This window comes from Sphingobium sp. V4 (genome assembly GCF_029590555.1).
Lineage (GTDB): Bacteria > Pseudomonadota > Alphaproteobacteria > Sphingomonadales > Sphingomonadaceae > Sphingobium.
Genome location: NZ_CP081001.1, coordinates 165880 through 221132 on the forward strand (window position 1 = coordinate 165880; position 55253 = coordinate 221132).

The window sequence follows — 55253 nt, forward strand, 5'->3', positions numbered from 1 at the left end:
GCCGGAACGCGAACCGGAATTGCCGCTGGACGACGGCATCCACCTGCCTGAAGCGCGCCGCAGCGGGGCGGGGCCGGCGGCGCTGAACGCGGAAACCACGCCGGGCGAACCCATGCCCGTCGCCACCCATGACGAGGAAAAGCCCGCCAACCTCATCATGGCCGCCGCCCAGGGCGCGCAGACAGGTGTCAAGCTCGCTGTCGCGGTTGGCGCCATGGTGCTCGCCTTCGTCGCGCTGGTCGCGCTCGCCAACGGCATACTCGGCGGCATCGGCGCGCTGGCGGGCTATCCGAATCTCAGTTTCCAGCAACTGCTCGGCTATGTCTTCTCGCCGGTCATGTATCTGCTCAACATCCCCTGGGCGGAAGCGCAGGTGGCGGGCGGCCTGTTCGGCACCAAGGTCGTGCTCAACGAATTCGTCGCCTATATCAATCTGGGCCAGGTGCAGGGCGCGCTCTCGCCCACGACCATCGCCATCATCACCTTCGCGCTCTGCGGCTTCGCCAATTTCAGCTCGATCGCGATCCAGATGGCGGTGACCGGCAATCTCGCCCCGAACCAGCGGCCGATGATCGCGAAGCTGGGCCTCAAGGCGCTGGTCGCGGGCAGCCTCGCCAATCTCATGAGCGCGGCGCTCGCCGGGCTGATGCTCAGCTTGTGAGTCAATTCAGGACAGTCCCGTAACGGAACCCCCTACCGCTGCGAATGCGAATGGGTTATGGTTAACCCATGGGGGCAAAAACATTTTTCATGGTCGCGGTCGCGGCCCTGGGTTGGTCGGCTGTCGGCGCCGCGCAGACGCCTGTGCCGGGAGCGCAAAAGAACGCGCGGGCGCCTGCGCCGGGAGCGGTCAAGAATGCGCAGGCGCCCAGGCCCGGCACGTTGGAAACATACAAGGACTGGACCATCGGCTGCGACAATCGCAACCGATGCGAAGCCGTGTCGCTGCTGCCTGAAGGCGGCGAATGGCCCGACAATCCGGTGATGGTCGGTGTGGCGCGCGCCGCCGGGCCGGACGCGGCGGCCGAGGTCTGGGTCAGCCGCGATGCCAAGGGCGGGGGCGAGGTCAGCTTCCATGTCGACGGGCGCAAGGTCGCGAGCGCGCCGAGCAAGGATGGCGAGGCGATGCTGCGCGGTCCGCAGGCGGCTGCGCTCGCCATCGCCATGGCGCGCGGCGGCACGCTGGAGGTGCGCGCGGGCGAACGGCTGCTCGGCCGTCCTTCGCTGGCCGGATCGGGCGCGGCGCTGCGTTACATGGACGCGCGGCAGGGGCGGGCCGGCACCAGCACCGCGCTGGTCGCGACCGGCGCGCTCGGGCCGCTCGCCGTGCGCGCCGCGCCGCCTACGCCGGAAATCCGCCGCGTCGTCATTCCCGTCGGGGCTGCGCCCGCCGCGCTCTGGCGCGAGGAACTGACCGCGCTCGGCAAGTTCACCGGCTGCGCCGACGAAATGCGCGGCGCTCAGCCGCCCGAACTGCATCGCCTGTCGAAGACCGAGACGTTGATCCTCGTGCCCTGCGGCAGCGGCGCCTATAATTTCACGTCCGTGCCCGTCATCGCGACCGGCATCGCCGGCCGCCGCGCCTTCCGCCTCGCGACCTTCGACTACAAGCCCGGCTGGAGCGAGGAGGAAGCCAAGCCCATGCTGGTCAATGTCGGCTGGGTCGCCGACAAGTCCCTGCTCCAGAGCTTCGCCAAGGGGCGCGGCATCGGCGATTGCGGCGGCAGCGAAACCTATGTCTGGGATGGCGCCCGTTTCCGCCTGACTGAAGCGACCGCCATGGGCGAATGTCGCGGCGCCTGGCACTGGATCACCACCTGGTCAGCGCGGGTGACGGAGTAAGATCATCGTCATGCCCGCCTGCGCGGGAAGGACGGGGACGATGTGAATTATCGGCCCTCCGCCCCGCGCAACCGTCACTGTGCGCTTTGCAATGGAAAGGGCGACGATGTCCGCCCATATCCCGGCCATGGCCACCGCTCCCCGCCCATCCGCCTTGCGTCCCCGCACCACGACCCTGCCGGACCCGATCTGCGCCGTGATCTTCGACATGGACGGCACGCTGATCGATACCGAGGCGGCGCATCGCCGCGCCTTCGCCGAAACGGGGCTGGCGCTGGGCTGGCCGATGTCGGACGACCTGCTTCTGTCCATGGTCGGCATCCATCGCGACGAAAATGAACGGATGCTCGCGCGCCATATGGGACCGGACTTCCCGCTGGCGCGCTTCTATGCCGACAGCGACGCGCTGTTCGAGGCGGCGGTCGCCGCCGGCATCCCGCTGCGGCCCGGCGCTGACCTGCTGCTGGAGCATCTGGCCCAGGCAGGCATTCCCATGGCGCTGGCTACCTCCACCGCCGCGCCCTATGCGCAACAACGGCTGGAGCGAAGCGGCCTCCTCCATTATTTCGACGTGATCGTGACCCGCAGCGATGTCGATCGGCCCAAGCCGCATCCCGAGCCCTATCTGCTTTCGGCGCAGCGGCTGGGCGTCGATCCCGCCCAGATCGTCGCGGTGGAGGACAGCCATGCCGGCGTCCGATCGGCGACGGCGGCGGGCATCGCCACGGTCATGGTCCCCGACCTGCTGCCGCCGACCGAGGAACTGCTGTTGGCCTGCGCGCAGATATTGCCCAGCCTCACCGACCTGCGCGACCTGCTGCTGGCAACGGAATAGGGCGGTTAGCGGACTGGCAGCTTTCGGACGCGGATGGCATGAAAGCTGCCATTGCAACGAGGAGCGCCGGATGACCATCGACAAAATCGCGCTGTTCGAGACCACGAAGGTTCTTTGGCCAGAAGTTGTGCAGGTGTCTGACAACGCCAACGCGACATACGACATATACCGAAAAAATGAGGGCGCGTTCTCGCTGGATGACGACTGGCGGCAGTTAGCCCTTTGGGCCTTTCATCAAGCACTGGCGGATCATGAAAGGCAAGCGTTAGCCAAGGGCGTGCCACTTTATCCCCATGGGGTCACCTTCGATGAGTTTGATGCTTGGATGCGGGCGAACCTGAACGGTGACGACTGCTGGCTGGATGAACGAGCAGAATATGACCATAGCTGAACCAGCAGGCGCTCTGCCGCCTCGCTGAACAACAGTCCGCTACCGGCACACGCGATGGTGGTAGCGAACGACAACAAGTGGTCGCTCCCGGACCGACCGCTTCACCCTGCCTCCGCCAGCACCAGCGTAAACAGGCCGTCCTCGTCGGTCCACTCGCGCACCGGCTCCCATCCACCCGCGCGCAGCAGCAGCCTTTCGTCGCGCGGGCCATATTTGTGGCTGCTCTCGGTATGGATGGTCTCGCCCGGTGCCATGCGGAAACATTGGCCCGCGACATGGAAGTGGAGCGATCGCACCGCCTCCAGATGCATTTCGATCCGCGCCTTCTGGTCATTCCAGATCGCGCGATGGGCAAAGCCGTCGATCGGCAGGTCGCCTTCCAGTTCGCGGTTGATCCTTTCTATCAGGTTCAGGTTGAACGCCGCCGTCACGCCTGCCGCATCGTCATAGGCGGCGACCAGCCGGTCGCGATCCTTGATCCGGTCCATGCCGATCAGCAGCATGGCGTCATTGCCCAGCAGCCGGCGCATCGCCCGCAGCAGGTCGACCGCCGCGTCCGGCTCCATGTTGCCGATGGTGGAGCCGGGGAAGAAGCCCAGGCGCGGCAACCCCTCGATCGCCGCCGGCAGGTCCAGCGGCCGGTTGAAATCGCCCACCAGCGGCAGCACCGGCAGGTCGGGGAAAGCCTGCGCCAGCGCCGCGCTGCTCGCGTGCAGGAAGTCGCCGCTGATGTCGATCGGGACATAGGCGGCCGGAACGATCGCGCGCAGCAGATGCGGCGTCTTGCGCGCGCTGCCCGCGCCGAACTCCACCACCGCGCGCCCCTGGCCGACCGCCGCCGCGAAGTCCGGGCCATGGGCCTGGAGCAGCGCGGTCTCGGTTCGCGTCGGATAATATTCCGGCAGGTCGGTAATCGCCTCGAACAGTTCCGATCCTCGCCGATCGTAGAACCAGAGGGGCGGTGTCGCCTTGGGATTGCGCGAAAGCCCGTCCAATATGTCATGGCGAAAGGCGGGGTCGATGGCGCGCGCGCGCATCGGCGCTTCGTCTGTCAGGAACATCGGTCTAGAGATCCTTCGCCAGCCGCAGCCCGGTGAACTGCCAGCGTTGGTGGGGGTAGAAGAAATTGCGGTAGCTGGCCCGCACATGGCCGCGCGGCGTGGCGCAACTGCCGCCCTTCAGCACGAACTGGCCGGACATGAACTTGCCATTATATTCGCCGACCGCGCCGGGCGCCGCGCGGAACCGGGGATGGGGGCGGTAGGCGCTGCCGGTCCATTCCCATATGTCGCCGAACATCTGCGTCAGCGCAGCCTTGTCCTCCGCCGGGCGGGGGCGAGGGCAGGCGGCGCCGTCCAGCTGGTTACCGCTCACCGCGGGGATATTCTGCGCCGCGCTTTCCCATTCCGCCTCGGTCGGCAGCCGCGCGCCCGCCCAGCTGGCATAGGCGTCCGCCTCATACAGGCTGATATGCGTCACGGGCGCGGCGGGATTGACCGGTTGCCGTCCGTCGAGGCCGAAGCGGGTCCAGCCCTGTTCGCCCCGCTTCCAATAGAGCGGCGCCGCGATTCCTTCCGCTTGTACCCAGGCCCAGCCGTCCGACAGCCAGTGCGTCGCCGTGCGATAGCCGCCATCCTCGATGAAGGCGATCCATTCGCCATTGGTTATGGGGCGGTGCGCCAGCGCATGGGGATGGAGCAGCGCCTTGTGTCGCGGCCCTTCGCAATCGAAGGCGAAGCCGGCACGGCCGTCTTCGCCGATCTCGACGAGCCCCTGCCGACCCTCGATCCAGTGGAGCGGGCCGGGCAGATGGACGGGCGCTGCGCTTGGCGCCTCGAACAGGGCCGGCTCCAGCGGGTTGAGCGAGAAGAGATGGAGCAGGTCGGTCAGCAGCAATTCCTGATGCTGCTGCTCATGATGCAGGCCCAGCGTCACCAGCGCGCGCGCGGGCTGTGGCAGCATCCCCAGCGCGCCGATCAGCGCCGCGTCGACATGGGCGCGATAGGCGCGCACCTCCGCCAGCGACGGCCGCGTCAACATGCCCCGCAACGGCCGGGCATGGCGCGCGCCCTCCGCCTCGTAATAGCTGTTGAAGAGGAAGGCGTAGCGCGGATCGAACGGCTGGTACCCGGCGACATGGTCGCGCAGGACGAAGGTCTCGAAAAACCAGCTGACATGCGCCAGATGCCATTTGGCCGGAGACGCATCGGGCATCGACTGGACTGTCGCGTCGCCGTCAGAGAGAGGTGCAGTCAGCGCCTCGCTGAGCGCCCGCACCGCGCGGTAGCGCTCTTCCAGATCATCCTGCCGGGCGTCTGTCCAGCTTCTGGCCATGGCTGCCCTTTCCGATACGGTCGCACCGTTCTCTCACCGGAAATAAGCGCATGAACGGGCCGGGGGTTCCGGCCTGCCCCTAAGTTCACACCTCCTGCAACAGCGGGGCGGCGCGGCAGATGCGGTCACGGCCGCCCTGCTTCGCCTCGTACAGCGCCTCGTCGGCGCGGCGCAGCGCCTCCTCCAGCTCGTCGCCCTTCCATCGGCAGATGCCGGCGGAAAAGCTGATCGGCCGGCCGTTCACCAGGCCGATGGGGTCGCTGCGCATCCGGCTGGCGACCCGCGCCAGCGACCAGCTGACCTCATCCTCGATGCTGTCCTGGAAGAAGATGGCGAACTCCTCGCCGCCCCAGCGCGCGACGATGTCGATGCGGCGCAACTGGGCGGTCAGGCGCGCGGCGAAGGCGCCCAGCACCCGGTCGCCCTCGTCATGGCCCAGCTGGTCGTTGACCCGCTTGAAATAGTCGATGTCGATCAGCGCGACACAGCCCTTGCGCCGCTCGATCGGCAAACGGTCGATCTGGCTCAGGAATCCGCGCCGGTTGGCGACGCCGGTCAGCATGTCCTCATGCGCGGCATTGTGCAGGTCGTCGATCCGCGCCTGGGTGGCGCTGGCGGCGCGCTGGACCCCGGCATAGAGCGTCTGGATCACGTCGCCCACCTCGGGCAGGGCGGCGGGCGCGCGGTCGCCGCGATTCAGCGTCTCGGCCAGCGCCTGGATCGGATTGAGCATCGCGCCAATGCCCAGCAGGGCCACCGCCGTGCCCGCGACCGTCGCCAGCGTCAGCAGCACGAACTCGGCCAGCGCGATCCGGCCGGTTGAAAAGCCCCAGGCCAGATAGCCCAGCAACGGCATGTGCGTCGCCACGAAGCACAGCGCGAACAGGCGCAGGCGAAGCGAGCGCGGAAAGATGAAGGATGTGGCGAGGTAGAATTGCACGTCTTTCCCCCTTTATGGTGCGACCGCAAACCGTTTCCGGGCTCGTGCCTAAACGGGGGGTGAAGAAACAGGGTTAACGGCGGGCTTCAGGCTGGATCGTGCGGCGGGAGAGTCGAAATGCGCCGGTTCAGCGCGACGCGCCCGGCACCCATTTGACGTCGGCGGCGCCATTGTCGTTCAGCCGCCGTGCCATCACGAACAGCAGGTCGGACAGGCGGTTGAGATAGGCGATCGCCTGCGGGTTGATCGCGACCTCGTCCGCCGCGGCGGTGGCGCTGCGCTCGGCCCGTCGGGTGATCGCGCGGGCCAGATGGACGGCGGCGGCCGCCTGCGATCCGCCGGGCAGGATGAAGCTGTCGAGTGGAGCGAGGTCGGCGTTCATCCCGTCGATCTCCTCCTCCAGCCGCGTCACCTGGGTGGCGATGATGCGCAGCGCCCATGGTTCGTCGGCGCCATCGGGGATCGGTGTCGCCAGGTCTGCGCCCAGGTCGAACAGGTCGTTCTGGATGGTGGTCAGCCAGCGCGTCTCCGGCCGCGCGCCCATGGCGATGATGGCGAGGCCGATGGCGCTGTTCGCCTCGTCCACGTCACCCACCGCCTGCATCCGCGGCGCGTGCTTGGGCAGGCGCGACCCGTCGACGAGCCCGGTCGTGCCGGCATCACCCGTGCGGGTGTAGATCTTGTTCAGCTTGACCATGCTGTTACCGCCAGCCCCGTAAAAATGCCCTGCGCTCGACCGGATGGCTCTGGTCCGTTCGCCTGAACGGATTTGAGTCAGCCCCTGGAGCCGGATGCCTCAGCCATTGCCCTTGGCCATCAGCAGGATCGCGACGATGATGATCGCTGCCGCCTGGAACAGGATGCGGTTCATCATCATCTTGTTCTGCTTCAGCCGGGCGGGGCTGGGGCCGCTGCCTTCGGGCCGGTTCAGGTCTTCCTTGGTCGTCTGGAGGAAGGCGATGATGCCCCGGACCAAAGCGACCAGCGTTGCGATCATGGCCAGGATCAGGGCGATGACGAGGATTGTCTGCATGGAGCCGATGCTAGGCGCTTGCGAGCGCGATGCCAATGGGAAAGCGCCCGGCGCGCAGATCATCGGCCAGGCGCTCCGCAGCCATCCCCTGCGCGCGCAGTTCGGCCAGCCCGATCGAGCCGTCCCGCTTGGCGAGCCGCCGGCCGTCCGGCCCGACCAGCAGCGGGTGGTGGATATAGGCCGGGGAGGGGAGGTCGAGCAGCGCCTGGAGCAACCGGTGGATGTCGGTGGCCCCGCGCAGGTCATCGCCCCGCAGGACATGGGTCACGCCCATCGCGGCATCGTCCAGCGTGCAGGACAGATGATAGCTCGCCGGCGCATCCTTGCGCGCCAGCACCACATCGCCATGGGCGAGGCCGTCGACTACGATTTCCGTTCGGACTGAGCCTGTCGAAGCCCTTTGTCCTTCGGAAAAGGAGAGGGCGGCCCATTTCAGGGTCTCCACCCGCGCAGCCGCCTTGCCCATGTCGATCCGCCAGGCATGGGCTTCCCCCGCCGCGATCCGCTGCGCCCGTTCCGCCGCGCTCAGCGCCCGGCATGTCCCCGGATAGACCGGCCCCTCCGGTCCGTGGGGCGCGGTCAGGCTCGCCTGGATATCGGCGCGGGTGCAGAAACAGGGATAGAGGAGCCCTAAGCCGCGTAGCTGGTCGAGCGCGGCCGCATAGCGATCCAGCCGCTGCGACTGGAAGACGATCTCTCCGTCCCATGCCACCCCCAGCCAGCGCAGATCCTCCACGATGCCGGCCACATGCTCCGGGCGGCTGCGGGTGCCGTCGATGTCCTCGATCCGCAGCCGGAATTGCCCACCCGCCGCGCGCGCCATGTCCATGGCCAGCAGCGCGGACCAGCCATGGCCGACATGCAGTCGACCGGTGGGGCTTGGCGCGAAGCGAGTCACCATATGCTGTGGGGCGGCAGGCTCGGTCATACAGGCTCTTGACGGATGATATTCGTTAATGCTGTCATGCGGATGTCACGTTGCTGGTGGATCAGCAGCGTCGGCAAGGGGGTAGAAGGTTTTTCTATGTACCATCCCGACCTGATACGACACCCGGAAAACTGTCCGGCGCTGGTGCTGAACGCTGACTACACGCCGCTCAGCTATTATCCCTTGAGCCTCTGGCCCTGGCAAACCGCCATCAAGGCGGTTTTTTTGGATCGGGTGGACATCATCGCCAGCTACGAGCGAGAGGTTCACAGCCCCAGCCTGCAAATGAAGATCCCGTCGGTCATCGCGCTCAAACAATATGTGAAGCCCTCCGAACATCCCGCCTTCACCCGCTTCAACCTGTTCCTGCGTGACAAGTTCGCCTGCCAATATTGCGGCAAGACCAGCGACCTGACCTTCGACCATGTCGTGCCGCGCCGCGCGGGCGGACGAACGACATGGGAAAATGTCGCCACCGCCTGTTCGCCGTGCAACCTCAAGAAGGGCGGCCGCACACCCAGGGAGGCGGGGATGCAACTACATGTCCAGCCGATCCGGCCGACCAGCTGGCAATTGCTGGATCATGGCCGCGCCTTCCCGCCCGGCTATCTGCATGAAAGCTGGCATGACTGGCTCTACTGGGATGTCGAGCTGCTGGCGTGATCGCGCGGTGGGTGCTCGCGCTGCTCCTCATCCTTCCCGGCGTGGCGCAGGCGCAGGCCGATCATAGCGGTCTTACCCGCGCCAAATATGTCCGCTACTGCTTGATGTGCCACAGCCGCGCCGCGCCGGAGGGGGTGTCGCCCGCCATCCTGATGGGCCTCTATCCCGAACGCGGCCTGCAACCGGCCCTGGTCATGCCCGGCGTCACCTGCTGGCGCCGCTGCGAACGCTGCTTCGCCCCTGTCGCCCGCGAGCCGACGAAATAGGTCAAAGCCCCTCCGCCCGGCTTCAGCCGACGGGCAACCAGTCCAGATCCATGTCCTTGTGCCGGTTGGTATAATGGCCGATATCCTCCAGCCGCTCCAGGTCGAGCAGGGTGATGCGGCCGTTCGACCGGCTGATCAACCCCTCCTGCTCCATCTGCCGGATCATCCGGTTCACATGGACGGATGTCAGGCCGATCGAATCGCCGATTTCCTCCTGGGTCAGCTTCAGGTCGAAACTGTCGGTGATGCGGTCGTCGGTTACGCGCAGCCGGTCGAACATGTCGAGCAGGAAGGCGGCGACCCGCGCCTTGGCCGATGTCCGCCCCAGCGAGGCGAGCCGGTCGGTCATCGCCACCCGCTCGGCGTTGGACAGCAGGAACAGCAGCGCGGCGACGCGCGGATATTCTTCCAGCAGCCGCCGCAGAGCATGTTTGTCGAACGGACAGATGACCGCATCGGACAGCGCGACCAGGGATTCGGGCGCGCGACTGTAGATCGTGCTCGCCGATCCTATGAAATCGCCGGGGAAGTAGACCCGCAATATCTGCCGGCTGCCGTCAGGCAGGATGACGAAGCTCATCACCCGGCCTTCGCGCAGCACGAACAACTCCGTCACGGTGTCGTTGACGCGCTGAATCATCGCGCCGCGCTTCACCTTGCGGGGATTTTCCTCCAACTTCGCCAATGCCGTCTTTTCCGCGTCGGACAACGGCACATGGCGTGTCAGTCTTTCCGCGAAACAACTTGTTGCCACCAATACACCTTCTTCTCAAAGTTTCTCGTTACGATGGCAAAACGCCCCAGGCGCCTTTTGGCTGCATTTTCAGCTTCTGCACTAAACTCGATCAATCTCGGGCGAAGCATGGCAATATTGTTTCATCGGTTCGGCGGGCGGGCGGGACATGGCCGCTCAGCCGCCTTGCGCGCCGCGCGTTTGCCGCTATTAACCCTGTCCGATGGACCGCATTGATATTCGCGGCGGCAAAGCATTGAGCGGCCGCCTTCCCATTTCCGGCGCCAAGAACGCGGCTCTGACGCTGCTGCCCTGCGCCTTGCTGACCGACGAGCCGGTGACGCTGCGCAACCTGCCGCGCCTCGCCGACGTTGACAGTTTCGGCCATCTTCTGAACCAGTTGGGCGTGTCGACCATGATCGAAGGCGCCCGGCCGGAGGATTTCGGCCGCGTCATGACGATGCGCGCGGGGCGCGTCACCTCGACCGAGGCGCCCTATGACATCGTGCGCAAGATGCGCGCCTCAATCCTGGTGCTCGGCCCGCTGCTCGCCCGCGCGGGCGAGGCGCGGGTGTCGCTGCCGGGGGGCTGCGCCATCGGCAACCGTCCGATCGACCTGCACCTGAAGGCGCTCGAAGCCTTCGGCGCGAAGATCGAGCTCACCGCCGGCTATGTCCGCGCCAGCGCGCCGGACGGCGGCCTGCCGGGCGGCATCTACACTTTCCCGGTGGTGTCGGTGGGCGCCACGGAAAATGCGCTGATGGCCGCCGTTCTGGCGAAGGGCACATGCACCCTCGAAAATGCCGCCCGCGAACCGGAAATCGTCGACCTGTGCAAATTACTGGTCGCGATGGGCGCGGATATCGAGGGGATCGGCAGCGACAAGCTGATCGTCCATGGCCGCGACCGGCTGCATGGCGCGACGTACAGCGTGATGCCGGACCGGATCGAGGCGGGCAGCTATGCCTGCGCCGCTGCGATTACCGGCGGCTCGCTCGATCTGATAGGCGCCAATGCCGACGACATGCACGCGATCCTTGCCGCCCTGCGCGATGCAGGTGTCCAGGTCGATGTCCATCGCGACGGCATCCGCGTTTCCTCCGACGGCAGGCTCAAGCCCCTGACGCTGTCGACCGCGCCTTTCCCGGCCTTCCCGACCGACATGCAGGCGCAGTTCATGGCGATGCTGACGCTGGCCGACGGCGCGTCGGTGCTGACCGAGACGATCTTCGAAAATCGCTACATGCACGTTCCCGAACTGGCGCGCATGGGCGCGGATATTGCCGTCAACGGCCGCACGGCGGTGGTTCGCGGCGTATCGAAGCTGGTCGGCGCGCCGGTGATGGCGACCGACCTGCGCGCCTCGATGAGCCTCATCCTCGCCGGCCTGGCGGCAGAGGGCGAGACGCAGGTCAATCGCGTCTATCATCTCGATCGCGGCTATGAACGGCTGGAAGAAAAGCTGTCGGCCGTCGGCGCCGACATCGAACGGGTCGGTGATGGCTGAGGGGCGCGGGCTGGCGACGGATCGCGGGGCGCTGCTGGCGCTCTATGATCTCGACACCGGCGGCTTTCGCACCCTGGACGACATCACCGCCTTCGCGGCGCAGCTGTGCGATGCGCCGATCGCGCTCGTCAGCATCGTGGAGGATGTGCGCCAGCGTTTCCTGGCCCGGACTGGCCTCGATGCCGAGGAAACTCCCCGCGATGTGTCCTTCTGTGCGCTCGCCATGCTGGGGGACGATATCTTCGTCGTGCCCGATGCGAGCGCAGATCCGCGCTTCGCCGAAAATGCGCTCGTCACCGGCTCCCCCCATATCCGCTTCTATGCCGGCGCCCCGCTGGTGGACGACGATGGCGAACCGCTCGGCGCGCTCTGCGTGATCGACACTGATCCGCGTCCCGACCTCACCCCGCTTCAGAGGCAGGGGCTGGCCCTGCTGGCCCGCCAGGTGATGGTGGAGCTGGAAGGGCGCCGCCGGGATCGCGACATCATCCGGCAGCAGCGGCAGGATGCGGTGGCCGTCGCCGATAGCGACCGCATGTTCCGCACCCTGGCCGACACCATGCCGCAGATGGTCTGGTCGACGCTGCCCGACGGCTATCATGATTATTACAACGCGCGCTGGTATGAATATACCGGTGTGCCCGTGGGGTCGACCGATGGCGAGGCCTGGAACGGCATGTTCCATCCCGACGACCAGCCGATCGCGTGGGAAAGATGGCGCCACAGCCTTGCCACCGGCGAACCTTATGAGATCGAATATCGCCTGCGTCATCGCGGCGGGGATTATCGCTGGACGCTGGGACGGGCTCTGCCGATTCGGGATGCGAACGGTGCGATCACGCGCTGGATCGGCACCTGCACCGAAATTCACGAACAGAAGCTGATGATGGAAGAGCGCGAGATGATCGCGCATGAACTCTCGCACCGGATCAAGAATATCTTTTCGGTGATCGCAGGCCTCATCGGCCTGTCCGCGCGCCAGCATCCCGAAATTGCGGACGTGGCGCAGGATCTGCGCGACCGCATCCTGGCGCTGGGTCGCGCCCATGATTTCGTCCGTCCCCACAGCGCCGAATCCGCACCGCAACTGGGCGCGGGCGAGGGGCATTTATGGGGCATTCTCGATCAGATTTTCGCGCCCTATCGCAGTGCCGATGGCGCGCGCATCCAGTTGTCGGGCGAAGACCCGCGCATTGACGATCGTTCCGCGACGCCGCTTGCTCTGCTGTTCCACGAACTGGCGACCAATGCCGCTAAATATGGCGCCCTGTCGGTCGCGGACGGCCGCATCCATCTCCACGTCGCGATGGAAGGCGATGACGTCCGCATCGACTGGCGGGAAGAAGGCGGGCCGGTCGTCTCCCCGACGGGGGGCGAGGGGTTCGGCAGCCGGTTGATGACGCTCAGCGTCGAGCGGCAGCTGGGCGGTCGCATGACCCGTGACTGGCAGCCCGACGGCCTGCGAATCAGCCTCTGGATTCCATCCCGTTCCATGAGCCGGGCGGCGGGAAGGGCGTAAAGCCGGCAATGTCGGCGTCGTGCAGCGCCGGCTCGTCGGCCGCCGCCAGCTTCAGCGCCGCGGAAATGCTGTGCGGGCGGAAAGGCTTGGTGATGACGCCCAGAGCCGCCACCGACGCCTCTCCGATCTGAGAGGGATTGGCCGTCACATAGATTACGCGGATGCCGTGACGGCTGGCCAGTTCCATCCCGATCTGCGGGCCGGTCGGCCCGTCGCGCAGATTGAGGTCGACCAGCGCAATGTCGCACGAAGCGGCCGATTCCAGCGCTGCCGCGCGATCGGCCGCGATCGCCCCGACATCGAAACCGGCGTCCTCGACGATCTGCTCGATTTCCAGCGCGACGAAAATCTCGTCTTCTACGATCAGAACCTTCTTGCTCATGCCTTTAAGCCCGTGAAACCTGGAGGCGATAAAAGCCGCAGCCGCCATTCGGTTCCCGCACTGCACAAAAATAGGGGATAACCTGCCCCAAAGAACAGGTCATTCGGCGACGCTGGTCCACATCGTCTCGAATACGGTCCCCTGCATCAGCAGCACGGAGGCGGGATAGCCCGCCTCGGCCGCCTTCTTCGCCGTGCCGGTTGCGCTGTCGACCGCTTCCGCCTGGGTCGGGAAGGGGCCGTAATATTTATTGTCCAGGTTGATCTTCCACGCGCCCTCATGGGCGACGACGATGTAACGGGCATGGGGCAGGGGCATGATTACAGAACCTCGGTATTATAATGGTGCCAGGCCATGATCGCGGCGGCGCCGCGATGCGGGCGCCAGGCTTCGGCGACCTGGCGAGTCAGTTTTTCGCTCGGCCGTTCGGGCAGGCCCAATATGCGCCCCACCTCGATCTGCACTGCCAGGTCGCCCGCCGGCCATATGTCGGGCCGTCCTTCGGCGAACAGCAGGTAGATTTCCGCCGACCAGCGCCCGATCCCCTTGATCCGCACCAACTGCGCGATCGCCTCCTCGTCATCCTGCGGCAGCGCGTGCAGGTCGAGCGCGCCCGACAGCACCAGTTCGGCGAGGCTCCGGGCATAGCCCTGCTTCTGCCGTGACAGGCCACACGCCCGCAGCGCATCGAAATCGCGCGCCAGCAGCTCTTGCGGGGCGCAGCCATCGCCCAGTTCCGCCTCCAGCTTGCGCCACACCGCCGCCGCCGCCGCCACGCTGACCTGCTGGCCGACGATGGTACGCAGCAGCGTTTCATAACCTGGCTGGCGGACGCGCGGCTGGGGGTAGCCCACCCGCGCGATCGCGGCGACGAATCCCGGCTCCAGCGCGGCGATCGCGTCCAGGCTGGTGCGGAGCTGATCTGCGGTCATGACCATGGTGTTTCCGTCCAGCCCTTGATTTCCCCGCGTCTCTCCGTCAGAGCGGCGGAGAAAATTCGAGGGGACTGGATAGATGCCGAAACTGATCGTGGTCAACCGTGCGGGTGAGGAACAGGCTGTCGATGGCGACAATGGCCTGTCGGTGATGGAAGTCATCCGCGACAACGGCTTTGACGAACTGCTGGCCCTGTGCGGCGGCTGCTGCTCCTGCGCGACCTGCCACATCTATGTCGACCCCGCCTTCGCCGACGCGCTGCCCGCGATGACGGAGGACGAGAACGACCTGCTCGACAGCTCAGACCATCGCAACGACAGCAGCCGCCTGTCCTGCCAGCTGGTGCTGAGCGACGCGCTGGACGGTCTGCGCGTCACCATCGCGCCGGAAGACTGAGTCCTTTTTCAAGATAGCCGCACCGGTCCGTGCGCCCGTCCGGGGCCAGGCCGGTGCGTCGTCCGGCGTCGCCCGTCACATCAGGGCCGCACTCGCAGCGTGGCTGCGGGCGCTTCGCCGGTCAGCGGCGTGATGGTCCAGACGATCCGCTTGCCCTGGGGTGTCGACTGGGCCCCTTCCTCCTGATTCTGGCTGACGATCTCGGCGTCGGTGGTGAGCGTGAAGCGGCCGTCGAGCGCCTTGGCCGCTTCGTCGCCCGCGCCGCCCATGCCGCCCGGTCCCTGGCTTTTGTCGAAGCCGTTGGCGAATCCCGGCGCCTTCACCCGCACCCGGTCCTCGCCCCGCATCTCCACCGCGACGAAGGGCAGTACGATCTGCGCGTCGATGTTGAAGGGGAAGAGGAAAGCGTGGGTCAGCCTGCCAGTGATCGCATAATCGATCTCGAACTTGTGATTCCCGACATAGCGGGCGGAACGGAAGCCCTTTTCCCTGGACAGCGCGGCGGCCACCGCCTGCATCTGCGCCTCGTCGCCCTTGGCGCCATTCCCCGTCTTGTCGCTGAAATCCTCATCCTGCGCCGCGATCGGCAACAGGGTCGGGGCATTTTCGACCTCGCCCTCGGGCGCGTCCTCGTCCGAGGATGTCGAACCGCCCGTCAGCGCCTCCTTGCCCATGTCCGACGCCAGTATCTCGCCCTTGTAGGCGAAGGTGAAGCTGCGGTCGGCGCGGATGTCCAGGCTCGATTCGAACTTGCCCGGCGTCACGAGGCAGGCCGACAGGGCGAGCAGGCCGCACAGCGCCCCGGCAATGCGATACAGGCGATTCATTGGCGAAGCTCCCCCCTTGGCCCGCTCAGGCCGTTACCGGTTGGTCGCGGCGTAGAGGGCGATGGCCGCGGCGTTCGAGACGTTCAGGCTCTCCATGCGCGGGCTGATCGGCAGCTTAGCGATAATGTCGCAATGCGCCATGCTGTTGTGGCGCAGCCCTTCGCCCTCGGCTCCCAGCACCAGCGCCACGCGCGATTCACCGATCGCTTCGCTCAGATGCGTGTCCGAATCGCCATCCAGCCCGATTCGCCAGTAACCCGCTTCGGCGATCTCATCGAGCGCGCGAGCGAGGTTCACGACGCGGACCCAGGGCACGATTTCCAGCGCGCCGGACGCCGCGCGCGCCAGGACGCCCGATTCGGGCGGCGCGTGCCGGTCCTGAGTCACGATGCAGAGCGCGTCGAACGCGGCGGCGGAGCGCAGGATCGCGCCGACATTATGCGGGTCCGTCACCTGGTCCAGCACCAGGATCGGTCGCTTGTCATCCTGTCCTTCTTCCAGGATTTCGCCCAGCCAGACATCGTCCAGCGGCTCGACTTCGGCGACGATACCCTGATGCGGCGCGTCGGACGGCACCATCCGCCCCATGTCGGCGACGTCGGAATAGACGATCGGCAGCACCGGCGGCAGATCGAGCTGGTTCAGCGCCTCGCGCGTCCCCCAGATCTTGCGCACGGTGCGGTTCGGGTTGGCGAGCGCCGCGATGACGGCGTGGCGTCCATAGAAGCGCGGGAAGGCGCCCTTGGGCTTGGCGGAGCGATGACCTTTTTTCATGTTCGCGCTCTTTTCACATCACCCCATTGACAGGCAAGCCTCCTTTCGCCATTGAGCCGCCTCCAGCGCGGCGGGGAACGCAAATTCTTCACTGCGCAGGGCACTGGACAGGTGGCCGAGTGGTTAAAGGCAGCAGACTGTAAATCTGCCCGGGTTTCCCGTACGCTGGTTCGAATCCAGCCCTGTCCACCACTGCATCGGGCCCGATGCAGCCGGCCCCTTACGGGACTGGAAACAGGCCAGTGTGGACGCATAGCTCAGTTGGTAGAGCAGCTGACTCTTAATCAGCGGGTCCTAGGTTCGAGCCCTAGTGCGTCCACCACCACCTTCCTTGGGATGATGATAGCTTCGCCCGCATGTCGCGGACGAGGGGCGGCGCGCCGCACGCGCCTTGCCGCATGGAAACGAAATCGCCATCGGGACGTTCGCCGGACAATCTCCGTTCATCCTATCCTGGTTATCCCGTCCCCTGCATGACCCTTGACCGTCGCGACCTTCTGATCCGCACGCTCGGCGGCGCCTTCGCGCTTGGCCTGCCGCGCCGCGCGCTGGCGCAGACCGATGTCGAGCGGGTCGACGCCCTCATCTCCAAGATGACGATCGAGGAGAAGGCCGGGCAGATGACCTGCCTTGCCGACTCGTTCCGCCCCTTCAACCCGCCCAACCCCCAGGCCGGCATCCAGGACGAAAAACGGCTGGCCGAGGAAATCCGCAAGGGCCGGGTCGGGTGCCTGTTCAACGGCATCGGCGTCGCCGGCGCGCGACGGGCGCAGGACATCGCGGTCAGGGACAGCCGCCTCGGCATCCCCCTGCTGTTCGCCGGGGACGTAATCCATGGCCTCAAGACCATCTTTCCCGTGCCGCTCGCCGAAGCCTCCAGCTTCGATCCCGACCTGTGCCAACGCACCGCGCGCGCCATGGCCGTGGAAGCCACTGCCGCCGGCCTTCATCTCACCTTCGCGCCGATGGTGGATGTCGCCCGCGACCAGCGCTGGGGCCGCGTGGTCGAAGGGGCGGGCGAGGATGTGACCCTCACTGGCCTGCTCTCGGCCGCCCGCATCCGCGGCTTCCAGGGCCGCGACTTGCGCCGCGATGATTCGCTGCTCGCCTGCCCCAAGCATTTTGCCGCCTATGGCGCGGTCGCCGCCGGGCTCGAATATGGCAATGTCGACATCAGCGAGGAGACGCTGCGCGAAACCCATCTGCCCCCCTTCGGACAGGCTTTCGCCGCCGGCGCGCTGACCACCATGGCCGCCTTCAACGAGATCAACGGCGTGCCCGCCACCGCCGACGGCGAACTGCTCACCGACATATTGCGCGGCGAGATGCAGTTTCGCGGCTTCGTCTTTTCCGACTACACCGCCGACGAGGAACTGGTCGCCCACGGCTTTGCGGAGGATGCGCGCGATGCCGCCCGCCTCGCCGTCCTCGCCGGGGTCGATATGTCGATGCAGAGCGGCCTCTTCATCCGCTACCTCCCCGAACTGGTGAAGAGCGGCGCGGTGCCGATGGGCACGGTCGACGTCGCCGTACGCCGCATTCTCTATGTAAAGGCCGCGATCGGGCTGTTCGACAATCCCTATCGCTCGCTCAACGCGGAAGCGGAACAGACGCGCATCTACACAGCGGCCCACCGCGGCCTGGCGCGCGAGGCGGCCGCGCGCTCGGTCGTGCTGCTCAAGAATGCGGGCGTCCTGCCGATCGACCCGGCCAAGGGGCAGAGCATCGCCCTGATCGGGCCGTTCGCGGAGGACACGGCCAATCTCTACGGCCCCTGGGCCTTTTACGGCGATCCGGGCAAGGGCGTCGACATCGCCACCGGCCTGCGCGCGGCGCTGCCGGATGCCGCGAAACTCAGCGTCACGCGCGGCAGCGACATCAGCGGCGCGATCGACGGCGGCATCGCGCAGGCGGTGACGGCGGCGAAGGCGGCAGACATCGTCCTGCTCGCCATCGGTGAATCGCAAGCCATGTCGGGCGAGGCCCAGTCGCGCACCGTCATCGACATTCCCGCCGCACAGCAGGCCCTGGCGGACGCGGTGGTCGCCACCGGCAAGCCCGTCGTCATCCTCCTGCGCCATGGCCGCGCCCTGGCCCTGCATGGCGGCGTCGCCGACGCGCAGGCGATCCTCGCTACCTGGTTCCTGGGGAGCGAGGCCGGCCACGCCATCGCCGACATCCTGCTCGGCAGGGTCGATCCGTCGGGCAAGCTGCCCGTCAGCTTCCCTTGGGAAAGCGGGCAGGAGCCATTCTTCTACGATCGCAAGTCCACCGGCCGTCCGGTGGTGGACGATCGCACCGAATATAAGGCGCGCTACACCACCACCGACAACAGCGCCCGCTTCCCCTTCGGCCACGGCCTCAGCTACACCGATTTCGCGCTCGACCGGCTGAAGCTGTCGGACAGCGCGCTGCGCTGGGATTCTGCGATCGAGATTACCGTGCGCGTCACCAATGCGGGCGGGCGCAAGGGCAGCGAAGTCGTCCAGCTCTATATTCGCGACCGCGTCGCCAGCCGCACGCGTCCGATTCGCGAACTCAAGCGCATGGCGCGCGTCACCCTGGCACCGGGCGACAGCCGGATCGTCCGCTTCTCCCTGTCGCGCACCGATCTCGAATTTGTCGGCGCCCGCAACCGCCGGATCGCGGAGCCGGGCCTGTTCGACCTGTGGGTGGGATCATCGTCGGTCGGCGGCCTGCACGCGCAGTTCACCCTTTATGCCGACATGCCCGCGCCGTCACCCGCAGGCGGCTGACGGCTCCTGTGGCTCAGCCCTTGCCGAGCTTGTCCGCATAGAGCATCCGCCCCGGACCCAGCAGCCCCAGCACCTGCGGCACGATATGCGGGGCGACCGCGAAACAGCCTTCGGACCGGCCGCACTTGCCCCAGGCGGCGACATGGTCCTCGCTCACATAATCGGCGCCATGGACGACGATGGCGCGTGCCTCGGCATTGCTGTTCTGCGGGTCGAGGCCCAGCAGGCGCATCGACCGGCCATGCTGGCCGACATACATCTCGCCCGTCCGGAAAGCGCCGGAACTGCTGGCGAGCGAATCGAACTCGTTGGAAAAGCTGTGCAGCCATCCCGAATGGCCGGGGTCGGACCCGCGGCCATGGGACACCAGATAGCTGTTGGCCTGGCCGCTGATAAGGTCGACGATATGCATCCGCATGTCCTTCGACGGCGCGTCGAAGTCGACGATCGCCACCCGGTCGCGCAGCGCGAAATGATGGGCATGACGGTCCAGCGCCGCCCTGGCCCGTTCCAGCAGCGCCGCATAGGGTTTTTGCGGCGCCGGGCGCGGCGTAGCGGGAACCGGCGCGGGGCTTACGGGTTCGGGAGCGATGGGCAGCGCGGCGCGGCCCATGCTGTCGGGCAGAAACGAAAAGGCGAGTCCGCTCAAAGCGAACTTCGTGAAATTACGGCGATCCATTGGAGCAATATAGCAAAGCTGGCGCCCCGGTTGAAGACCGGGGCGAACAGACTCATTCGCCCGTGCCGCTCGCTTCGCCCACCGGCTGGCTCTGCTCGCCGTCCTGGGGCAGGCGCGACGTCATGCCGGTCGCTTCGGCATCGTCCAGTATCTGCTGTTCCTCCGATACGGTCGGCGGTGGCGCGGCCGGAGTCGCGACCGCGTTGTTCTGCGGTTCGGGCAACGGCGCCTCGGGTTCCTCAATGATTACATTCTCGACCGGCGGCTCGACCAGATTGTTGGTCGCCGGAGCCTCCTCTTCTTGTCTGCCGCAGGCGGCCAGGGTCAGCGCGCCGGCAAGGGCGATCAGGGCATATTTGCGCATGGGGGCGTCAGTCCTTCGATGCGATGGTGGTGGGGGATGGGGCGGCGGTTGGGTCGGCGCGACGGCTCGACGCCTCGATCTTCTGCGCGAGCAGCCTGTCCCAGCCATAGGGATCGGCGCGGAAGCTGACCGTGCCGTTGGGGCTGGCGAAGGCGGTCCAGTAGAGCAGGTAGACCGCCACCTCCTGCGGTAGCGACACGCGCTGGGTCTTGCCCTCGTCGATCAGCGCCTGGATCTGGCCGTTGAGGTTGGGGTCGGCCGCGACCATCTGCTCGGCGAGCGCGACCGGCTTTTCCAGCCGGATGCAGCCATGGCTGGCGAGCCGGTCATAGCTGGAGAATTTCCCGCGCGACGGGGTGTCGTGCAGATAGACGGCAAAGCTGTTGTTGAAGTCGAACTTCAGCCGCCCCAGCGCGCTGTTCGGCCCGGCGGGCTGGACGATGCGCTCGCCGCCCTCGGGCGTCTTGACGATCTTGTAGCCCTGGCGGATCAGCGTCGCGCGGCCCTTGGGGAACAGTTCCCGCTTGGCGATCGACATCGGGACGTTCCAGGGCGGGTTGACCACGATGGAATGGATGCTGGAAGACAGCATCGGCGTCGCATTGTCGGGGCTGCCGGTCACGGCGCGCATCGAACTGACCGGCTGGTCGCCCTCGAACACGGTCAGCACGGCGGCGGCGATGTTCACCTGCACCCGGTTGACCGGCAGGCTGCGCGGCATCCAGCGCCACCGCTCCATGTTCGCCATGATCGCGGCGATGCGCTCGTCCACGCCGACATTGAGCGCGGCCAGCGTGCGCGCGCCCAGCTGGCCCGTCGGTTCCAGACCGTAGCGGCGCTGGGCGCGCTGGATCACGTCGACCAGCGGCTCGTCGCGCGTGACGGCGGGGTCTTCCAGCGCGATCCGCGCCCGCACCACATCGGGGGCGGATGTGGCGGTCAGCGTCGGCCAGCCGCCCTTGTCGCGGATCGCCTCATATCGGGTCAGGCCCTTGCGCAGCGTTTCATAGCCGGCCCAGGGCGGGGTCAGGCCTGCGGCCCATTGTTGCAGCCGATCTTCCGCCACCGCCTTGGCCAGCGCAGGGCGCGGGTCGAAGGCGGCCGGGCGCAGCGCCCAGATATTCAGGAAATCGGCGGTATCGACCCGGCCGGTCGACAGCGCCTTGGCCCGGTCGAGCAGCGCGCCGACCAGCGCATCGCCCTTCAATGGCCCGCTCGCCTTCTGCCGCGCCATCAGACCCTGCGCCGCGCCATTCTTCAGCCAGTCGTTCGCCCAGACCTCCTGCGCCGGGGAGAGCGCCGGGATCGGCACCGGCGGCGGCGGGGCGGGCAGCGGCTGGACGGTGGCAGGAGGCAATGTGGGCGCGACCGCCGGGGGTGGCGTCTGTGCGAAGGCGGCGACATGGCTCAGCCCGGCAAGGGCCAGCAGCGGGAAACGGATCATCTTGGGACGGTTCATGCTGGACCAGATAGCGCAAAGCCGCCATCGTTCAAATCGCGATAGCGGGAAAAGATCATGCTGCACGTTGTTCACCATCCCGCCTATGTCTCGCCTGCAACACCCGGCAGCCGCTTTCGTTTCGACAAATATGGGCTGGTGATGGAAGCGCTGCGGGAAAGCGGCGCCTCCTGCCATGTCCATGAACCGCAACCGATGCCGCGCGACTGGATCGAAGCGGTGCATGATCCGGCCTATGTCAATGAAGTGCTGACCCTGTCGGTCCCGCCGGAAAAAACGCGGCGGATCGGCTTTCCGGTGACGGAGCGGGTGATGCGCCGGTCGATCCTGTCGCCGGGCGGCACCTGGGCGGCGGCCAAGCTGGCGATCCGCCATGGCTATGCCGCCAATGCGGCGGGCGGCAGCCATCATGCGCTGGCCGATACCGGCGCGGGCTATTGCGTGTTCAACGATCTCGCTATCGCCGCCAACCGGCTGGTGGCGGAAGGGGATGCCGCCCGCATCCTCATCCTCGACCTCGACGTGCATCAGGGCGACGGCACGGCGTCGCTGCTGGCGGGACGCAGCGACATCTTCACCCTGTCGGTCCACGCCGAAAAGAATTTCCCGGTGCGAAAGGCCCGTTCGACGCTCGACATCGGGCTGGAGGACGGGACCGGGGATTCCGCCTATCTGGCGCTGCTCGCCGACATCGTGCCGCGCGTGCTGGATGATTTCGCGCCGGACCTCATCCTCTACCAGGCGGGGGTCGACCCGCATGAGGAGGATCGGCTGGGCCGGCTGGCGCTGACCGATGCCGGGCTGGACGCCCGCGACCGCTATGTGGTGCGGCAGGCGCGGGAACGGGACGTGCCGCTCGCCAGCACGCTGGGCGGCGGCTATGGCGAGGACCGGATGCGGGTCGCCCGCCGCCATGCCGACAGCATGATCCGAATGGCCGAGGAAGCGGTCAGCGCGGCGTATCGCCAGGCCTGACCACAATCTTCGTCTCCATCAGCTTCGCGGCGATCAGCCCGGCCGCCGCCAGGGCCACGAAATCGCTGAAGGCGAGGTAGAGGATATAGCCCCAGGGCGCATGGTTGAACACTGCCTGCCCGATATGGAGCCACAGCACCGCCGCCAGCGCGAACAGGATCGTCACCCGCGCGCGGCTGGCGAAGTCCGCGAGGGCGAAGCGCAGCGCCAGCGCGATCACTACGCCCACCGCCAGCGCCAGCACCAGCCCGCCGATCAGCGCGCCGCCGTCCATGACGGGAAAGCCGCTGCTATTGTAGAAGATCTGCGCCACCGGGCCACGGCCGTAGAGGATCGTGCCCTGCGCCGTCGAAGGATCGGGTATGACGTATACGCCGGTGCCCGTGGCGTTCAGCGCCTGCGCCATTGCCGCCTGGAGGTTGGCGCTCGCCTGGTCCCCGACCCGGCTCAGCGCCAGCGCGGACAGCGGCGTGCCCCAGAAGAGAAATCCTGTAACGAAGATGGCCAGCCCGCCCAGCAGGCCGCCGATCACTGTCCGAACCATATTCCCTCCCCATGTGGACGCGAAGCTGACGCCTCAACGCGGGAAGGGCGGTTTCTTTCCGGTCAGTCCGTCGGGCGCGCCGCCTTTTCGGCGATGCCCGACACGCCTTCGCGCCGGTCCAGTTCGTCCAGCACCGCGTCGAACGGCACGTCGAGGTCGGCCAGCAGCAGCATCAGGTGAAAGATCAGGTCGGCGCTTTCGCCGATCGCGCCCTCCCGGTCGTCGGCCATGGCGGCGATCACCGTCTCGACCGCTTCCTCGCCGACCTTCTGCGCGATCTTGGCGCGGCCCCGGGCGGTCAGCTTGGCGACATAGGAGGCCGACGGGTCTGCGCTCCGCCGCTGGCGGATGGTCTGCTCCAGATTGTGCAGCGTGTCGCGCATCGTCATTCTCCCGTCACCGGCACGCGCACCGGCACGCCCGCCGCCGCCAGCGCCCGATGCGCCTCCGCGATCGTGTGCTGGCCGAAATGGAAGATGGAGGCGGCCAGCACGGCGCTGGCATGGCCCTCGACCACGCCCTCGACGAGATGGTCCAGCGTGCCGACGCCGCCGCTGGCGATCACCGGGATCGCCACCGCATCGGCGATCGCGCGGGTCAGCGCCAGGTCATAGCCCTGCTTCGTGCCGTCCCCGTCCATGGACGTGACCAGCAATTCCCCCGCGCCCAGCTCGGCCAGGCGCAGCGCATGGTCCAGCGCGTCGATGCCGGTCGGCTTCCGCCCGCCATGGGTGAAGATTTCCCAGCGCGGCGTGCCGTCGGCATTTGATCCGGCGCGCCGGGCGTCGACCGATCCGACGATGCACTGGCTGCCGAATCGGTCGGCAATGTCGGCGACCAGTTCGGGCCGGGCGACCGCCGCGCTGTTGACGGCGACCTTGTCCGCTCCGGCAAGCAGCAGCGCGCGCGCATCGTCCGCGCTGCGCACGCCGCCGCCCACGGTGACGGGCATGAAGCAGACCTCGGCGGTGCGGCGCACCACGTCCAGGATGGTGCCGCGCGCCTCATGGGTCGCGGTGATGTCGAGGAAGCACAGCTCGTCCGCCCCGGCCGCGTCATAGAGTTTCGCCTGCTCGACCGGATCGCCGGCATCCTTCAGGTCGACGAAATTGACACCCTTCACCACGCGTCCATTGGCGACGTCGAGGCAGGGAATGACACGGGTGCGGACGGTCATGGGGCTGGTTTCCAGGTGTCCGTTCGAAACGAACGGCGGTTGTACGATATGGTTTATGCCGCCGCCTGCGCTACCGCCAGAGCGGTCTTGAGATCGAGGCGGCCATCATAGAGCGCGCGGCCGGTGATGACGCCCTCTATCCCGTCATCGGCATGGAGGCTGAGGATGCGGATGTCCGCGATCCCCGCCACGCCGCCGCTGGCGATCACCGGAATGTCGGTGGCGCGGGCGAGATCCACGGTCGCGTCGACATTGCAGCCCTTGAGCATCCCGTCGCGGCCGACATCGGTGAACAGCAGGCTGGCCACGCCCGCATCCTCGAACCGGCGGGCGAGGTCGATGACGGCCATGTCGCTCTTTTCCGCCCAGCCGTCGGTCGCGACGAAGCCGTCGCGCGCATCGACCGCGACGACGATGCCACCGGGAAAGTCGCGCGCCGCCGCCTTGACGAAGGCGGGGTCTTTCAGCGCCGCCGTGCCGATCACGATGCGCGATACGCCCAGGTCGAACCAGCGCTCGACCGATTCCCGGTTGCGGATGCCGCCGCCCAGCTGGACATGGCCGGGAAAGGCTTCCACGATCTTCTCGACGGCTTCGGCATTGACCGCGTGGCCGGCAAAGCTGCCGTCGAGATCGACTACGTGGAGATGCTGGGCGCCCGCTTCAGCGAAGAGCAGGGCCTGCGCGGCTGGATTGTCGCCATAGACGGTGGCGCGGTCCATGTCGCCCTCGGCGAGGCGGACGACCTGCCCCCCTTTGAGGTCGATGGCGGGAAAGACGATCAGCGACATTATCCGATTTCCAAAATGCCGTTCGAACCGAACGGACGTTGCATTATCTCACGGCCGCCAGTTCAGGAAGCGCGCGAGGAACGACAGCCCGTAGCGCTGGCTCTTTTCCGGGTGGAACTGGCAACCGATGATGGTGTCGCGCGCGACCGCGGCGACCAGCGGCCCGCCATGGTCGGTCGTCGCTGCGACATGGGCGGGGTCGGCCGCCTCGAAATGATAGCTGTGCAGGAAATAGGCCTCGCCCGCCTCCAGCAGGGTCGAAATCCCCTGGTCCGCTCTATTCAGGACCACATCGTTCCAGCCCATGTGCGGCACCTTGATCGCGGCGTCGCCCGGTTCGATCCGCCGCACCGTGCCGGGAATCCAGCCCAGCCCCTCATGCCGGCCGAACTCCTCGCCCGCGTCGGCGAGCAGCTGCATCCCAACGCACACGCCCAGAAAGGGCGTGCCGCGCTGGCCCACCGCCTCGCCCATCGCCTCGACCATGCCGGGGATCGCCACCAGAGCGTCGCGGCACGCGCGGAAGGCGCCCACGCCCGGCAGGACGATCCGGTCGGCCCGGCGCACCAGATCGGCGTCGGCGGTGATGACGACATCGTCCGCCCCGGCCTTGCGCAGGGCATTATGGACCGAATGGAGATTGCCCGCGCCATAGTCGATCAGGGCGATCATGGCAGCAATGTCTCCAGATTGACGCTGGCGGCCCGTGCCGGATGGAACTCGATGAGCTCGAAGGATGCAGCGCCATTGGCGACGAAAGGATCGGTCGCCGCCTTGGCCGCGATCTCCGCCCGCTCGCCCCGCGCCATCAATATACCCCCGGTGCGCGGCTCGCGCCGTCCGGCCAGCAGCAGCCAGCCATCGGCGATCCCCTGGTCCAGCCAGGCGCGATGATCCGCCAGATGGCCGTCCAGCACATCGATCGGCGCCGTATAGGTCAGCGAAATGATGAACATGGAAACGGCCCTTCTATGCGTGTCTGCTTACAAAATGCCCTTGGTCGAGGGTATCGCATCCGCCTTGCGCGGGTCGATCTCCACCGCTTGCCGCAGCGCGCGGGCCAGCCCCTTGAACGCGCTTTCGACGATATGGTGGTTGTTGCTGCCATAGAGAAATTCGATGTGCAGCGTGATGCCGGCGGCCTGGGCGAAGCTGTGGAAGAAATGTTCCACCATCTCGGTGTCCCACTCGCCGATCTTCTGCACGGTGAAGGGCAGCTTGCACACCAGCCAGGGACGCCCCGAAATGTCGAGCGACACGCGGGTCAGCGTCTCGTCCATCGGCGAATAGACATTGCCGTACCGGCTGATGCCGCGCTTGTCGCCCAGCGCCTTCGCCACCGCCTCGCCGATCGCGATCGCCGTGTCCTCGGTGGTGTGATGCTGGTCGACATGCAGGTCGCCGACAGTCTTCACATCCATGTCGATCAGCGAATGGCGCGACAGTTGCTCGATCATATGATCGAAAAAGCCGATGCCCGTCGACACCGTATAAAGGCCCGTCCCGTCGAGGTTGACGGTGACGTCGATCTGGGTTTCCGCCGTGTTGCGGTGAATCTCGGCCTTGCGCATGGCCGCCCTATAGCGCGTGCCGCCAGTCTTGCAATCTGCTCGTGCAGGGGTTGACCGCCTGTTTCGTGCCGCTAGGACATTGGGCCATGAGCGACGACCTGCCCGATAGCCTGATTCCCTATGACGAAATCGTGCAGGAGGCCCTGCGCGCGGTCGTCGGGCGGGTGCTGGGCGAAGTGCAGCAGACCGGCGGCCTGCCGGGCGCGCATCATTTCTACATCACCTTCAAGACGCAGGCGCCGGGCGTCGAGATTCCGAAGCAGCTGGTGGAACGCTTCCCGGACGAAATGACCATCGTCCTCCAGAACAAGTTCTGGGATCTCAAGGTCAGCGGCACCCATTTCGAGGTCAGCCTGACCTTCAACCAGGTCGCGGCCCATCTCTTCATTCCCTTCAGCGCGATCACCGCCTTCGTCGATCCGGCCGTCAATTTCGCGCTCCAGTTCCAGGTGGCGGCCGACGAGGAGCCGGAACCCCATGACGCCGCCGAAAATGACGGCCCGCAGGTGACGAGCGAGGACGGCTCCAACGTCGTCACCGTGGATTTCGGCAAGAAGAAATAAGCCGCCGGCGCGCCAGCCGTCCCTGCGCGCGTAGCATCCTTTTCGCTTGGGCACGATTTTCTCTCATGGGGAATGTCGATCACTCTGACCCAATCGATTCGTTTCAGCAATGAAGCGCCCCCCTCTATCGCTTCCCCGGCTCCCAGGAGCAGGATCGCAACGGATACAGGGGAAAAACCATGTCCAAATCGCATATTTCGCTCATCGCGCTGATGGCCGCGGCGATGGCGCCCGCGCTGGCGGCAACGCCCGCCCGCGCCGCCGAACCGGCCATGACCACCAAGGACTGGTGGCCGCAGACGCTCGACCTTTCCGCCCTGCGCCAGCATGAGGCGACCCGCGCCAATCCCTATGGCGCCGACTTCGACTATGCCGCCGAATTCGCCACGCTCGATCTCGACGCGGTGAAGGCGGATCTGCGCAAGGTGCTGACCACCTCGCAGCCCTGGTGGCCGGCCGATTATGGCCATTACGGCCCCTTCTTCATCCGCATGGCCTGGCACAGCGCGGGCACCTACCGCACCGGCGACGGGCGCGGCGGGTCCGACGGCGGCGAGCAGCGGTTCGAGCCGCTCAACAGCTGGCCCGACAATGTCAGCCTGGACAAGGCCCGCCGCCTGGTCTGGCCGATCAAGCAGAAATATGGCCGCAAGATCAGCTGGGGCGACCTCATGGTCCTGGCCGGCAATGTCGCGCTGGAGGATATGGGCTTCAAGACCATCGGCTTCGCCGGCGGCCGCGTCGACGCCTGGCAGCCCGACCTGGTCTTCTGGGGGCCGGAAAAGAAATTCATGGCCGATCAGCGCCGCGACGCGAAGGGCAATCTGAAGGGACCGCTCGCCGCGACCCAGATGGGTCTCATCTACGTCAATCCCGAAGGCCCGAACGGCAATCACGATCCGCTGGCCGCCGCCGCCGACATCCGCCGCGCCTTCGGCAACATGGCGATGAATGACGAGGAAACCCTCGCTCTGATCGCGGGCGGCCACACCTTCGGCAAGGCGCATGGCGCGCACAAGCCCGAAGAGTGCATGGGCGCCGACCCGTCGGCCGCCGGCATCGAGGGCCAGGGGCTGGGCTGGAAGAACAAGTGCGGCAAGGGCAATGCCGAAGATACGATCACCAGCGGCCTCGAAGGCGCCTGGTCGGCCAATCCGATCGCCTTCACCACGCAATATCTCGACAATCTGTTCGGCTTCGACTGGGTGAAGACGAAAAGCCCGGCCGGCGCCACCCAGTGGATTCCCACCGATCCTGCCGCGGCCCAGCTCGTCCCCGACGCGCATGTGAAGGACAAGCGCCACGCGCCGATCATGTTCACCACCGACATCGCGATCAAGGAAGACCCCGGCTTCCGCAAGATCGCCGAGCGCTTCCACAAGGATCCGGAGGAATTTTCGGCCGCCTTCGCCCGCGCCTGGTTCAAGCTGACCCATCGCGACCTCGGCCCCAGCGCCCGCTATCTGGGCAAGGACGCGCCGGCGCAGAGCTTCTCCTGGCAGGATCCGCTGCCCAAGGCGACCTATGCCGCGATCACCGATGCCGACGTGGCCCAGCTCAAGTCACGCATCCTCGCGTCGGGCCTGACCGGGCCGGAACTGGTGCGTACCGCCTGGGCCTCGGCTTCCACCTTCCGCTCGACCGACATGCGCGGCGGGGCGAATGGCGCGCGCGTGCGGCTTGATCCGCAGATCAACTGGGCGGTCAACGACAAGGCCGAACTGACCAGGGTCGTGGGCAAGCTTGACGCCATCCGCACCGCCTTCAACAAGGCGGCGGCCGGCCGGCAGGTCAGCCTTGCCGACCTGATCGTGCTGGGCGGCAACGCCGCGGTGGAGCAGGCCGCGTCGAAGGCCGGCTACAGCGTCACCGTGCCGTTCAAGCCGGGCCGTGTCGACGCGACCCAGGCCGACACCGACGTCCAGTCCTTTGCCTTCCTCGAGCCGAAGGCCGACGGCTTCCGCAACTATTACGCCGCCAATTCCGATCTCGCTCCGGCCGAAGCGCTGGTGGACAAGGCCGACATGCTCGACCTGACCGTGCCGGAAATGACCGTGCTGCTGGGCGGCCTGCGCGCGCTCGACGCCAATAGCGGCAAGTCGCGGAACGGGGTGTTCACCACCCGTCCGGGCCAGCTCAGCAACGACTATTTCGTGAACCTGCTGGACATGGGCACGGTCTGGTCGAAGTCGACGACGGACGCGACCCTCTATGAAGGGCGCGACCGCAAGAGCGGCGCGCTGCGCTGGATGGCGACCCCGGTCGATCTCATCTTCGGGTCGAACTCCGAACTGCGCGCCGTGTCGGAAGTCTATGCTTCCGACGACGCGAAGCAGAAGTTCGTCACCGACTTCGTGGCCGCCTGGGCCAAGGTGATGGATGCCGACCGCTTCTGACCATCAGGCATGACGACAGGGCCGGCGGCGATTCGTTCGCCTCCGGCCCATTTTTTCGGGAAAGCCGCCCATGAAGACCATTCCTTTCCCCACGTTCCGCGCCGCCGCTTTGCTGCTGCCCGCGGCCGCGGGAACGGCCGCCCACGCCCAGGCGCCTACGCCTGGCTTCACGCCCTGCGCCGCCTGCCATGCGACTGCGCCGGGCAAGACCAGCTTTGGCCCCAATCTGCGCGGCGTCGCCGGCCGCAAGGCGGCCAGCCTGCCCGGCTACAGCTACAGCCCGGCGCTCAAGGCATCAGGCCTCACCTGGGACGCCGCCACTCTCGACCGCTGGCTCACCGCCCCGCAAAAGCTGGTGCCCGGCACGAAAATGCCTTTCCCTGGCATCCCGGACGCCACGCGACGGCGGCAGGTGGTGGACTATCTGCTGAGCCTGCGGTGAGGGGCTGAGCGACATGGTCGGCCATGTCGCGCGCGCCCGTCATCGGACGGATGCGGCCTTGACCGGGCGCTGTGCCCCGACGTCAGAAGCGGCGATGATCTTTCCCGTCGATCAGGTCGCAACTGCCCCGGAACCCATAGGAATCAAGGCCGCGGATGCTGATCTGGCCGCTCCGCCGGTTGATCGTGATTGCCGGCTTGTTGAGGCCGTTGAGGCGATATTTGGCATGGATGACGTCAGGCCCGCTCTCGACATCGTAGAGATCCCACCAGCCATCATGGCCACGCGAGTTGATCGGCGGAACCAGCTTCTTGGGCAGGCTGATCCGTCCGCCATTGTCCCATAGCTGGATCATGACGGATGCATCGAATTGCTGCGGCGCCAACTCCGTGCGGTTGCCATAGTCGTAGCGATTGCGCCGACTGTTCCACGACCACCCATAGCTGGTCGCCAGGCCGGGCCTTTCGCCATCGCCGAAGCAGACCAGGCCCAGGTCGACGTCATAGTCGCCCACCCGCAACGGGCCTTGGTCGCCGGCATAGCTCGGCGATTCACGCCGGGGGTTCGGTCGCGCATAGCCGATGTCGGGACGGTCGGTCGCATCGCGGTCCATCGTCCGCCGCGCATCATGCCCGGCCCGCCCGCCCGCGCTCTGGTTGCAATCGGGGGCAGGGGTCGATGTGATGGAGGCATAGCGACCGTCCATCGTCGCCACGGTGACGCATTGGCGTGTCTCGCGATTCCACCAATAGCTATATTTGCGATCGTCGCCCGTCTCGGTCTTCACGAACATATAGCCGCGCGACTGGATCGCCGTTTCCGCTCCCGCCGCGCGTGCGCCCACCAGATCGCGGACATCATCGGGCGTCTGCGCCTGGACAGCGCTCGAACCGGCTGCCGCAGCAGCCAAAGCCATGGCCCACATCTTCATGATCTGCCTCCATTATTTTCCGCTATGGTGATCGGAACGCGTTAGCTTGTCGAAACGGAGTTGCGGAATGGTGAAGGGTGCACGTGCACCTCTTGATCCAATGTCGCACATCGTGCGGCTCACATCATCCTGTCACATGGGGCAGATCGCCTTGCCCGTGCGACCCGATCGCAGGCTCTTGACCCATGTCAGCGGATCATGAGGGACAGGGCGAGGAACATCACGAGGGCGAAGGAAGAAGCGGTCAATGCCTGGCCAAAGCCGCGCAGCAGGGAGATGTCCAGCTTCCGCGAAAACCATAATGACTGGACGCTGAGATACCATCCGAACGCGGCAAGCACCAGCGCCAGGCCGCCGCTTCGCCCCATCGGGACCTGCGATTCGGCGAGCAGCGCGCCCAATCCCACGAACAACGCCAATGGCGCGGCGGTGAAGCACTGGCCGTAGAAAGGGCGCCGCAAATTCTCCTGCGTCAGCCGGACGCCCTGCCGGCGAAGCAGGCGCACCGCCATCATCAACGTGAACAGGCTGAACAGGATCAGGCGGAGAGTCAGCAGCGCCAGATCGGAATCCACCATGGCGGCCAGGCCGTGGCGGTCGGCCAGCAGGGGGTTCTGGCCCGCCACGACCGTTTCGATGCCGTGCGAAATGAGCAAGGTCAGGAACAGGAAAAGCGGTGGCCGGATCGCGTCGTCATACTGGTTTTCCGGACGATCCGAAACCTCCCGATCGGCATAGGCCATCATGTGCAACGGCCGGACCAGGATGCGCCAGAAGGTGATGGGATAGAAGACGAGCCACCCCATTACCGTGTAGAGCGCTTCGTCCAGGGACTCGATGATCTTCATGAAATCCATGGACGAAATGTCTCCCTGTTTTTTGGAATGTCGAACAGGCAGCGCGCTTTGTCGATAGATTATCCGCTCTTGCCGCCGCGCGCGGCGGGCGCGGCTCAGGTCGCTGTCCTACAGCCCCCGGCCCGTGCCATAACCATCCCCGCTCTTTCGCACTGTCCGCTCCTCGCCGTCCCGCGCCGCGCTTCGCTCCGGCGCGCGGCATTTTGCAGAAATTCTCCTATTGCGAAATCGACGCCACCCGTCCGGACCGACGCTTTTGCGTCGGCCACGACACTGTATATTTCGCAAGGCCGCGCCGACTTGCCAAATACCACTGCGGCGCGCGCCGCTCCGCCCGCTGCCGCGCCGGAATGGCCTCCCGATCCGGCCCCTGATTCGAAAAATGCGGCATCGCGGCAATGGGGCATTTCCGCGGCGCGGGAAAATGCCTAAAGCCCGCCTCCATGCTGAACCTCAATGCCATCACCGTGCGCCTGGGCGGCCGCACCATTCTCGACCGCGCCAGCGCCGCGCTGCCGCCGCGCAGCCGCGTGGGCCTCATCGGCCGCAACGGCGCGGGCAAGTCCACGCTGATGAAGGTGATGATCGGCCAGCTCGACCCGGACGAGGGGTCGTGCGACATGCCCCGCGACACGCGCCTCGGCTATATCGCGCAGGAAGCGCCGTCGGGCACGTCGACCCCCTTCGATACCGTGCTTGCCGCCGACAAGGAACGCGCGGCGCTCATGGCCGAGGCCGAACATACCGAAGACCCCGACCGCCTCGGCCATATCTATGAGCGGCTGACGACGATCGACGCCTATACCGCCCCGGCTCGCGCCGCCCGCATCCTGGTCGGCCTCGGTTTCGACGAGGAAATGCAGGGTCGTCCGCTCGACAGCTATTCGGGCGGCTGGAAGATGCGCGTGGCGCTCGCCGCGCTTCTCTTCTCCAACCCCGACCTGCTGCTGCTCGACGAACCGTCGAACCACCTCGACCTCGAAGCCACGCTCTGGCTGGAAAATTTCCTCAAGGCCTATCGCGGCACCGTGGTCGTCATCAGCCACGAACGCGACCTGCTCAACAATGTGGTCGACTATATCCTTCATCTGGAGGGCGGGAAGGTCACGCTCTATCCCGGCGGCTATGACGCGTTCGAGCGGCAGCGCGCCGAAAGGCTCGCCCAGCTCGAATCCGCCCGTGCCAAGCAGCAGGCGGAGCGGGAGAAGTTGCAGGACTATGTCGCCCGCAATTCGGCCCGCGCCTCGACCGCGAAACAGGCCCAGTCCAGAGCCAAGGCGCTGGCCCGGATGCAGCCCATCGCCGCCGCTATCGAGGATCCGACGCTGCATTTCGGCTTCCCCAGTCCCGCCGAACTGCGCCCGCCACTCATCACCATGGATATGGCGGCGGTCGGCTATACCGACACGCCGATTCTGCGCCGGGTGAACCTGCGCATCGATCCCGACGACCGGCTGGCGCTGCTCGGCCGCAACGGCAACGGCAAGACGACGCTGGCCCGCCTCATCGCCGCGCAGCTGGCACCGATGGAAGGGACGGTGCAGGCCACGTCGAAGATGAATGTCGGCTACTTCACCCAATATCAGGTGGAGGAACTCGACATCACCGACACGCCGCTGGAGCATATGACCCGCGTCATGAAGGGCGCGACCCCCGGCGCGGTCCGTGCCCAGCTCGGCCGCTTCGGCTTTTCCGGCGAGCGCGCGACGCAGAAGGTCGGCTCCATGTCGGGCGGCGAGCGTGCCCGCCTGGCGCTCGCGCTCATAACCCGCGACGCGCCGCACCTGCTGATCCTCGACGAACCGACAAACCACCTCGACGTCGACAGCCGCGAAGCGCTGGTGCAGGCCTTGAACGACTATAGCGGCGCAGTGGTGATCGTCTCCCACGACCGCCACATGATCGAACTGGTGGCCGACCGCCTCGTCCTGGTCGACAATGGTACCGCCCAGCCATTCGACGGGTCGCTGGATGATTATACCGACATCATCCTGCGCAAGGCGGATGGCAATGGAAGCAGCGGGGGCGACGCGCCGAAGGTCGACCGCAAGGCCGACAAGCGCGCGGCAGCCGAATGGCGCGAAAAGCAGAAGACGCTCAAGAACGCGCTCAACAAGGCGGAGCGGGAAATGGCGGCCCTGTCCGCCGAGCGCAGCCGCATCGACCAGGCGCTGTTCGACCCCAAGGCCGCGACCGGCGCGGAGGCGAAGATGACCACCAGCGAACTGATGGTGAAGCGCGCCGCCGTCGAAAAGAAGCTGGAAGCGGCCGAGGAAGTCTGGATGGAAGCGAGCGCGGCGCTGGAGGCGGGCTGATCCTTCTCCGTTCGTTTCGAGCCTGGTCGGGGAACGGCGGCGCCCCGCTGCCCGCGTCTCGGCCGGCCCGAAGCGACCGGCCTGTGGTCAGAAGGCCCGCTCCAGCAGCACCAGCCCCGGATCGCCCTCGACGGCCCTGGCGGAAAAGCCCATTTCCCGCTCAAGGCTGATGGCGGCGCGGTTCTCCCGGCTCTCGATCGACTGGAGCCGTGTCACGCCCCAGCTGCGTGCCTCCTGCGCGACATAATCCAGCAGCGTCCAGCCTATCCCCTTGCCCTTGAAGTCAGGCAGTATGGAGATGGCGACCTCGCCGGTTCGGCCGTCCGGGTCCGCCGCCAGCGTCGCCGCCGCGATGATCTCGTCGTTCCCCGGTACGAAGGCCAGGAACGTCTCATGCCGGTGATAGGCGAAGTCGGCCAGCTCGTGCAGTTGCCCCGGACTGACCTGCGCCGCCGCCGACAGGAACCGGAAGCGCCGGTCATCGTCGGTGACCTCCGCGAAGAAGGCGGCGAGCCCCGGTTCGTCGGCATGGGTGGCGAGGCGAATGTCGAAGCGGAATCCATATCGGGTTTCGAGCGCGATCATCGGAAATCTCCAGTCGGAAGACGGCAGGCGCCGGCTCCGTCCGGCCCGCCTCATGCGGCTTTTGATCGGATCTGGGCGCTGCACATGCTATAAGGACTATCCCTGATGGCGAGCCGGTGGGGGTAAGGCCTAGCTTGCAGGCAGCGATACTCTTGCTGGGAGCCCTGCGATGAAAACGGTCCTGCTGCATATCCATGACGATCGAGGTGCCGACAGCCGTATGCAGGCGGCCTGCGACATCGCCCGTGCCTGCAATGCCCATGTCCAGTGCGTCCAGGTAACGCCCATGCCCGACCTGATCGCCGCCGACGTCTATGGCGGCGCCGGCTATGCGCCCACGATCGCGGCCGAACTGCACGCCATCGACGAAAGTTACCGCGCCAAGGTGGAAGCGCATCTCGACCGCGAGGACATCGCCTGGGACTGGCGGCAGATTGATGGCGACAGCATCGCGAGCCTGCTCGCCGCCGCGCGCCTCTCCGACCTGATCGTCGCCACCTTGCCCGAAGGGCGGCGGAGCGACGCCATGGACCCCTTGCCGATCGTCGCGGACCTGGCGCTCGGTGGCCGCACGCCGGTTCTCGCCGTGCCGCAGAGCGCGCGCTCGGTCACGATCACGGGACGGGCGCTGGTTGCCTGGGATGGCTCCTCCGAGTCCTGCGCCGCGCTGCGTGCCGCGGTGCCGTTGCTGCGGCTGGCGCAGAGCGTCGACATCGTCACCGTCGAGGAGTCCGACAAGGCCGAATTTCCCGCGACCGGCGCGTCCGAATATCTCGCCCGGCACGGCATCAAGTCGCAACTGCAGAGCTGGTCGCGCAAGGACCGCCCGATCGAAATCGCGCTGCGCGAGGCGATCGACACGCTCGGCGCCGACTGGGTGGTGATGGGTGCCTTCGGCCATAGCCGCTGGCGGGAGCTGATGTTCGGCGGCGTCACCCGCGCGATGCTCCGCACGGCGCGGGTTCCGCTGCTGCTGGCGCACTGACGCGGGTCAGCGCCCCATCAGGATGAAGGGCGCCCAGATATAGGGCTGGGCCGCGTCGGGGCGCTCCGACTCGATGAATTTGAGCATCGCCCGTTGCAGCGCGACTGCGCGCGGCAGGCCGCGGCCGGCGCTTTTCACCGTTTCTAGCGTCACAAAGGCGCTGGCATCGTCGCGCACGGGCCAGTGGGACACCAGCAGCGATCCCGCGCCGGCATAGCGGAACGCCTGCGCCAGCCCGGAATAGGCCGCGCCCTTCGCCGATCCGTCACCGGCGGCCGTGTTGCAGGCGGACAGGATCACCCAGTCCGCGCCGATTCGCATGGTGGCGACTTCGGACGCGGTCAGCAGGCCGTCCTCGCCGGTCGCACCGGCGGCAGGCGGGGACAGCACCAGCGCCGGCTCGGCCACCCCCTCCATCTCCCCGCTCACCAGCCCATGGGTCGCGAACAGGATCACGCCATAGGGTGACAGGTCGCGGTCGCGTAGCGCCGCCTCGCTGGCGTGCGCGCCCACGAGCAGGGTGGCGCGCTTCGCTCCGAATCGCGCCGCCACTGCTTGCAGTTCGGCGAGCGATCCGGGCAGCGGAGGCAGTTCCGCCAGGGCGCGGCTATCGGCCCCTCCGTTGCGGAAATAACGTTGGGCCGCCATCGGCGCGCCGCTGCTTTCCGACTGGATGCCGGCCTGCGCGCCAAAGGCCTGCGGCGCGCCGATCCCTAGGAAACGCTGATCCCGCGCCGCCATCTGCCGCCGGCTGGTCGCGCCGATCGCGAAGCCGGGCTGCACTTCGATGGCAAAGCGGCGGATAAGCCAGGGGGTCTTGCGCTCGACGGCGGCCACGGGCGATTGCGGCAGCATCGCGAAGGGCAGCGAGGCGAAGGCGCCGGTTGGCACGATCCGCAACGTCCGGGCCTTGCCCAATGTCGCCATGATGTCGGGCGTGAAGATTTGCCGATACAGGTCATGCGCGGCCGTCCGGTCGAACCCCTTGGGCGTCAGGGAGGCGCGAAGCCGATCGACTAGCGCGACCATCGCGGCCCGATCCATGCGCGCGCGCGCGATCCGCGTGCCGCCCGGGCCGACCGCCAGCATGTAGACGCCATCGAACGCGGGCATGACCGCCAGCAACGCCTCTTCGCTGCCCAGCTTTGCCCGCAACGCGTCCATGTCGGGCCGCTCGCCGCCCTGCGCCTCGATCCAGCGTGGGTAGTCGCGCGCGATCGCCGCGCGCTCGGCCTCGACCGCGGCCGCCACGACGCCACGATCGGCCCGCGCCTCGGCGACGCCCCTGTCGGTCGCGAGTGCCTTCAGCAGCTTGCTGTCCGCCGCCTCCAGCGTCCTTACCCGGTCCTGCAAGGCGCGCACCCGCGCCGCCAGCGCCTGATCCTCGGTCAGCCGCTGTGCGACGAGCCGGTTGGCCTGCGCGATGCGCGATCCGGCCAGCACGGCCATCGCCTCCAGCGCCAGCGCGGCGTCCTGCGTCTGCGCCGCCACCGCCAGCACCATGTCGAGCGCTGCGCGCTGTTCTTCGGTCAGCTCGCCATTGTCGGTCATGCCCGCACTGTCGCGGAGCACCCCGGCCAGCCGCCCGGCACTTTCCCTCAGCGACCCGACCTGCTGCGCGGTCCAGTCCGACAGCATCGCCGCCTGCGCCAGCGGAAATGCCGGCGCATTGTCGAGTTGCCGCGTCTCGGTGGCGAACGCGCTCGCCGCCGTCCGCGCTTCGTCCATGCGTCCGGTCCCGATCAGCGCCGGGATCAGATAGGGATAGACGCGCTGGCCGATGTCGCGGTCCTTGTCCGACCCGGCCCGCACCCGCGCCAAAGCCATGGTCAGTCGTTCGACCGCTTCGTCGCGCCGGCCCTCCGCCAGGCTGGCCGACCCCGCAAAAGCGAGGGCGCGGGCCGATTGCGGGCTATGTTCGCCCTCGATCTTCCGGAATCCGCGCTCGGCCTCCATGAAAAGCGGACCGGCGTCGGCATAACGTTCCAAGGGCAGCAGTACGGTGCCCAGATTTTGCAGTCCGAACTGGAAATAGAGGCTGTCGGTGCCCACCGTCTCGCGCTTGATGGCGATGGCGCGCTGAAGATAGTCCAGGCTCTCCACCCGCCGCCCGGTGCGCGACAGCAGCAGGCCCAGCGCTTCGAGCGCGCGGGCATAGCTGGGATGCTTGCGATCGACATGGTCGGTGGCAACGTCGACCGCCAGCCGCGCATATTTTTCCGCCTCGGCGTCCCGCTCGGCGCGGGACAGCAGCTGCGCATAGGTGTAATAGGAACCGATCGCGTCCGCACTGTTCGGCCCGACGGCGGCGATCCGCGCCTCCATGCTGGCCCGTTGCGCGTCCACAGCTTCTGCGTTGCGGCCAAGGCGGGTGAGCGCCTGCGCATGGCTGAAGGCGATGTTGGAACGCAGCATATGAGCGTCCTTGTCCAGCCTGTCCGCAGGCGTGCGGGCGATGTAGCCGTCCATGTAGCGACTGGCATCGCGCAGTGTCGCCGCGCCTTCCGCCACCTTGCCGAGCGCGACCTGGACATAGCCCTTGATCGACAGTCCCTGCATCCACTGGATGGGATAGGCGTCCGCGAAGGGCGACAGCAGCGCCAGACCCTCGCTCGACCGCGCCAGGGCATCGGGATTTTTGCCGTCGATCTGGTCCATGGAGGACAGGTTGACCAAGGCGACGCCCGCCAGCGGATGAGGCTTCCCCGAAACCTTCACCTTCATCGCTACATCGTGCAGGCGGCTCCAGGCATCGCGCGTCCGTTGCGACATCGACAGGGCATAATCCGCGCTGTCGAACAGGTCGGACGCCTGACGCTCCAGTTGGCGAAGCCGGGCGTGGCGAGGATCGCTGGAAGAAAAAGGCGCGCTCGCCGCCGCTGCGGAGGATAGCAGAGCCAGCGCCAGCAGGACGACCGAACAACGCGTGGAAAGCAGCATATCACCCCCCGCTTGCGAGTCGACCCGCCTGTCTATTCGGTCGCGCGGCGTCGCCCGTCAAGAGCGGTGCGGGGGCGTAACGATCCTCAGGCGATCGTCAGTCGCCAGTCCCAGCGTAGCGGATCGCCGTCCATCACCTCGATCCCCCGGCTGCTCAGTCTATCGCGTATCTCGTCCGACAAGGCGAAGTCCTTGTCGGAGCGCGCGGTGGCGCGGCGTTCCAGTTCGGCTTCCACCTCTTCCGGGCTGATCTGCGCATCCTTTGGCTGAATGCGCAGATCGGCGCGGGTCAGCGTCAGGAGATTGAGGCCGAGCGCCTGGTCGAAAGCCGCGATCAGGCAGAGCTTCTCGTCCACGGGTACCTTCTTCATGCCGATGGCCTCTTCCAGCAGCGGCAGGGCACGTGGGGTCATCAGATCGTCGGCGATCGCGGCGTCGAACTGTTCCAGCAGCGGTGCCAGCTTCGGGTGCAGATTGGCGCGCAGATAGTCGAGGCGCGGGGATTGCCAGGTTACGCCCTCGGCGCGCGCCTTCAGCCCCTCGACCCCCATGACCAGCCGCTTGAGCCGCGTCAGCGCCGCCGCCAGATTGTCCGCGCTGAACTCCAGTTCGCTGCGATAATGCGCGCCAAGGCAGAGCATGCGATAGGCGATCGGATGCACGCCAGCGTCGATCAGCGAGAAGAGCGTAGTAAAGCCGCCCTTCGATTTCGACATCTTGCCCTGCCGGTCCACCAGGAAATTATTGTGCATCCACCAGCGCGCGCCGGTGAAGCCCGCCGCCGCCGCACCGGGGCCGCCGCAGCAGGCGTGGAAAGCCTGGTTCTGGGCGATCTCGTTGGGATGGTGGATTTCGCGATGGTCGATGCCGCCGGTATGGATGTCGAACGGCTGGCCCAGCCGCGCCTGGCTCATCACCGAGCATTCCAGATGCCATCCCGGCGCGCCCTTGCCCCAGGGGCTGTCCCATTCCATCTGGCGCTGCTCGCCGGGCGGCGACTTGCGCCAGATGGCGAAGTCGGACGGGTTGCGCTTGCCCGCGACCGGGTCGATCCGGGCATGAGCGGCATCGTCCCGTCCGCCGGCCAGGGCGCCATAATCGGGTACGGTCGTGCTGTCGAAATAGAGGCCACTCTCGAGTTCATAGCAATGATCCGGGGCGATCTTCTCGGCAAATTCGATCATCTGCGGCACATAGTCGGTCGCGACCGTCCATTCGCTGGGCGGCAGGATGTTGAGGTCGGCGATGTTGGACTTGAACGCCTGCGTATAATGGGCCGCAATGTCCCAGATGCTTTTGGCGCTCGCCCGCGCGGCCGCCTCCATCTTGTCGTCCCCCGCATCGGCGTCGCTGGTCAGATGACCGACATCGGTGATGTTGATGATGTGGGTGACGCTCAGCCCCTTCCACAACAGGGTCCGCCGCAGCGTATCGGTGAACACATAGGCGCGCAGGTTGCCGATATGGGCATAGTTGTAGACGGTCGGGCCGCAGCTGTAGACGCGGGCATGATTCGGTTCGATCGGCGCGAACGGCGCGATGGATCGAGTCAGGCTGTTGAACAGGCGCAGTGGCGCGGGGATATGCTGGTCGTCGGACATGGCCGCAAGCCATGTCGCGAAGCGGGGCGGGGGTCAATCCTTCCCGGTGCGGGCGCGCGATTGTAATAAAATGTTGCAGTCGGGCCAATCCCTTGCGCGTAGGCGTTCCCCACCCGATATATCCTCTGCGGGCCGGGCCCCTCTGGCGACATGGATTTCCCCCTTGATCCAGTCGCGATGTCGGACCGCATCGGGTGTGCCCGGTGCAGGTTTTGCGGCGATTTGCCCCCTCTCGTTGCCGCAGGAGACCGCGCCGGGCCACTCGAACCACATTTGGATGGAGTGAGTGAAGCCGTGAATAATCCCGTTCGTATGCCGGGCTATGGCGCCAGCCGGTCGGTCGATACCGATGCCGGGCTGCGCGCGCACATGCTGGGCGTTTTCCGCAACATGGGCCTGGGCCTTGTCATCACCGGCCTCGTCGCCTTCGCGATCGCCAATACGCCGCCTCTGGCTGCGGCCATCTTCGGTACGCCGCTCAAATGGGTGGCGATCTTCGCGCCGCTGGCGTTCGTCTTCTTTTTCACCTTCCGCATCGAGAAGATGAGCACGGCCGGCGCGCGCATGGCCTTCTGGGCCTTTTCCGCCGTGATGGGCGTGTCGATGGCCAGCATCTTCCTGGTCTTCACCGGCGGCAGCATCGCGCAGGCCTTCTTCTCGGCGGCGGTCATGTTCCTCGCCATGGCGCTGTGGGGCTATACCACGCAGCGCGACCTGACGAAGATGGGCAGCTTCCTGATCATGGGCCTGATCGGCATCATCGTCGCCAGCCTCATCAACCTGTTCATCGGTTCGTCGGCGATGGCGATGGTCGTATCGATCCTGGCGGTGGTGATCTTCACTGGCCTGACCGCCTGGGACGTGCAGCGCATCAAGTCCGAATATTTCTACTATGCCGGCCATGAGGTGGCGCAGAAGATGCAGGTGATGGGCGCGCTGTCGCTCTACCTCAACTTCATCAACCTCTTCCAGGCGCTGCTCAGCCTGACGGGTGAGCGCGAATAATGCGCGATCCCGCTCAGGTATCGGCGATGCTCTGTCCGGTCTGTCATATCGGCCTCGCCATGACGGACCGGCAGGGGGTGGAGATCGACTATTGCCCGCAATGCCGGGGCGTCTGGCTGGACCGGGGCGAACTGGACAAGATCATCGAGCGATCGGCGCAGGCGAGCGTGCCGACGCCGCAGCCTGCGCCCTTCGCCCAGCCAAGCTATCGGCCGGACCGGGATGACGGGCGCTATTATCAGAAAAAGCGCAAGAAGAGTTTTCTGGAAGAACTGTTCGATTGAGGAAAGGCCGGTCCCGATGGGGCCGGCCTTTTTCGTTAGTGCGCCGCGCCCCAGCTCGGTCCGGTGCCGATCTCCACGCCCAGCGGCACGCTCAGTTTCACAATGGGTTCGGCGGCTGTCTCCATGACCTGACGGATGACTGCGCTGGCCGCTGCCACATCGCCTTCGGGCAGCTCGAACACCAGTTCGTCGTGGACCTGGAGCAGCATCTTCACGCTACCCAGACCCGCCGCCTCCAGCGCCGGTCCCATGCGCGCCATCGCGCGCTTGATGATGTCCGCGCTGGTGCCCTGGATCGGGGCATTGATCGCAGCGCGTTCGGCGCCCTGCCGTTCATGCTGGACCGCCGCCTTGATGCGCGGGAACCAGGTCTTTCGCCCGAACAGCGTCTCGGTATAGCCGGTTGTCCGGGCCTTCTCGATCGTCTCGCTGATATAGATGCTGATGCCGGGAAAGCGCTCATAATAGCGGCTGATCATGTCCTGCGCCTCGTCCGCGCTGATCTCCAGCCGCCCGGCCAGGCCCCAGCGCGAGATGCCGTAGAGAATGGCGAAGTTGATCGTCTTCGCCCGGCCGCGCGTGTCGCGATTGACCTCTCCGAACAGTTCCTGCGCGGTACGGTTGTGAATATCCTCGCCCGCCTCGAAGGCGTCCTTGAGCGCCGGCACATCGGCCATGTGCGCCGCCAGCCGCAGTTCGATCTGGCTATAGTCCGCGGCCAGGATGACATTGCCCGGTTCGGCCACGAACGCATGGCGGATCTGGCGGCCGACCTCGGTGCGGATGGGGATATTCTGGAGGTTCGGGTCGGTCGAGGACAGCCGCCCGGTCTGCGCCCCGGTCAGCGAATAGCTGGTATGGACGCGCCCCGTATCCCTGTTGATCTGCGCCTGGAGCGCATCGGTATAGGTCGACTTCAATTTCGATAATTGGCGCCATTCCAGCACCTTGCTGGCAATCGGCGCGCCCTGCGCCGCCAGTTGCTCCAAGATGGTGACGTCGGTGGAATAAGCGCCCGACTTGCCCTTCTTGCCACCCTTGTAGCCCAGCTTGTCGAACAGGATCGCGCCAAGCTGCTGGGTCGATCCGATGGCGAAGGGCTGGCCGGCAATCTCGTGTATGTCCGTCTCCAGCGCGGCGATGCCGGCGGTGAATTCGGCCGACAGGCGCGACAGATGCTCGCGATCGACCTTGATCCCCTGATGCTCCATCTTGGCGATCACCCCGACCAGCGGCCGGTCGACCAGTTCATAGACGCGGTTCGCGCCTTCATTGGCGATGCGCGTCTTGAACCGCCTCCACAGGCGCAGCGTCACGTCGGCATCCTCGGCCGCATATTCGGTCGCGCGGGGTAGCGGCACTTCGGCAAAGCTGATCTGGCTCTTGCCGGTGCCGACCACCTCCTTGAAGCTGATGCATGTGTGATTGAGGTGGACCCGCGCTGCTTCGTCCATGCCATGCCCTGCCAGCGACTGTCCGGCGTCGAGGTCGAAGCTCATGACGATCGTGTCGTCATAGGGCGCGATCTCGATCCCGTGGCGGCGTAGCACGGTCAGGTCATATTTCAGATTCTGGCCGATCTTGAGGACGGAGTCGTCTTCCAGCAGCGGTCTCAGCTTCGCGAGGACCAGCGCCTTGTCGAGCTGTTGCGGCCGCTCGGCGAACATGTCGGTCCCGCCATGGCCGACCGGGATATAGCAGGCCTTGTTCGGGCCGGTGGCAAGGCTGATGCCGACCAGCGCGCAGGACACGCAATCGAGCATGTCCGTCTCGGTGTCCACCGCCACCAGACCTTCGGCACGGGCAGCCGCGATCCAGCGGTCGAGCCCCTCTTCCGTCACGACCGTCTCGTAGAGGCTGCGGTCGATCGCCGGTTCGTCCGCCGGAGCGGGAGGAGCGGGTGGCGCCGTGTCGGTCGCAACGGCGGCGGTCGCTGCCACCGCGACGGCAGCGGCGGGCGCGCCAAGGCGGTTGAGCAGCGTCTTGAAGCCGTGATGCGACAGGAAGGCCTGCAACGGTTCGGGCGGAATGCCCTTCAAGGTCAGCTCGTCCAGCGGTTCGGGCAGGTCCATCGCGTCATGCAGCGCCACCAGCCGCCGCGACAGCCGTGCCATATCGGCATGGGCGATCAGATTTTCCTGCATCTTCGATTTCTTCATCGACGGCGCGGCTTCGAGCGCGGCCTCCAGCGAGCCATATTCGGTGATCAGCTTCGCCGCCGTCTTCGGGCCGATGCCCGGCACGCCGGGGACGTTATCGACGCTGTCGCCCATCAGCGCCAGCACGTCGCCCAGCTGTTCGGGCTGAACGCCGAACTTGCCCATGACATAGTCGGCGCCGCGCCGCTCATTCTTCATCGTGTCGTACATGTCGACGCCGGGCTGGATCAGCTGCATCAGATCCTTGTCGCTGCTGACGATCGTCACATGCCAGCCCGCGGCGACCGCCGCCTTCGTATAGCTGGCGATGATGTCGTCCGCCTCGAATCCGGCTTCCTCGATGCAGGGGAGCGAGAAGGCGCGGGTCGCGTCGCGGATCATGGGGAATTGCGGGACCAGATCCTCGGGCGCGGGCGGGCGGTTCGCCTTATACTGGTCGTACATGTCGTTGCGGAAAGTGTGCGACCCCTTGTCCAGCACGACGGCGAGGTGCGTCGGCCCCTCCGCCTTGCCCAGCTCCTCGGCCAGCTTCCACAGCATCGTCGTATAGCCATAGACCGCGCCCACGGGCTGGCCATGCTGGTTGGTGAGCGGGGGAAGCTGGTGATAGGCACGGAAAATATAGCCGCTGCCATCGACGAGATAGAGATGATTCTGGGTCATGGGGGAGGGGGATAGCGACTTTCGCCGCTCCCCTCCACCATGCTCAGCGCTTCTCGTGGTTCGCCGCGACCGCCCTCGACACCGCCTGCATCAGCGCCCAGCGTTCCGGGATCGACACGGTGGTGGAACCGATCATCACCGCCACCGCATAGCTGGTGCCGTCCGGAGCGGTCATGATGCCGATGTCGTTGAATCCGGTCGAGCGCGGCGGCAGGTCCTGCCCGGTCCCGGTCTTGTGCAGATAGGACCAGCCGGGCGGCACTCCGCCCTTGATCCGTTGCGGTCCGGTCTTGGCTTCCGACATGATCGTCATCAGCAGCCGGGACGACGCGGAAGAGAGCATGTCGCCCTCCTTCAGCTTCGCCAGCGCCTGGACGATCGAGGCCGGTGCTGCGCCGTCCGGCGGGTTGGCCAGATAATTGTCGAGCGCCTTCACCCGAACCGACATGGGCAGGCGCGAGCGGGCGGCGTAGAAATTGCGGCCCACCGAATAATCCTGCCGCCAGTCGAGGCCCGCCGTGGTCGATTGCAACAGCCGCTCACCGGGGCCGAAGCGGATATCCTTGATCATCCGCCGCGCCAGGAAGCCGCGCACCGCTTCCGGTCCGCCCGCCGCGCGCAGCAGCGCGTCGTTGGCGGTATTGTCGCTCTGCGTCATCGCGCGGCGCATCAGGTCGGAATAGCTGGTGGTCCAGCTGCCATTTTTGAGCATCGCGGCCGAGGGCTGATGGAACAGGGTCAGGTCGTTGCGGGTGATGGTGGTCGTGTCCGTCAGGCGCAGCTTGCCCCGGTCGACCGCGTCGAGGAAGGTCATCGACACCCAGAGCTTCGACACGCTCTGCTGCGGAAAAAGGGCGTTGCCATTCCAGGCCACGGTCCAGTCGGCGCCGATGCGACGCACGGCGATGCCCACCTTGCCGTTGAAGCTCTGACCCAGATTGCGCACGACATTGACCAGCGCGGGTGGCGGCGTTTCGCGCTGGTCGACGTCGCGATAGGGCTGGGGCGGATTGGCAACCGGGCGGATCGGCCAGCTGTTGGTGGTGGGTTGCGGGCGCGCGGGCAGCGGCTTTTGCGGGGCAGGGGCTGCGGCCTGCGCCCGGCGCGGGTCGGGTGCGCTCACGCAGGCGGACAGCGCCGCGATCAACAGGACCAGGCGCGCGGACCCGCCCCGGTTCGTCTTCGATGTCATCGTCTTCCCCGCACTCTCTTGCGGCCTCAAGGGATGGCTTGCCGGACGTTCCGGCAAGACCCATGCGACGAATGATTCCACAAATGCGATGTAAGGAGGATGAATGAGGAACGCTCTTGATCGAGGGCAAGGATCGCTCAGTTGCGGTTCAGCGGGGGACCGGCAATAGCGTCGGCATGGCGATGGTGATGGACAGGCGGGCGCTGCTGCTCGGCGGACTGGCGGCAGGCATGGTGGCGAGCGGAGGCACGGCATGGGCCGTGCCCTTCGCCTCGCGCCGCATCGCCATGACGGTGCGCGGGACGGGACGGGACGTGCTGTTGATCCCCGGCCTCGCCAGTGGTCCGGGCATCTGGAACGGGGTGCTGGGCGCGCTGCCGGGTTATCGCTTCCATCTGGTCCATGTGCGCGGCTTTGCCGGGCTGGCGGCGGATGCCAATGCCAGCGGGCCGCTGCTCCAGCCGGTCGCCGACGAGATCGCCCGCTATGTCGCCGCGGCCGGGCTGAAGCGCCCCGCCATCGTCGGCCACTCCATGGGCGGAACGCTGGCGATGCTGCTGGGGCTGAAGGGCATTGCTGGGCGCGTCATGGTGGTCGACATGCTGCCCGCCGGTGCGGCGATGGTCGGCGGCACGGCGGGCGGGCTGGGCTTCCTCGCCGACCAGATCGGCGGCTATCTGACCGGCACGGCGGCGGGACGACGCTATCTGGCGCAGATGGTCGCACAGGCGCCGGGCGCCAGCGGCAGCGATCCGGACGTCATCGCCAATGCGCTGCGCGACCTTGCCAATGTCGATCTCGAACCCCAATTGCCGCGGCTCGCCGCCGCGTTGGAGGTCGTCTATGCGGTGGGCGCCGACGCCGAACAGACCGCCGCCATCACCAGCCGGTTTCGCGCCGCCTATGCCGGGAAAAAAGGCGTGCTGCTGAAAGCCATCGGTCCCAGCGGCCATATGGTGATGGCCGACCAGCCCGCCCGTTTCCACGCATCGCTCAGGGAATTTCTGGCCGTTTGACCTCCATCAAACCCATGGGTGGGGAGGGGCGATAGCAGGGGGTTCCCGGATGCGCTTGCAGCGTGTCCCTCCTCCACCTGAAGGCGCGGCGTCCCCCCGGATACCGCGCCACTTTTTCGTCAGGGCGCCAGCACCGTGTCCACCGCCTCCGGCAGCGTCTCGGGATAGTCGAGCGTATAGTGCAGCCCCCGGCTTTCCTTGCGATGGAGGGCGGAGCGCACCACCAGCCGAGCAACCTCCAGCAGGTTGCGCAGTTCGATCAGGTCGGGCGTGACGCGGAAATTGCCGTAATAATCATCCACTTCCCTGGCTAGCAGGTCGATGCGGTGCTGGGCGCGCTCCAGCCGCTTGGTGGTGCGGACGATGCCGACATAGTCCCACATGAAGCGGCGGATTTCCTTCCAGTTATGCTGGACGATCACTTCCTCGTCGCTGTTGGTGACGCGGCTTTCGTCCCAGGGCCGGATCGGCGGGGGGCTGGGCAGTTCGTCCCAAGAGCTGCGAATATGCTTGGCCGCCGCTTCGCCGAAGACGAAACATTCCAGCAGCGAGTTGGAGGCGAGGCGGTTCGCGCCGTGCAGCCCGCTCTCGCTCACTTCGCCCGCGGCATAGAGGCCGGGCAGGTCGGTCCGCCCGTCCAGGTCGATCACCACCCCGCCGCAGGTATAATGCTGCGCCGGGACGACCGGGATCGGCTCCTTCGTGATGTCGATGTCGAGGTCGAGCAGCCGGGCGTAGATGGTCGGGAAATGGTGCTTCACAAATTCCGGCGGCTTGTGGCTGATGTCGAGATGGACATAGTCGAGGCCGAGGCGCTTGATCTCATGGTCGATGGCGCGCGCCACCACGTCGCGCGGGGCCAGTTCCTCACGCGGGTCGAAGCGGGGCATGAAGCGCTCGCCGCCGCCCGGCACGCCGGGCGGGAGCTTCAGATGCCCACCCTCGCCGCGCACGGCCTCTGTAATGAGGAAATTCTTGACCTCCAGATTATAGAGGCAGGTCGGGTGAAACTGGTTCATCTCCATGTTCGACACGCGACAGCCCGCGCGCCAGGCCATGGCGATGCCGTCGCCGGTCGCGCCGCGCGGGGCCGTCGAGAAGAGATAGGTGCGGCCCGCGCCGCCGGTGCACAGGATCGTCGCCCGGCCGAGCAGCGCGTCGATGCGGCCGGTCTGCCGGTTGAAGGCATAGACGCCCCAGACATGGCCATCGCCCGAATAGCGTTCCCCATGACGGGAGGTGATCAGGTCGATCGCGACCATATCCTCCATCAGCGTGATGTTGGGATTGGCCCGCGCGGCCTTGAGCAGTGCGACCTGCACGGCATGGCCGGTGGCGTCGTCGACATGGACGATGCGACGGTGGCTGTGGCCGCCCTCGCGGGTCAGGTGCCAGCGTTCGCCGAATTCCTCGCCGCCGTTGAAGGGCACGCCGAGATCGGCCAGCCGCTCGATCGCGGCGGGGGCTTCGGAGACGACGAATTCCACGGTCGCCCGATTGTTGAGGCCGGCGCCCGCGATCATCGTGTCATGGACATGCGCCTCGAAACTGTCACCTGCGTCGAGTACGGCGGCAATGCCGCCCTGCGCCCAGTTGGTGGAGCCACCGTCGAGCGCACCCTTGGCCAGCACCAGCACCTTGCGGTCCTGCGCGAGGTTGATGGCGGCCGTCAGCCCCGCCGCGCCGGAGCCGATGATGACGACGTCATGGGTGGTGGTGGTCATTATTGGTCTTGCTGCTTCTTGGCTACTCCCCTCCCGCAGGCGAGAGGGGTTTGGGGTGGGCCTGCGCAAGGGTCGCCTGGATGTGCGACACCACGCCTTCGAGATTTGTCATCACATCGTCATTGGCAATACGCAAGATTTGGAAGCCGATCGAACGGCAGTAAATGTCGCGCTGAATGTCATGGCTGACGATTTGATCATGGCTCGCGCCGTCGAGTTCGATGATGAATTTCAGTTTGCGACAACGCAAATCAGCGAAATTGGGGCCGGCAGGCATCTGGCGGCTGAATTTCGGCCCTAGTTTCCGACCTTTCAAGCACTGCCACAGCAATTGTTCTGGCGTGGTGGTGCTATGGCGTAATGCTTTGGCTCGGGAGGTGGCGCGAGGTTTGAAAGGTCGCGCTGGCCCCCTCCCACTTGCGGGAGGGGGAACTGGCGGCGCCTCGTTCGTCACGCCGCCGCCGTCAGGTTCAGGAACACATCCTCCAGGTCCGGGTCGCGAGTCACCACGTCGACGATGGCGAGGCCGCTCGCCTGCACCGCGCTCAGCACCTGCCCTGCATTGGCGCGGTCCTTCATATAGGTGATGGTCAGGGTGCGTTCGCCCGACAGTTCGACCTTTTCGAAACAGGGCGCGTCAGGCGCGACGGTCACGTCGCGGTCGACCGTGACCTGCACTACCTTTTCCTGCGCCATGGCCAACAATTCGCGGGTCGGCTTGTCGGTGATGACCTTGCCATGGTTGATGATGCCGATGCGGTCGCACAATTGCTCGGCCTCTTCCAGATAGTGGGTGGTCAGCACGATCGTCACGCCCATGGCGTTGAGTTCGCGGACATATTCCCACAGTTGTTGGCGCAACTGCACGTCGACGCCGGCGGTCGGCTCGTCCAGCACCAGGATCGGCGGCGAATGGACCATCGCCTTGGCCACGAGCAGGCGGCGCTTCATGCCGCCCGACAGCGTGCGGGCATAGGCGTTCGCCTTGTCCTCCAGATGCACCGCGCGCAGCAACTCCATCGACCGGCGCTTGCCCTTGGGCACGCCATAGAAACCGGCCTGGTTCTCCAGCGTCTCATAGGGCGTGAAGAAGGGATCGAAGACGATTTCCTGCGGCACGATGCCGATGCTGTTCTTGGCGTTGCGCGGATGCGCGTCGATGTCGAAGCCCCAGATGCTGACATCGCCCGCCGTCTTGTTCACCATGCCGGCCAGGATGTTGATCGTGGTCGATTTGCCCGCGCCATTGGGGCCAAGCAGACCATAGATCTGACCGCGCGGGATCGACAGGTTGATGCCGTCGAGCGCGCGCTTTCCGCCCTTGTAGACCTTGGTCAGGTTACGGATCTCGATCGCTGCTTCTTGCGCGGGCTGGCGGGCGGGGCTGTCGGTCATGGCTCAACTCTATGGGGATCGAGGGCGGCGAAGGAAAGGGGTCAGAACTCCTCCGCAATATCCATCAGGCCCAGCAGCTTGTTCGGCGCGACCTGGCGCCAGCTGGACCGCAGCCGTTGCGCGATATGATCCCAGTCGGTGTCGCCCAGGTCCAGGCGGATGCCGACCCAGTCGGTGCCGAAATAGGCGGGGCGGTAATAGCGGTCGGGGTCGGCTTCAATCAGGGTCGCCTGTTCCTCCGGCGCGGTGGTTTTGACGAGGACCGCGATGATGCCGTCGCCATGATGGTCGCGGGTGAAATAGCCGAATTTCCTGCCCTTCACGATGCCGAAGCAAGGCATCCCGTGGGAGACGATCTCATCGGCCTGCGGCAGGGCGAGCGCGATTTCGCGTACCTTGTTTAGCAGCCAGTCGGGCTGGCGTTCGCGGGTGACGAAATCGGCGAGGGTGCGGGAATAAAGCTGATGCTCGGCGATCAGGATGCGCGCGGCGAGGCTGTCCGCCGTGTCGCCGGGCAGGATCGCCACCGGCGTCTGGCCCAGCACCGGGCCGTCGTCCAGTTCGGCGGTGACGATATGGACCGAGCAGCCGGCTTGGGCGTCGCCCGCGTCGATCGCGCGCTGGTGGGTGTCCAGCCCCTTATATTTGGGGAGCAGGCTGGGGTGGATGTTGAGCATCCGGCTTTCCCAGCCCGAGACGAATTCCGGCGAGAGCAGGCGCATATAACCGGCCAGCGCCACATATTGGACGCCCGCCGCGCGAAGCTGCGCGTCGATGATCCGGTCAAAGTCGGCGCGTTTCAGACCCTTGTGGCTCTGGCCGAAGGTCGCGATGCCCTCTGCGGCGGCGAGGGCCAGGCCCGGCGCGTCGGGATCGTTGGCCGCGACCAGCACGATCTCAAAGGGGCAGCTTTCCGCCTTGGCGGCGTAGAGCAAAGCCGCCATGTTCGACCCGCGGCCGGAAATCAGGACGCCGACTTTAGCCTTGTGCATAACAACATCCGTTCGGTTCGAGCGAAGTCGGGAACCCTCGCGCGACCGTTTCTCGACTTCGCTGGAAACGAACGGAGGGAAGCGAAGTTAGCCCAGATGCGTGGCCGACCAGTCGGCCTTCGCGCTCCAGCTTTCGGCGCTGCCCCGGACGGTGCAGCCCTTTTCACCCGCGACGACGGTGCCGATGCGATGCACCGTCTCGCCCGCCGTCTCCAGCGCGGAGGTAACGCCCGCGACATGGCTCTCGTCCACCGCCAGCACCATGCCGACGCCGCAATTGAACGTGCGCGCCATTTCCTCCGGCTCGATATTCCCCTGCGCCTGGAGGAAGGCCATCAGCCGCGGCTGTTCCCAGGCGTCGGCATCGACGATGGCGTGGCAGCCGTCGGGCAGGACGCGGGGGATGTTTTCCAGCAGGCCGCCGCCGGTAATGTGGGCGAGCGCATTGACCATGCCCGCGCGCACCAGCGGCAGCAGCGACTTCACATAGATGCGGGTCGGCGCCATCAGCGCGTCGATCAGCAGCACGTCCTGATCGAAGATCGCCGGACGGTCGAGCTTCCAGCCCTTGTCGGCGGCGAGTCGACGCACCAGCGAGAAGCCGTTGCTGTGAACGCCCGAGGAGGCGAGGCCGATCAGCACGTCGCCCGACTTCACCTTGTTGCCGGTCAGCGCCTTGTGCCGTTCCACCGCGCCGACGCAGAAGCCGGCGAGGTCGTAGTCGCCGTCGGCATACATGCCGGGCATTTCGGCCGTCTCGCCGCCGATCAGCGCGCAACCGGCGATCCGGCAGCCTTCGGCGATACCGGCGATGACCCGTTCGGCGACGCCGCTCTCCAGCTTGCCGGTCGCATAATAATCGAGGAAGAAGAGCGGCTCGGCGCCCTGCACGATCAGGTCGTTGGCGCACATGGCGACCAGGTCGATGCCCACGCCGTCATGACGGTTGTGGTCGATCGCGAGCTTCAGCTTGGTGCCCACGCCGTCATTGGCCGCGACCAGCAGCGGATCGTCATAGCCGGCGGCCTTGAGATCGAAAAAGCCGCCAAAACCGCCCAGCTCGGCATCGGCGCCGGGGCGGCGGGTGGCCTTGGCCAGCGGGGCGATGGCGCGGACAAGGGCGTTGCCCGCGGCGATGTCGACGCCAGCCTTGGCGTAGCTGTAGGATTCGTTGTCGCTCATGAGGCGGTCCCCTAGAGCAAAGGCGCGGAAAACGGAAGGTCGCATGGTTCACGCTTGGCATGTCTGGCAAATCCCGCCAAAAGGGCGCGCGTGAGCCTGAGCCAGACCTTTTTCCGCCTGCCGTTCCAGCCAGCCGCCCTTTCGCGCCTGTTTGTCCGGCCCGTCCAGATCATGATTGCCATCGGCATCGGCCTGGCGGCGGCGGCCCTTTTCGCGCAGATGGAGGGGGAGCGCGGCGTGCCGCCGATCGCCAGCGGCGGCGATTTCGAGGTGCGCGGGGTGAAGGTCGACGTTCAGGCCAAGGACGCCGACAGCGCCCGCTATGCCGGCTGGCGCATGGCGCAGCGGCAGGCATGGCGGATGCTGTGGAGCCGCACGCACGGTTCCGGAGCATCGGGCGGCGGCGCGCCGGCCCTTTCCGATTCGCAGCTGGAGGCGATGATCTCCGGCATCGAGATCGAATATGAACAGGCCGGCCCCAACCGCTATGTCGCGACCCTGGGCATCCTGTTCGACCGCGCGCGCACCGGCCAGTTGCTGGGCGTGTCGGGCAACGTCATGCGGTCGCCGCCGCTGCTGGTGATCCCGGTCCTGTGGGACGGCGGATCGGCCGTCTCCTATGAGCGGACCAATGAATGGCAGAAGGCCTGGGCGCGATACCGCACCGGGGACAGCGCGATAGACTATGTCCGCGTGGCGGGGTCGATCGCCGACCCGATCCTGTTGAACGCCGGTCAGACCGGGCGACGCGGACGCCTCTGGTGGCGTGTGCTGCTCGACCAATATGGCGCGGCCGACGTGGTGATCCCGATCGCGCGGCTCGACCGCGCCTATCCGGGCGGTCCCGTCACCGGCACCTTCACCGCGCGCTACGGCCCCGACAACAGCCTGATCGGCAGCTTTTCGCTGCGCGCCTCCAATGACAGCGGTATCGCCCAGATGCTGGACGAGGGCGCGCGCAGGATCGACGCGCTATATATCCGCGCGCTCAACGACGGCCGCCTGCGCCCCGACCCCTCGCTCATCATCGAGGAGCCGGTCGACCCAGACGCGCTGGCGATCGAGAATGCGGCCGAGGCGCCGATCGAGGCGATCGACCTGCCCATCCAGGCGAGCAGCACGACCAGTGTCGCGATCCAGTTCGACACGCCCGACGTCAGTTCGGTGGGGGCGGGCGAATCGACGGTGCGCGGCATACCCGGCGTCCGGTCGGCCGCGACCAGCAGCCTGGCGCTGGGCGGGACATCGGTGATGCAGGTCAGTTTCGAGGGGACGGTCGAGATGCTGCGCAATGCGTTGCAGGCGCGCGGCTACAGCGTCGCCATGTCCGGCAATACGCTGCGGATCACGCGGCGGCAGGCGCCCCCGCCATCGCAATGAGCCAGATCAGCCTGCCCCTGGAATGGCATGGCGGCGCGGGCGCGGGCGATTTCCTGGTCAGCGACGCCAATCGCCTGGCCGTCGCCCATCTGGAGCGCTGGCGGGAATGGCCGCTGTCGGTGAGTGTGCTGACCGGCCCGCCGCTGTCTGGCCGATCGACGCTGTCGGGCCATTTTGCGCGGATGAGCGGGGGCGAGATCATCGACGACGCGCAGGGGCGGGACGAGCATTATCTGTTCCACGCCTGGAACGAGGCGCAGACCCGGCGCCGCCCCCTGCTGATGGTGGGCGATGCGCCGCCGGCCAGCTGGACCGTGGCGCTGCCGGACCTGCGATCCCGCCTCGCCGCGGCACCGCATGTCGCGATCGAGGAGCCGGACGAAGGGCTGGCCCGCGCGCTGATCTGCCGCGCCTTTGACCTTGCGGGGGCGAGCTATGCTCCCGATCTGCCCGACTGGCTGTTGCGTCGGGTCGAGCATCGCTATGGCGCGATCGCGGAGGTCACGCGGCTGCTCGACCGGGCGGCACTGTCATCCGGCCGTAAGATTTCGGTCGCAATGGCGAAAGAGACCCTGCAATCGGCAGGATTTCTGCCTATAGTCCTGCCTGATCCCTCCACCGACCAGCGCGAGTAATCCGTGGCCGAAGCCGATCCCATCGCCAGCCTGGCCACTGCCAGCGACCGCTATTTCAACCGTGAGCTGTCGTGGCTGGCGTTCAACCAGCGCGTGCTGGAGGAGGCGATGAACCGCGCCCATCCTTTGCTGGAGCGGCTGCGCTTCCTGTCGATCTCCGGCGCGAACCTGGACGAATTCTTTTCCGTCCGGGTCGCCGGGCTCAAAGGCCAGCAATTGCAGGATGTCGACATGTGGTCGGCCGATGGGCTGACCCCGGCGCAGCAGCTGGCGGCCATCACCGACGCCACCGCGACGCTGATGCGCGCCCAGCAGAAGGTGTGGGGCGCGCTCCATGGCGAACTGGCGCAGGTGGGGGTCGAGGTGATCGGCCCGTCCGCAGAGATGGATACGGCCTGCGGCGAATGGCTGCGGGAGCATTTCCTGACGCAGATATTCCCGATCCTGACGCCCCAGGCGCTGGACCCCGCGCACCCCTTTCCCTTCATTCCCAACCAGGGTCTGTCGATCGTCTTCGACCTGCAACGCCTGTCGGACAAGCAGCCGATCCGCGAACTGGTGATGATCCCGTCGTCGCTCGCCCGGTTCGTGCGTATCCCCGGCGAACCGGCGCGCTATATGTCGCTGGAGGCAGTGATCCGCCGCTTCTCCGCCGATCTCTTCCCCGGCTATCGCGTCCGCAACAGCGGCGTGTTCCGCATCATCCGCGACAGCGACATCGAGATCGAGGAAGAGGCGGAGGATCTGGTCCGTTATTTCCGCAGCGCCATCAAGCGCCGGCGTCGTGGCCGGGTGATCCGCATGGAAATCGAGGAGCGGATTCCCGAGCCGGTCGAGGAGATGTTGCAGGACATGCTCCAGGGCCATGAAGCCAGCGTCGTCGAGGTCGAGGGCTTCATCGGAATCGGTGACCTGTCCGGCATCGTCGACGTGGACCGTCCCGACCTCAAGTTCGAACCCTATGCCCCGCGCTTTCCCGAGCGCATCCGCGAATATGGCGGCGACTGTTTTGCCGCGATCCGGGCCAAGGATATCGTCGTCCATCACCCCTATGAGGCGTTCGACGTCGTCATCTCCTTCCTGAAGCAGGCGGCGACCGACCCCGATGTGGTTGCGATCAAGCAGACGCTCTATCGCGCGGGCAAGCAGTCGGCGATCATCCGCGCGCTGATCGACGCGGCGGAGGCGGGCAAGTCGGTGACGGCGGTGGTCGAGCTGAAGGCCCGGTTCGACGAGGAACAGAATCTGATGTGGGCCGACGCGCTGGAACGCGCGGGCGTGCAGGTGGTCTATGGCTTCATCGACTGGAAGACCCATGCCAAGGTGTCGATGGTGGTCCGCCGCGAAGGGGAGCAGTTCCGCACCTACTGCCATTTCGGCACCGGCAAT

The 55253-nt window shown here is 66.6% G+C and carries 56 protein-coding genes and 2 tRNA genes (2 of these 58 only partly in view); 24 read left to right on the plus strand and 34 right to left on the minus strand.

Annotation, left to right across the window (positions count from 1 at the left end):
- The 4 genes from K3M67_RS00855 to K3M67_RS00870 form a co-directional block, all read left to right on the plus strand.
- Window positions 1-661, plus strand: partial view of a NupC/NupG family nucleoside CNT transporter gene (locus K3M67_RS00855; protein ID WP_066864081.1) — the 3' portion only. It extends 653 nt beyond the left edge of the window; 661 of the gene's 1314 nt are visible here — the last part of the coding sequence; its start codon lies off the left edge, out of view; its stop codon occupies window positions 659-661.
- A gap of 68 nt (window positions 662-729) precedes the next feature.
- The gene (locus K3M67_RS00860) at window positions 730-1842 is read left to right on the plus strand and encodes a DUF1176 domain-containing protein (protein WP_502958888.1); all 1113 of its coding nucleotides are present in this window, start codon (window positions 730-732) and stop codon (window positions 1840-1842) included.
- Window positions 1843-1948: 106 nt separating this feature from the next.
- Window positions 1949-2677, plus strand: a complete 729-nt coding sequence (locus K3M67_RS00865; RefSeq protein ID WP_285832021.1) for an HAD family hydrolase — start codon at window positions 1949-1951, stop codon at window positions 2675-2677.
- 70 nt (window positions 2678-2747) lie between these two features.
- Entirely contained in the window at window positions 2748-3068 is a 321-nt protein-coding gene (locus K3M67_RS00870) for a hypothetical protein (RefSeq protein ID WP_285832022.1), read from the plus strand.
- 101 nt (window positions 3069-3169) lie between these two features.
- On the opposite strand, the gene egtD is transcribed toward K3M67_RS00870, so the two are convergent.
- The 6 genes from egtD to gluQRS form a co-directional block, all read right to left on the minus strand.
- Window positions 3170-4129, minus strand: a complete 960-nt coding sequence (egtD, locus tag K3M67_RS00875; RefSeq protein ID WP_285832023.1) for an L-histidine N(alpha)-methyltransferase — start codon at window positions 4127-4129, stop codon at window positions 3170-3172.
- Window positions 4130-4133: 4 nt separating this feature from the next.
- Window positions 4134-5402, minus strand: a complete 1269-nt coding sequence (gene egtB / locus K3M67_RS00880; RefSeq protein ID WP_285832024.1) for an ergothioneine biosynthesis protein EgtB — start codon at window positions 5400-5402, stop codon at window positions 4134-4136.
- Between the two features lie 85 nt (window positions 5403-5487).
- On the minus strand, window positions 5488-6342 hold the full coding sequence (locus K3M67_RS00885) for a GGDEF domain-containing protein (RefSeq protein ID WP_285832025.1): 855 nt from the start codon (window positions 6340-6342) through the stop codon (window positions 5488-5490).
- Between the two features lie 127 nt (window positions 6343-6469).
- Window positions 6470-7039: a cob(I)yrinic acid a,c-diamide adenosyltransferase gene (locus K3M67_RS00890; protein WP_285832026.1), complete on the minus strand. Its 570-nt coding sequence runs from the start codon at window positions 7037-7039 to the stop codon at window positions 6470-6472.
- Window positions 7040-7138: 99 nt separating this feature from the next.
- On the minus strand, window positions 7139-7375 hold the full coding sequence (locus K3M67_RS00895) for a twin transmembrane helix small protein (protein WP_066864066.1): 237 nt from the start codon (window positions 7373-7375) through the stop codon (window positions 7139-7141).
- Window positions 7376-7385: 10 nt separating this feature from the next.
- Window positions 7386-8303: a tRNA glutamyl-Q(34) synthetase GluQRS gene (gluQRS, locus tag K3M67_RS00900; protein WP_285832027.1), complete on the minus strand. Its 918-nt coding sequence runs from the start codon at window positions 8301-8303 to the stop codon at window positions 7386-7388.
- Between the two features lie 96 nt (window positions 8304-8399).
- On the opposite strand from gluQRS, the gene K3M67_RS00905 reads away from it, so the two are divergent.
- Together K3M67_RS00905 and K3M67_RS00910 are read left to right on the plus strand one after the other, a co-directional pair.
- Window positions 8400-8966, plus strand: coding sequence for an HNH endonuclease (locus tag K3M67_RS00905; RefSeq protein ID WP_285832963.1), 567 nt, complete (start codon window positions 8400-8402; stop codon window positions 8964-8966).
- Window positions 8963-9232 (plus strand): hypothetical protein, encoded by a 270-nt coding sequence (locus tag K3M67_RS00910; RefSeq protein WP_285832028.1) that lies wholly within the window; start codon window positions 8963-8965, stop codon window positions 9230-9232. The genes K3M67_RS00905 and K3M67_RS00910 overlap by 4 nt, the downstream gene beginning before the upstream one ends.
- Before the next feature lie 22 nt (window positions 9233-9254).
- Here the strand turns inward: K3M67_RS00910 and K3M67_RS00915 are convergent, their stop codons facing one another.
- Window positions 9255-9989: a Crp/Fnr family transcriptional regulator gene (locus K3M67_RS00915; protein ID WP_066864062.1), complete on the minus strand. Its 735-nt coding sequence runs from the start codon at window positions 9987-9989 to the stop codon at window positions 9255-9257.
- A gap of 199 nt (window positions 9990-10188) precedes the next feature.
- On the opposite strand from K3M67_RS00915, the gene murA reads away from it, so the two are divergent.
- Together murA and K3M67_RS00925 are read left to right on the plus strand one after the other, a co-directional pair.
- Entirely contained in the window at window positions 10189-11472 is a 1284-nt protein-coding gene (gene murA, locus K3M67_RS00920) for a UDP-N-acetylglucosamine 1-carboxyvinyltransferase (protein WP_066864059.1), read from the plus strand.
- Entirely contained in the window at window positions 11465-12991 is a 1527-nt protein-coding gene (locus K3M67_RS00925; RefSeq protein ID WP_285832029.1) for a sensor histidine kinase, read from the plus strand. Before murA ends, K3M67_RS00925 begins: the two co-directional genes overlap by 8 nt.
- Here the strand turns inward: K3M67_RS00925 and K3M67_RS00930 are convergent.
- From K3M67_RS00930 to K3M67_RS00940, 3 genes are read right to left on the minus strand one after another with little or no spacing between them, the layout of a single operon-like run.
- Window positions 12939-13421, minus strand: coding sequence for a response regulator (locus tag K3M67_RS00930; protein ID WP_084439256.1), 483 nt, complete (start codon window positions 13419-13421; stop codon window positions 12939-12941). The two genes, K3M67_RS00925 and K3M67_RS00930, sit on opposite strands and share 53 nt — an antisense overlap.
- Before the next feature lie 51 nt (window positions 13422-13472).
- The gene (locus tag K3M67_RS00935; RefSeq protein WP_066864053.1) at window positions 13473-13691 is read right to left on the minus strand and encodes a DUF2188 domain-containing protein; all 219 of its coding nucleotides are present in this window, start codon (window positions 13689-13691) and stop codon (window positions 13473-13475) included.
- Window positions 13692-13693: 2 nt separating this feature from the next.
- Entirely contained in the window at window positions 13694-14311 is a 618-nt protein-coding gene (locus tag K3M67_RS00940) for a DNA-3-methyladenine glycosylase family protein (RefSeq protein WP_066864050.1), read from the minus strand.
- 76 nt (window positions 14312-14387) lie between these two features.
- On the opposite strand from K3M67_RS00940, the gene K3M67_RS00945 reads away from it, so the two are divergent.
- Window positions 14388-14705, plus strand: coding sequence for a 2Fe-2S iron-sulfur cluster-binding family protein (locus K3M67_RS00945; RefSeq protein WP_066864047.1), 318 nt, complete (start codon window positions 14388-14390; stop codon window positions 14703-14705).
- 80 nt (window positions 14706-14785) lie between these two features.
- Here the strand turns inward: K3M67_RS00945 and K3M67_RS00950 are convergent, their stop codons facing one another.
- Complete coding sequence (locus tag K3M67_RS00950) at window positions 14786-15532, minus strand: hypothetical protein (protein ID WP_285832030.1); 747 nt, start codon at window positions 15530-15532, stop codon at window positions 14786-14788.
- Window positions 15533-15565: 33 nt separating this feature from the next.
- Complete coding sequence (gene rlmB / locus K3M67_RS00955; RefSeq protein WP_066864040.1) at window positions 15566-16306, minus strand: 23S rRNA (guanosine(2251)-2'-O)-methyltransferase RlmB; 741 nt, start codon at window positions 16304-16306, stop codon at window positions 15566-15568.
- Between the two features lie 105 nt (window positions 16307-16411).
- Here rlmB and K3M67_RS00960 point away from each other — a divergent pair.
- From K3M67_RS00960 to K3M67_RS00970, 3 genes are all read left to right on the plus strand, one after another.
- Window positions 16412-16498 (plus strand) — tRNA-Tyr (locus K3M67_RS00960).
- Between the two features lie 54 nt (window positions 16499-16552).
- A tRNA-Lys gene (locus K3M67_RS00965) sits at window positions 16553-16628 on the plus strand.
- Window positions 16629-16779: 151 nt separating this feature from the next.
- Entirely contained in the window at window positions 16780-19062 is a 2283-nt protein-coding gene (locus tag K3M67_RS00970) for a glycoside hydrolase family 3 N-terminal domain-containing protein (RefSeq protein ID WP_066865211.1), read from the plus strand.
- Window positions 19063-19075: 13 nt separating this feature from the next.
- On the opposite strand, the gene K3M67_RS00975 is transcribed toward K3M67_RS00970, so the two are convergent.
- The 3 genes from K3M67_RS00975 to K3M67_RS00985 are packed head-to-tail and all read right to left on the minus strand — an operon-like array spanning window position 19076 to window position 21564.
- Window positions 19076-19741, minus strand: a complete 666-nt coding sequence (locus tag K3M67_RS00975) for a murein L,D-transpeptidase catalytic domain family protein (RefSeq protein ID WP_066864037.1) — start codon at window positions 19739-19741, stop codon at window positions 19076-19078.
- A gap of 52 nt (window positions 19742-19793) precedes the next feature.
- Window positions 19794-20105: a hypothetical protein gene (locus K3M67_RS00980; RefSeq protein ID WP_285832031.1), complete on the minus strand. Its 312-nt coding sequence runs from the start codon at window positions 20103-20105 to the stop codon at window positions 19794-19796.
- Window positions 20106-20112: 7 nt separating this feature from the next.
- On the minus strand, window positions 20113-21564 hold the full coding sequence (locus tag K3M67_RS00985; RefSeq protein WP_285832032.1) for a L,D-transpeptidase family protein: 1452 nt from the start codon (window positions 21562-21564) through the stop codon (window positions 20113-20115).
- 57 nt (window positions 21565-21621) lie between these two features.
- On the opposite strand from K3M67_RS00985, the gene K3M67_RS00990 reads away from it, so the two are divergent.
- Window positions 21622-22539, plus strand: a complete 918-nt coding sequence (locus tag K3M67_RS00990; RefSeq protein WP_285832033.1) for a histone deacetylase family protein — start codon at window positions 21622-21624, stop codon at window positions 22537-22539.
- On the opposite strand, the gene K3M67_RS00995 is transcribed toward K3M67_RS00990, so the two are convergent.
- The 7 genes from K3M67_RS00995 to hisB form a co-directional block, all read right to left on the minus strand.
- Window positions 22514-23083, minus strand: coding sequence for a hypothetical protein (locus tag K3M67_RS00995; protein ID WP_066864027.1), 570 nt, complete (start codon window positions 23081-23083; stop codon window positions 22514-22516). The two genes, K3M67_RS00990 and K3M67_RS00995, sit on opposite strands and share 26 nt — an antisense overlap.
- A 62-nt stretch (window positions 23084-23145) precedes the next feature.
- On the minus strand, window positions 23146-23466 hold the full coding sequence (locus tag K3M67_RS01000; RefSeq protein WP_285832034.1) for a phosphoribosyl-ATP diphosphatase: 321 nt from the start codon (window positions 23464-23466) through the stop codon (window positions 23146-23148).
- Window positions 23467-23468: 2 nt separating this feature from the next.
- Window positions 23469-24260 carry an imidazole glycerol phosphate synthase subunit HisF gene (gene hisF / locus K3M67_RS01005; RefSeq protein WP_066864021.1) on the minus strand — a complete coding sequence of 264 codons (792 nt, stop codon included), beginning with the start codon at window positions 24258-24260 and terminating at the stop codon, window positions 23469-23471.
- Between the two features lie 53 nt (window positions 24261-24313).
- Complete coding sequence (hisA, locus tag K3M67_RS01010) at window positions 24314-25051, minus strand: 1-(5-phosphoribosyl)-5-[(5-phosphoribosylamino)methylideneamino]imidazole-4-carboxamide isomerase (protein ID WP_066864018.1); 738 nt, start codon at window positions 25049-25051, stop codon at window positions 24314-24316.
- 48 nt (window positions 25052-25099) lie between these two features.
- A complete protein-coding gene (hisH, locus tag K3M67_RS01015) occupies window positions 25100-25723 on the minus strand; it encodes an imidazole glycerol phosphate synthase subunit HisH (RefSeq protein WP_066864016.1) in 624 nt (207 codons plus the stop codon).
- Window positions 25720-26007 carry a YciI family protein gene (locus K3M67_RS01020; RefSeq protein ID WP_066864014.1) on the minus strand — a complete coding sequence of 96 codons (288 nt, stop codon included), beginning with the start codon at window positions 26005-26007 and terminating at the stop codon, window positions 25720-25722. The genes hisH and K3M67_RS01020 overlap by 4 nt, the downstream gene beginning before the upstream one ends.
- Window positions 26008-26034: 27 nt before the next feature.
- Complete coding sequence (gene hisB, locus K3M67_RS01025) at window positions 26035-26622, minus strand: imidazoleglycerol-phosphate dehydratase HisB (protein ID WP_066864011.1); 588 nt, start codon at window positions 26620-26622, stop codon at window positions 26035-26037.
- Between the two features lie 86 nt (window positions 26623-26708).
- Here hisB and K3M67_RS01030 point away from each other — a divergent pair, with 86 nt between their 5' ends.
- The 3 genes from K3M67_RS01030 (at window position 26709) to K3M67_RS01040 (ending at window position 30023) form a co-directional block, all read left to right on the plus strand.
- Window positions 26709-27185, plus strand: a complete 477-nt coding sequence (locus K3M67_RS01030) for an SspB family protein (RefSeq protein ID WP_285832035.1) — start codon at window positions 26709-26711, stop codon at window positions 27183-27185.
- Window positions 27186-27364: 179 nt separating this feature from the next.
- Window positions 27365-29581 (plus strand): catalase/peroxidase HPI, encoded by a 2217-nt coding sequence (katG, locus tag K3M67_RS01035; protein ID WP_285832036.1) that lies wholly within the window; start codon window positions 27365-27367, stop codon window positions 29579-29581.
- Window positions 29582-29651: 70 nt separating this feature from the next.
- A complete protein-coding gene (locus K3M67_RS01040; RefSeq protein ID WP_285832037.1) occupies window positions 29652-30023 on the plus strand; it encodes a c-type cytochrome in 372 nt (123 codons plus the stop codon).
- Between the two features lie 82 nt (window positions 30024-30105).
- On the opposite strand, the gene K3M67_RS01045 is transcribed toward K3M67_RS01040, so the two are convergent.
- Both K3M67_RS01045 and K3M67_RS01050 read right to left on the minus strand, forming a co-directional pair.
- Complete coding sequence (locus tag K3M67_RS01045; RefSeq protein WP_066863999.1) at window positions 30106-30954, minus strand: hypothetical protein; 849 nt, start codon at window positions 30952-30954, stop codon at window positions 30106-30108.
- Window positions 30955-31142: 188 nt separating this feature from the next.
- A complete protein-coding gene (locus tag K3M67_RS01050) occupies window positions 31143-31802 on the minus strand; it encodes a hypothetical protein (protein WP_285832038.1) in 660 nt (219 codons plus the stop codon).
- Window positions 31803-32254: 452 nt separating this feature from the next.
- On the opposite strand from K3M67_RS01050, the gene K3M67_RS01055 reads away from it, so the two are divergent.
- Window positions 32255-34126 (plus strand): ABC-F family ATP-binding cassette domain-containing protein, encoded by a 1872-nt coding sequence (locus tag K3M67_RS01055; protein ID WP_066863994.1) that lies wholly within the window; start codon window positions 32255-32257, stop codon window positions 34124-34126.
- An 87-nt stretch (window positions 34127-34213) separates the two neighbouring features.
- On the opposite strand, the gene K3M67_RS01060 is transcribed toward K3M67_RS01055, so the two are convergent.
- Complete coding sequence (locus K3M67_RS01060; protein WP_285832039.1) at window positions 34214-34711, minus strand: GNAT family N-acetyltransferase; 498 nt, start codon at window positions 34709-34711, stop codon at window positions 34214-34216.
- A 169-nt stretch (window positions 34712-34880) separates the two neighbouring features.
- Here K3M67_RS01060 and K3M67_RS01065 point away from each other — a divergent pair, with 169 nt between their 5' ends.
- Window positions 34881-35696 carry a universal stress protein gene (locus tag K3M67_RS01065; protein ID WP_285832040.1) on the plus strand — a complete coding sequence of 272 codons (816 nt, stop codon included), beginning with the start codon at window positions 34881-34883 and terminating at the stop codon, window positions 35694-35696.
- A 6-nt stretch (window positions 35697-35702) separates the two neighbouring features.
- Here K3M67_RS01065 and K3M67_RS01070 read toward each other — a convergent pair whose 3' ends face one another.
- A complete protein-coding gene (locus tag K3M67_RS01070; protein WP_285832041.1) occupies window positions 35703-38636 on the minus strand; it encodes a CHAT domain-containing protein in 2934 nt (977 codons plus the stop codon).
- An 86-nt stretch (window positions 38637-38722) separates the two neighbouring features.
- Complete coding sequence (cysS, locus tag K3M67_RS01075; protein ID WP_285832042.1) at window positions 38723-40237, minus strand: cysteine--tRNA ligase; 1515 nt, start codon at window positions 40235-40237, stop codon at window positions 38723-38725.
- A 312-nt stretch (window positions 40238-40549) separates the two neighbouring features.
- Between cysS and K3M67_RS01080 the strand changes: the two genes are divergently transcribed.
- Both K3M67_RS01080 and K3M67_RS01085 read left to right on the plus strand, forming a co-directional pair.
- Complete coding sequence (locus tag K3M67_RS01080) at window positions 40550-41242, plus strand: Bax inhibitor-1/YccA family protein (RefSeq protein WP_285832964.1); 693 nt, start codon at window positions 40550-40552, stop codon at window positions 41240-41242.
- Window positions 41242-41526, plus strand: a complete 285-nt coding sequence (locus K3M67_RS01085) for a TFIIB-type zinc ribbon-containing protein (protein ID WP_066863976.1) — start codon at window positions 41242-41244, stop codon at window positions 41524-41526. Before K3M67_RS01080 ends, K3M67_RS01085 begins: the two co-directional genes overlap by 1 nt.
- Before the next feature lie 35 nt (window positions 41527-41561).
- Here the strand turns inward: K3M67_RS01085 and polA are convergent, their stop codons facing one another.
- Both polA and K3M67_RS01095 read right to left on the minus strand, forming a co-directional pair.
- Window positions 41562-44348 carry a DNA polymerase I gene (gene polA / locus K3M67_RS01090; RefSeq protein ID WP_285832043.1) on the minus strand — a complete coding sequence of 929 codons (2787 nt, stop codon included), beginning with the start codon at window positions 44346-44348 and terminating at the stop codon, window positions 41562-41564.
- 43 nt (window positions 44349-44391) lie between these two features.
- Complete coding sequence (locus tag K3M67_RS01095) at window positions 44392-45540, minus strand: serine hydrolase (RefSeq protein WP_066863968.1); 1149 nt, start codon at window positions 45538-45540, stop codon at window positions 44392-44394.
- A gap of 176 nt (window positions 45541-45716) precedes the next feature.
- Between K3M67_RS01095 and K3M67_RS01100 the strand changes: the two genes are divergently transcribed.
- Complete coding sequence (locus tag K3M67_RS01100) at window positions 45717-46556, plus strand: alpha/beta fold hydrolase (RefSeq protein ID WP_443018181.1); 840 nt, start codon at window positions 45717-45719, stop codon at window positions 46554-46556.
- Between the two features lie 119 nt (window positions 46557-46675).
- Here K3M67_RS01100 and nadB read toward each other — a convergent pair whose 3' ends face one another.
- The 5 genes from nadB to purM all read right to left on the minus strand — a co-directional run bounded on the left by nadB (window position 46676) and on the right by purM (window position 51849).
- Window positions 46676-48280, minus strand: coding sequence for an L-aspartate oxidase (gene nadB, locus K3M67_RS01105; RefSeq protein ID WP_285832044.1), 1605 nt, complete (start codon window positions 48278-48280; stop codon window positions 46676-46678).
- Window positions 48281-48302: 22 nt separating this feature from the next.
- The gene (locus K3M67_RS01110) at window positions 48303-48734 is read right to left on the minus strand and encodes an endonuclease domain-containing protein (protein WP_285832045.1); all 432 of its coding nucleotides are present in this window, start codon (window positions 48732-48734) and stop codon (window positions 48303-48305) included.
- A complete protein-coding gene (locus K3M67_RS01115) occupies window positions 48731-49675 on the minus strand; it encodes an ABC transporter ATP-binding protein (RefSeq protein ID WP_285832046.1) in 945 nt (314 codons plus the stop codon). The genes K3M67_RS01110 and K3M67_RS01115 overlap by 4 nt, the downstream gene beginning before the upstream one ends.
- A gap of 41 nt (window positions 49676-49716) precedes the next feature.
- A complete protein-coding gene (purN, locus tag K3M67_RS01120; protein WP_066863956.1) occupies window positions 49717-50667 on the minus strand; it encodes a phosphoribosylglycinamide formyltransferase in 951 nt (316 codons plus the stop codon).
- Between the two features lie 87 nt (window positions 50668-50754).
- Window positions 50755-51849 (minus strand): phosphoribosylformylglycinamidine cyclo-ligase, encoded by a 1095-nt coding sequence (gene purM, locus K3M67_RS01125; protein WP_066863953.1) that lies wholly within the window; start codon window positions 51847-51849, stop codon window positions 50755-50757.
- A 90-nt stretch (window positions 51850-51939) separates the two neighbouring features.
- Between purM and K3M67_RS01130 the strand changes: the two genes are divergently transcribed.
- The 3 genes in view from K3M67_RS01130 to K3M67_RS01140 are tightly spaced (at most 3 nt apart) and all read left to right on the plus strand, a layout consistent with a single transcriptional unit that may run on beyond the window.
- Window positions 51940-53229, plus strand: coding sequence for a heavy-metal-associated domain-containing protein (locus K3M67_RS01130; RefSeq protein WP_285832047.1), 1290 nt, complete (start codon window positions 51940-51942; stop codon window positions 53227-53229).
- On the plus strand, window positions 53226-53864 hold the full coding sequence (locus K3M67_RS01135) for a P-loop NTPase family protein (protein ID WP_066863950.1): 639 nt from the start codon (window positions 53226-53228) through the stop codon (window positions 53862-53864). The genes K3M67_RS01130 and K3M67_RS01135 overlap by 4 nt, the downstream gene beginning before the upstream one ends.
- Window positions 53865-53867: 3 nt before the next feature.
- Window positions 53868-55253: the 5' portion of an RNA degradosome polyphosphate kinase gene (locus K3M67_RS01140; RefSeq protein ID WP_066863947.1), read on the plus strand. It continues 753 nt past the right edge of the window; the window shows 1386 of its 2139 coding nt (coding positions 1-1386); the start codon lies at window positions 53868-53870; its stop codon lies off the right edge, out of view.

Bases quoted from the DNA above. Each gene is read 5' to 3' on its own strand.
- K3M67_RS00860 (WP_502958888.1), top strand. From the start codon at position 730: ATGGGGGCAAAAACATTTTTCATGGTCGCGGTCGCGGCCCTGGGTTGG.
- K3M67_RS00865 (WP_285832021.1), top strand. From the start codon at position 1,949: ATGTCCGCCCATATCCCGGCCATGGCCACCGCTCCCCGCCCATCCGCC.
- K3M67_RS00870 (WP_285832022.1), top strand. From the start codon at position 2,748: ATGACCATCGACAAAATCGCGCTGTTCGAGACCACGAAGGTTCTTTGG.
- egtD (WP_285832023.1), bottom strand. From the start codon at position 4,129: ATGTTCCTGACAGACGAAGCGCCGATGCGCGCGCGCGCCATCGACCCC.
- egtB (WP_285832024.1), bottom strand. From the start codon at position 5,402: ATGGCCAGAAGCTGGACAGACGCCCGGCAGGATGATCTGGAAGAGCGC.
- K3M67_RS00890 (WP_285832026.1), bottom strand. From the start codon at position 7,039: ATGGTCAAGCTGAACAAGATCTACACCCGCACGGGTGATGCCGGCACG.
- K3M67_RS00895 (WP_066864066.1), bottom strand. From the start codon at position 7,375: ATGCAGACAATCCTCGTCATCGCCCTGATCCTGGCCATGATCGCAACG.
- gluQRS (WP_285832027.1), bottom strand. From the start codon at position 8,303: ATGACCGAGCCTGCCGCCCCACAGCATATGGTGACTCGCTTCGCGCCA.
- K3M67_RS00905 (WP_285832963.1), top strand. From the start codon at position 8,400: ATGTACCATCCCGACCTGATACGACACCCGGAAAACTGTCCGGCGCTG.
- murA (WP_066864059.1), top strand. From the start codon at position 10,189: ATGGACCGCATTGATATTCGCGGCGGCAAAGCATTGAGCGGCCGCCTT.
- K3M67_RS00925 (WP_285832029.1), top strand. From the start codon at position 11,465: ATGGCTGAGGGGCGCGGGCTGGCGACGGATCGCGGGGCGCTGCTGGCG.
- K3M67_RS00930 (WP_084439256.1), bottom strand. From the start codon at position 13,421: ATGGCGGCTGCGGCTTTTATCGCCTCCAGGTTTCACGGGCTTAAAGGC.
- K3M67_RS00935 (WP_066864053.1), bottom strand. From the start codon at position 13,691: ATGCCCCTGCCCCATGCCCGTTACATCGTCGTCGCCCATGAGGGCGCG.
- K3M67_RS00940 (WP_066864050.1), bottom strand. From the start codon at position 14,311: ATGGTCATGACCGCAGATCAGCTCCGCACCAGCCTGGACGCGATCGCC.
- K3M67_RS00945 (WP_066864047.1), top strand. From the start codon at position 14,388: ATGCCGAAACTGATCGTGGTCAACCGTGCGGGTGAGGAACAGGCTGTC.
- K3M67_RS00950 (WP_285832030.1), bottom strand. From the start codon at position 15,532: ATGAATCGCCTGTATCGCATTGCCGGGGCGCTGTGCGGCCTGCTCGCC.
- rlmB (WP_066864040.1), bottom strand. From the start codon at position 16,306: ATGAAAAAAGGTCATCGCTCCGCCAAGCCCAAGGGCGCCTTCCCGCGC.
- K3M67_RS00970 (WP_066865211.1), top strand. From the start codon at position 16,780: ATGACCCTTGACCGTCGCGACCTTCTGATCCGCACGCTCGGCGGCGCC.
- K3M67_RS00975 (WP_066864037.1), bottom strand. From the start codon at position 19,741: ATGGATCGCCGTAATTTCACGAAGTTCGCTTTGAGCGGACTCGCCTTT.
- K3M67_RS00980 (WP_285832031.1), bottom strand. From the start codon at position 20,105: ATGCGCAAATATGCCCTGATCGCCCTTGCCGGCGCGCTGACCCTGGCC.
- K3M67_RS00985 (WP_285832032.1), bottom strand. From the start codon at position 21,564: ATGAACCGTCCCAAGATGATCCGTTTCCCGCTGCTGGCCCTTGCCGGG.
- K3M67_RS00990 (WP_285832033.1), top strand. From the start codon at position 21,622: ATGCTGCACGTTGTTCACCATCCCGCCTATGTCTCGCCTGCAACACCC.
- K3M67_RS00995 (WP_066864027.1), bottom strand. From the start codon at position 23,083: ATGGTTCGGACAGTGATCGGCGGCCTGCTGGGCGGGCTGGCCATCTTC.
- K3M67_RS01000 (WP_285832034.1), bottom strand. From the start codon at position 23,466: ATGCGCGACACGCTGCACAATCTGGAGCAGACCATCCGCCAGCGGCGG.
- hisF (WP_066864021.1), bottom strand. From the start codon at position 24,260: ATGACCGTCCGCACCCGTGTCATTCCCTGCCTCGACGTCGCCAATGGA.
- hisA (WP_066864018.1), bottom strand. From the start codon at position 25,051: ATGTCGCTGATCGTCTTTCCCGCCATCGACCTCAAAGGGGGGCAGGTC.
- hisH (WP_066864016.1), bottom strand. From the start codon at position 25,723: ATGATCGCCCTGATCGACTATGGCGCGGGCAATCTCCATTCGGTCCAT.
- K3M67_RS01020 (WP_066864014.1), bottom strand. From the start codon at position 26,007: ATGTTCATCATTTCGCTGACCTATACGGCGCCGATCGATGTGCTGGAC.
- hisB (WP_066864011.1), bottom strand. From the start codon at position 26,622: ATGCGCAAGGCCGAGATTCACCGCAACACGGCGGAAACCCAGATCGAC.
- K3M67_RS01030 (WP_285832035.1), top strand. From the start codon at position 26,709: ATGAGCGACGACCTGCCCGATAGCCTGATTCCCTATGACGAAATCGTG.
- katG (WP_285832036.1), top strand. From the start codon at position 27,365: ATGTCCAAATCGCATATTTCGCTCATCGCGCTGATGGCCGCGGCGATG.
- K3M67_RS01040 (WP_285832037.1), top strand. From the start codon at position 29,652: ATGAAGACCATTCCTTTCCCCACGTTCCGCGCCGCCGCTTTGCTGCTG.
- K3M67_RS01045 (WP_066863999.1), bottom strand. From the start codon at position 30,954: ATGAAGATGTGGGCCATGGCTTTGGCTGCTGCGGCAGCCGGTTCGAGC.
- K3M67_RS01050 (WP_285832038.1), bottom strand. From the start codon at position 31,802: ATGAAGATCATCGAGTCCCTGGACGAAGCGCTCTACACGGTAATGGGG.
- K3M67_RS01055 (WP_066863994.1), top strand. From the start codon at position 32,255: ATGCTGAACCTCAATGCCATCACCGTGCGCCTGGGCGGCCGCACCATT.
- K3M67_RS01060 (WP_285832039.1), bottom strand. From the start codon at position 34,711: ATGATCGCGCTCGAAACCCGATATGGATTCCGCTTCGACATTCGCCTC.
- K3M67_RS01065 (WP_285832040.1), top strand. From the start codon at position 34,881: ATGAAAACGGTCCTGCTGCATATCCATGACGATCGAGGTGCCGACAGC.
- K3M67_RS01070 (WP_285832041.1), bottom strand. From the start codon at position 38,636: ATGCTGCTTTCCACGCGTTGTTCGGTCGTCCTGCTGGCGCTGGCTCTG.
- cysS (WP_285832042.1), bottom strand. From the start codon at position 40,237: ATGTCCGACGACCAGCATATCCCCGCGCCACTGCGCCTGTTCAACAGC.
- K3M67_RS01080 (WP_285832964.1), top strand. From the start codon at position 40,550: ATGCCGGGCTATGGCGCCAGCCGGTCGGTCGATACCGATGCCGGGCTG.
- K3M67_RS01085 (WP_066863976.1), top strand. From the start codon at position 41,242: ATGCGCGATCCCGCTCAGGTATCGGCGATGCTCTGTCCGGTCTGTCAT.
- polA (WP_285832043.1), bottom strand. From the start codon at position 44,348: ATGACCCAGAATCATCTCTATCTCGTCGATGGCAGCGGCTATATTTTC.
- K3M67_RS01095 (WP_066863968.1), bottom strand. From the start codon at position 45,540: ATGACATCGAAGACGAACCGGGGCGGGTCCGCGCGCCTGGTCCTGTTG.
- K3M67_RS01100 (WP_443018181.1), top strand. From the start codon at position 45,717: ATGGCGATGGTGATGGACAGGCGGGCGCTGCTGCTCGGCGGACTGGCG.
- nadB (WP_285832044.1), bottom strand. From the start codon at position 48,280: ATGACCACCACCACCCATGACGTCGTCATCATCGGCTCCGGCGCGGCG.
- K3M67_RS01115 (WP_285832046.1), bottom strand. From the start codon at position 49,675: ATGACCGACAGCCCCGCCCGCCAGCCCGCGCAAGAAGCAGCGATCGAG.
- purN (WP_066863956.1), bottom strand. From the start codon at position 50,667: ATGCACAAGGCTAAAGTCGGCGTCCTGATTTCCGGCCGCGGGTCGAAC.
- purM (WP_066863953.1), bottom strand. From the start codon at position 51,849: ATGAGCGACAACGAATCCTACAGCTACGCCAAGGCTGGCGTCGACATC.
- K3M67_RS01135 (WP_066863950.1), top strand. From the start codon at position 53,226: ATGAGCCAGATCAGCCTGCCCCTGGAATGGCATGGCGGCGCGGGCGCG.